The sequence below is a fragment of the Halalkalibacter oceani genome (assembly GCF_040544555.1).
In the GTDB taxonomy this organism is placed as follows: domain Bacteria; phylum Bacillota; class Bacilli; order Bacillales; family Bacillaceae_D; genus Halalkalibacter; species Halalkalibacter oceani.
In genome coordinates this window covers 1-57,671 of sequence record NZ_JBEPKD010000010.1, presented here as the reverse complement: position 1 = coordinate 57,671, position 57,671 = coordinate 1, and the positions used below count along the sequence as shown (strand labels likewise).

The following is a 57,671-nucleotide window of genomic DNA, read 5'->3' as shown; positions in this document are numbered from 1 at the left end:
ATTTCCGCTCCATCAAATTGATGCCGATCCCCATACAGATTACGCCGATAAGCAGCAGAAACGATAACGGGGTGGCAATTTCGCCGACGCCATACTGGTAGAGCGACGCTCCTTTCAGACCTTCCATCGCATAGAAAATCGGCATCGCCTGTGCGAGAAGCAACATCACTTCATTCGTCACGATCTCAATCGGCCAAAAGGCACCGCCCAGCATCGCAATCGCTGTCGATGTGATCGGAATAACCGCCTGAAGCTGCTGGGATGTTCTGACGAGACCAATGAGCAGCATTCCTAAAGCCACAATCGCAAACACATAGCAGCCAATGACAATCAGCATGGTACCAAAGCGATTGCCAAGCTCAAAATCCAACAGATAGTAGAAAATGAAGAAAACCGCCACAATCTGCAGGAAGCCAATGATAAAGCAATAGAGAAGATGGCCGGTGTAGACCTGCCATTTACGGAGTGGCGAAACAATCAGCCGATTCCATGTCCCTTCCCGTTTTTCCTCAGCGACGTTCATTAAACTGAACATAATCGTATAGATCGAAAAAAACAACGTCATCCCAAATAAGACATGCAGCCGCTCCTCATCAAGAAAAACGCCATCCTCTCCAGCTAACGAGGTGCTGGAAACCGTAAGAACAGGTTCAGTCAAAAAACGCTCTACTTCGGAGCGGATATCTGCTCTTTCTGACGCCTCAAGCTGTCTTATGCGCAGTTCCTCGGTGAATACTTGATTGACGTAGCTGTCAACGACATAGTGGGTTTGTTCATCAGTAGCGACTAGCAGACGATAGTCGTCCTTCATAAGCCGAAGCGCCAAGCTTACCATCCCTGTGGCGACAGCATGCCTTGCCTCTTCTTCCTCAACCCACACAAAGCGCAAGGCGCCGGATTCATTTAATTTCTCCAACCAGCCGTCCCGTTCCTCCACTGTAAGGGTTTCATCACCGTATGTGTAAACTGTCAGTTCACTCTCTGAACGGAAGCCCGCCAGAAAAAACACAAACAATAATGTCAGGCCAAAGAAAAACAGGACTAGGACCGGCGCTCTTTTAAATCGCTGCCATTGCAGCAAAAAAACAGATTTCATGATGACATCGACCTCCCCGGGTAAATCATGACACTGGCGATTAACAACAGTAGCGCAAAACCGGCGATCCTGCTGAGCGGCACAAGCAGCTCACTCATCGCAAACCCCTGCATCAATTGAAGATAGGCGGTCAGAGCGGCGCCATTTGGCGTCCAGCCGCCGATGGCGGTGACAAACTCCGGCAATACAGCGGTCGGAAAGAAGCTCCCGCCAACAAAGGCGAACAGGCTCACCATTCCGCCGGCAAAAATATGGGAAACCGTGTCACTCTCAAAGCGAATCACGATCGTTGTCAGCAGAACGGCAATCGCGCCGATACAGATAGAGACGATAAAAGCAATCAATCCAAGACCAAGCCAGAATTCGGCCGTATGCTGGTATCCCCCAAAAGCCAAGGCGGAAAAGCCGAACAAAACCACCGTCTGAATATAGGAAATGACGACAGCTGAAATACATTTTCCCGCCAAGTATTTATAAACCGAGATTCCGGAAAGCAAAATCCGGTTCAACGCATGCTGCTTTTTTTCGACGAACGCTTTACTGGAAAGAGTGGCGCCCACATATAAAACGAACATGACCGCCATCCCGATCGTATAGTACTGAAACGAGGTGACCGGCTCCCGTTCCGTTACTGTCTCGATCCCTCCTGGACGTAACGCTTCTACGGAGAAATCTGTCCTTTCTCCGACCGCGAAAGCGAGCGCCGTCTCAAAATTAAGATGGTTAACAAAACGATCAATGATATCAGAAAAAATGCCCGCATATATAGAGCCGTATTCATGGACGGTTATTTCCAATTGACTCCCATCACCTTCATTCAGTAGCATTTTCTGCAAGGAATCAAAAGTGAAATTTTCCGGTATCGTCAAAACGGCGGCGATCTCTCCTTCCGTTAAGGCGCTCCCGGCTTCGTCCGGCTCCATCGCGATAAGCTCGACCGCTCCACCGAGATGATCGTCAAACAGCCCCGTCAGCAGCTGATACGGACTGACTTCCGCCGCCAGCTCCTTCCATTCAGCAGCGACATTTTCCGGATAATCCCTTTCATCCAGCATTGTATGAAATCTCTCTATTCCATGCTCGGCCTGATCATGCTGGACAATCGCCGCCTTTATCTCAAATTGTGCGACATCACCTTCCATCACGCCCTTTAACGCAAATCCTAATATCGTAATTAATAAAATCGGCATAAACAGCAAAATGAGCAGCTCTGTCCGATCACGAATCAAGGTGAGGAAGTCCTTTTTCAGCATATCTATCATTTTTTTTCCTCCTCTAGTCTCGCAGCTTCCGTCCCGTCAAATGCAAGAATACATCCTCCAATGTCGGAACCTGGACATTGACGCGCAAAATCTGAGCATCGTGCCGTTCAGCCGCCTGAAAGATTTCAGCGAGCATTTTGCTTCCTTTCGGGACAATCAGTTTAAGCCCTTTTTCCGTTTCAATCGTTTGAATGATAGCTTGATTGGCTTCCAGCTCGTTAAATAACCCGCCATTTGGCCGTTCTAAATCAATCAGAATCGCTTCCTCTCCTGATAAAATACTTTTCAGCTCTTCCTTTGTCCCCGCCGCGATTACCCGACCATGATCCATAATATATAAGCGGTCGCAGAGGCGCTCTACTTCCTCCATGTAATGACTGGTGTACAGCACCGCCAGCCCCTGTTTCTGATTCAGCTCCCTTACCATTTCAAGAATATGACTTCTTGATTGCGGGTCGATCCCGACGGTCGGTTCATCCATTATCAAAATTTCAGGATTATGGAGCATCGCCGCCGCCATATTTACGCGTCGTTGCATACCGCCCGAGTAAGTGCGGACGAGCTGCTTTTGCCGATCCGTCAAGCCGACCAGCTCCAGCACCTCCTGTATTTTTGCTTCAAGCTGCTTGCCCCGCAATCCGTAGATCCGGCCAAAAAATTTCAGGTTTTCATAAGCGGTCAGCTCTTGATACAAAGCGATTTCCTGCGGCACCATCCCCAACACGCGGCGAATCGTGTTCGGCTCCTGAATCACACTTTTTCCATAAAGCCGGACGTCGCCTGAATCAGGCCGCAGCAAAGATGAAATCATCGAAATCGTCGTCGACTTTCCTGCTCCATTTGGTCCGAGCAAGCCGATCGACTCCCCCTTTTCCATATAAATGTTAACCCCTTCCACCGCCGTGATTCCTTTAAAGCTTTTTGATAGCTCCTCCGTTTCCAGCATCAACCCTACCTCCTTCTTCCATCCTTACCTTGTGCCTTTATTGTAAGGCGCCGACGGTCCGCTGCCTACTATCCTCCGTCATTGCTTTATCGCTTTTTTCATGACTTAAGTCATTTTCTTAGAAACAGCGCCCTGCCTCGAATCCTCGAAAAACAAAAAGGAATTCCTTCAACCGCCGCCTCGGCGTGCAAGGAATCCCCTATATGGCTGCTACACAATTTTTCTGCGAATTGCGTAAATCGCCAGCTGTGTTCGGTCTCTTAGCTCCAGTTTATCTAAAATGACACTAATCTGGTTTTTGATCGTGCCGACAGATAAGCCTAGTTCATTTGCAATTTCCTTATTGCTTCTTCCCTCTCCAACTTTGCGAATAATCTCAAGCTCACGTGGCGTCAGAGACGGATCGGGGCTTTCCGCCTCGGCTCTTTCGTCAATCAGCTTTGGCATCACCTTCGCCGCCACCTGATCCTGCAGCATGATCCCGCCCGCTAAACAGCTGCGGATCGCACGAATGAATTCTTCAGGCTCCGCATTTTTGAGCATGTATCCTCTCGCCCCGGCCTTTAACGCCTCCAGTGCATATTGCTCATCATTAAATGTTGTCAGAATCAGCATCTTCTGCTCCGGCCAGCGCGAATGAATGATCCTCGCCGCTTCCAGTCCGTCCATGACCGGCATCCGGATATCGAGGATGACGAGATCGAATAGATGCTTTTCACAGAGAGCGACGGCGCTTTTTCCATCGCTTGCCTCGCCGGCGACCGTAAGCTCAGGATCGGTTTCGATCATCATTTTCAAGCCTTGGCGCACCATTCCCTGATCCTCCGCCAACAAAATCCGAATCATTCCCTATCCCTCCCTTTTTGCAGCAATGGCAACGTACCACGTACAATAAAACTCCCATTATAATGCCGTATGTCCAAATGGCCGCCCGCCTGCTCGACCCGCTCTCTCATCGAGGATAAACCAAACCCCTCTCTAAAGGAAAGCTGCTCATCATCTGTCACATTCGCCACTTCAAAACGAAAAACTGTTCCCGCGGGGGCTTCAAATAAGATAGTGGCTTCTTTCTTTTTCGCGTGCTTCATCACATTCGTCAGCGCTTCCTGAACAGCCCGGTAAACGACTGTTGCCTGCTCGTTGCTCAGCGGCGCCGTGAAAGCGCCGTGCTTCACCGACATATGAATGCGAAGATAGCTCTCGGCCTCCAGCCGGCGGATTAAGCTGATGATAGCCGATAATCCAGCCATATCATCCTCCTTCAATGTCTTCACCGCATTGCGTGTTTCCTCCAGGCTTTCTTTCGCCAATTGCTTCAGCTCATTCACTCTCTCCTTCGTCCCGTCGGCAGCCTCCAGCCGAAATACTTCCAATTGCATGAGCAGGGCCGTCAGCTTATGGCCGACAGAATCATGAATATCCCTGGCAATTTGCCCGCGCTCCTCCTGCCTCGCCAGCTTTTCGCCCGCCACAAGCTGCCGCTTCATTCTGCGGAACTCACTAAGCAAAGCCTCATTTCGCAGCGTAACGTCTGAGACTTTCAGAAACAAGCGGCGATACATCACAAATGCCGCTCCGAGCATCACGCTGTAAACGAGAAGAAACAGCGGATGAAAGACGGAGTAGCCGAAAAAGGCAGGAAGAATCGAACCGAGCAATAGCAGCCCGCCAATCAAAGCAGACTGAACAGCCTTCAAGCGATAGACAGCCTTTCCCGCGATCATCGTAAAAACAAGTAAAGGATAAGGGTTAACGGCGCCTTCTTGCTCCGGCCATAGAGCGGCGATAGCCATTACCGCGGCACAAGCTAATAAAGCGGTAAAGCGCCCTTCCTGCTTCCTAAAAAGCGGGGAAAGAAAAAACAAGGCAAAAAAGCCGGCAGCCCCTGCAATTCTTTCCGGCATCGCATGAACCGGTTCGGCATAGCCGTTTATTGCCAGAATCCACGCCACCATCAGCAGCATCAGCCACATCCAAAAAGCCGCCACACGCTCCCCCTCCTTCTTGCTTAAAACCAGCATTCAACTCAAGGCTAGTATAGCGGTAAGTATTTCCTTTTTACAAGTCGATTTTCATCCGATGGGAAAAGAAGGACACTATATTCATTAAAACACACTTGACAAATCAGATTAGTATGTTTTAGTATAAGATTACTCATCACGAATTTGCAAATTTCAAATTTTTCAACCAGCTGATCGGTCGACCGAAAGCACTTGTTCCTCACGGGAATGAGTGCTTTTTTCGTTGAAAATAAGGGTTGCTGATGAGGCTAACATGAAATAATCAAGGAGGTGTGACGTTTGACTATTCTTAAACCGCTCATCGCAAAGAATGGCTGGTTCCGGAATCAGATACTCCCATGGTGCCTGCCCGTTGGTTTTCTCGTATCCTGGCAATTGCTGACTCAGCTCGGCATCATTTCAACAAGGATTTTGCCGGCGCCGCTCAGTGTTCTGGAAGCCGCCGTTGACTTGACGAAGTCCGGCCTGTTACCCGACTATATTCAATCAAGCGCGAGCAGAGCCTTTTACGGATTTGCCATTGGTGGAGGGATTGGCTTTCTACTCGGACTGCTCAACGGAATCTGGAAGCTTGCGGAACAAGTACTGGATACGTCGATGCAAATGATCCGCAACATTCCGAACCTGGCACTTATTCCTCTTGTGATTGTCTGGTTTGGCATCGGAGAGGAATCGAAGGTCATTCTGATTGCTTCCAGCGTGTTTTTCCCGATTTATTTAAACACGTACCATGGGATTAAAAACGTCGATCCTCTGTTAAAAGAAATGGGGATCGTCTACCGGTTAAAAGGATTTTCACTTTTTTGGAAGGTGATTTTACCGGCCGCGCTCCCTTCGATTATCGTCGGCCTGCGCTTTTCACTCGGCGTGATGTGGCTCACCCTCATCGTCGCCGAAACAATCGCTTCCAATTCCGGCATTGGCTATATGGCGACCAACGCCCGTGAATTTATGCAGATGGATATCGTCGTGTTAAGCGTGATTATTTACGCCCTGTTCGGCAAGCTGTCGGACGTGATTGCCCGGGCTATGGAAAGAAGGCTGTTGCAATGGCATCCGAATTACAGCGTACAGGAGGGGAATTAACATGGAGGGACATTCAGCCGGAATCAGCATCAAAACGGTCAATCTTCATAAATCATTTCAAAGCACGAAAGTTATTAAAGGCATGAACCTGGCAATCACTCCGGGCGAATTCATCGCGATCGTCGGTAAAAGCGGCTGCGGAAAAAGCACATTGCTCCGCTTAATTGCCGGACTCGATCAGCCGACTTCCGGTGAGATTTTAGCCGGTACCGAGCCTTTAACCGGCATCCACAAAGATATGCGGATGATGTTTCAGGAAGGAAGACTTCTGCCCTGGCTAACGGTTTTGAACAATGTCGGACTTGGGCTAAAGGGAGATTGGAAAGAAGAGGCTCATCTTTTGCTTCAGAAAGTTGGACTCGCCGACAAAATGAACGAGTGGCCTGCTAAATTATCCGGCGGCCAGCGGCAAAGGGTCGCTCTCGCCCGGGCGCTGATGAGCCAGCCCCGCCTGCTTTTATTTGATGAACCTTTAGGGGCTCTTGACGCACTGACAAGAATCGAAATGCAGCAATTAATCGAGGGCATTTGGCAGGAGCAGAAGTTTACCTCCCTACTTGTCACTCATGATGTCGAAGAAGCTGTCGTCATGGCGGACCGTGTCATCGTAATCGAGGATGGAAGGATCGCCATGAATGCCCGGATTGACCTTCCGCGGCCAAGAGACAGGCGCAACAGTCATTTTTCCAATCTCGTCGGCGACATTTTAGATCGCGTTCTCGGCCATGCGCCGACCTCAAGCCAGTTGAGACAAAATGTTCAATAAGAAAACCGCGTAGCGGCTTTTCTTAGAAGCGGCGTGCGGATCCGTTACCATCTTTTAAGGCTGGCTGAAAACGGGGTTGTTTCAGACTGCCACGTAACGGGTGCAGCCGACGCCCTTCTTTTAAAAAAAGAAAAAGAAAAGGAGAGATATCATGCGGACGAACAAACGAAGCATTTTCTTTTTCATGGTAATCGTTACAGCGCTTTGGCTAACAGCCTGCGGAGCCGGAGAAACAGATTCAGTAAGCGAAGCGGCGCCCGGGCAACCGGAGGAAGGTACGGCTGGTGGAGATCCCGATGTTTTTAAAGTCGGCTTTCAAAAGGGCGATAATCTGACCATTTTAAAAGCAAGTGGTGAACTGGAAAAAGCATTGGAGCCACGGGGGATCAAGGTGGAATGGGTCGAATTCTCCGTCGGGTCGCCTTTATTAGAGGCTCTTAATGTCGGCGAGATCCACTTCGGCTATACGGGGACATCTCCGCCAGTATTTGCCCAATCCGGCGATGGTCCTGACGTTGCCTATGTTGGCTATGCCCCCTCTTCCCAGGAAGGGTATGGCATCATTACCCAGCATGATTCTCCTTTATCAAGTCTCGAGGAGTTAAAAGGGAAGAAGGTTGCCGCCGCCAGAGGCTCCGCCGGTCACTATTTCCTCATAAAAGCCCTGGAATCAGTCGGGCTGACACTTGATGATATTGAGGCGACTTATCTGGCGTACAGCGAAGGCCGCACCGCCTTCGAACGCAAGGATATTGATGCCTGGGTCGTGCCGGACCCGCGCTTTGCCGATGCAGAAATCACGATTCAGGCAAAGCCTCTGGCAACGCGGTCTGACGTCCCTGCTCAATATAACTTTTATTTAGCGTACCGGCCATTTGCCAATGAGCACTCGGATATTCTCCGCATTGCGATCGATGAGCTGGCCAAAGCGGAAGACCGCGCTCAGGCTGACCTTCAGGCGACCGCCGAGCTGCTGTTTCAGGATACAGGAGTCGCCGTCAACATCTGGGAACGCTCCTTATCACGCCAGGCATGGGGCTCCGCCTATCCGCTGACCGAAGAAGTGATTCAAGCACAGCAGGAAGTAGCAGACACCTTTTATCAAACAGGTGAAGTCCCGCGGGAAATCGACGTCACTGAAGCAATGATAAACATCGAGGAATAAAGGGGGAAAACAAAATGACAGCACATGAACGTTCTTTTCATTTAGGAGCATTTATATGGGGCGTCGGGCATCATGGCGCAGCCTGGCGTCACCCTGATACCGACTTGAAAGGGTTCACCGATTTCAATTTTTATAAGCAGATCGCCGAAAAAGCCGAGGCTGCAAAATTTGATATGATTTTCTTCGCAGACCGGCTGGCGATTTCAGACCGTTACGAAAACCGCTTTGACGCGACTTTGACCTTCATTCCGCCGGTCCGCTTAGAGCCGGTGTCACTACTGGGAGCTCTCGGCGCCGTCACGGAAAAGATCGGCCTCGCCGCAACAGCGTCAACCTCCTATAATGAGCCGTTCACCCTGGCGCGCAAATTCGCCTCGCTTGATCATCTGACAGAGGGGCGGATCGCCTGGAATATCGTCACCTCGACGAATGACGGAGAAGCGTTGAATCACAACCGCGAGCAGCACTTTGAACATAGCGAGCGCTATGCACGCGCGAAAGAGTTTCTCGAGGTCGTCACCTCGCTGTGGGACAGCTGGGAAGATGATGCGATTGTGCTTGATCAGGAAACGCCGCTTTTCGCCGACCCGAAAAAGGTGCATTACCTCGATCATGAGGGAGAATGGTTCCAAGTTCGCGGCCCCTTGAACATCCCACGTCCTCCCCAAGGTCACCCGATCAAAATTCAAGCAGGCTCGTCGCCGACTGGGAGAGATTTCGCCGCTGCTTCTGCCGATGTTATTTTTACCGCCCAGCCAACATTGGAAAAAGCGCAGGACTTTTATCAGGACATCCAACAGCGCTTAATCAAAGCAGGCAGACCACAGGGAAGTCTGAAAATCATGCCCGGCGTTATGCCGATTATCGGTTCCACGCCTCAGGAAGCGAAAGAAAAAGCCGACTACCTCGAGCAGCTCGTCGATCCGATAGCCGGCCTGGCTTTATTATCAGACAGCATGAATCATGATCTGTCGCAATACCCGCTTGACGGCCCATTGCCTCCGCTCACGGAAATACGCGGCAACCAAAGCCGCTTTAAGCTCGTCCAGGCACTGGCCGAGAAAGAACAGCTCACCTTGCGCGATCTTGGCAAACGCTTCGGCGGCACCCGCTCACACCGTTTATTGATCGGCACTCCAGAGGAAATCGCCGTCAATTTGCAAACCTGGTTTTTGAGCGAGGCCGCGGACGGCTTCAACATTATGCCACCGTATCTTCCGGGCGGCTTTACGGAATTTACTGATGAAGTCGTCCCGATTCTCCAGGATCTCGGTCTTTTCAGACAGGACTATCACGGCTCAACCCTTCGAGACCACCTTGGCCTAGCGAAGCCTGCCAACAAATTTTTGCAGCAGAAGACCGTCTGACCTCCCTTACGGCCGATGCTGATAGCGCTCCAGCTCAATACGACCATCAGCCGTAAACACTATGCCCTCGCTTTCGAGGGAGAGCTTTTGCACCTGAAACGCCTCGTCATCTTTCAACCCAATCTCTCCCTTGGCATTGATCACCCGATGCCAGGGGAGACGATGCTTTTTGCTCATGGAATGCAAAATCCGCACGACCTGCCTTGCCCCACGCGGGCTTCCCGCTAATGCGGCGACTTGCCCGTAAGTCATCACCTTTCCTTCTGGTATTTGTTTCATAATCTGAATGGCCCGTTCCGTAAATGGCTCCATCCGTAACGCCCTTTCATTCGCTCTTTTCCCGAGCTGTTTTTTCATCTTAGTCTATGTATAACATACAATAGTTTCAAAGCTGAGACCAGTTAGCAGATGGCTAGCATTGAACCGTTGCCGATATAACAAAGAGCCTTCAGGTACATACCGTGCCTATTCGTATTGGACTTGTAACAAGCCAATTATCCGAGGATCCACCCTCTCTAGGGATTAAATATAAATGACCACGGCTCAGTACCGTGGTCATTTCCTAGCTGCTTAACTATCCATTTTATGGGGTACAGTTCACATTTCACAACCCTTTTTTTCCAACGTTCTGTCCACCCATGTCCGATCCCATGTTCCATCATAAATTGATTGAATGATCATTTCTTCTTTTTCCTGAACTTCTTCAGCATTTTTCAGAACATGAGCAGCTTCCTCTTTTGGAATAACGATTACACCATCATCATCAGCTACAATCACATCTCCCGGTCTTACTGCTACACCTCCACAACTGATAAGTGTATTAATTTCTCCTGGTCCTTCTTTATAGGGCCCCCGAGGAGTACCACCTTTCGCAAATACTGGAAATCCCATTTTAGCAATTCCGTATAAATCTCTTACAGGACCATCTATAATATAGCCTACAATTCCTTTCACTTTAGCATAATGACACATGATCTCTCCGATTATGGCATGCCCCATATCTCCGCAGGCATCTACCACAATTACATCTCCCGGCTTTGCCAAATCCATCGCTTTATGCACCATTAAATTATCCGATGGGTGGGTCCTTACCGTGAAAGCATTTCCCACAATATGAACCCCTGGTTTATTCACACTTTTGATCGAATGATCCATCGAAAACATACGTCCCATAACATCTCCTATATTTGGAGTTGCAATACCTGAAAAACCTTCAATGACCTTTTTATTAACTCGATCAAAATCCTTCACAATTCTGAATCCTATATTTTTCATAATATAACCCCCTTATTCAACTTAATCATTTGTTACATGCTTAAGACTCTTTCGCTTCCACCAATTTATAAACATCGGAGCTAGTAAAGATAAGATAATCAACGCTACCAACACTAACGCAATCGGGCGGGTAAAGAAAAATCCAAGAAAATCTCCTTGAGACATTGTAATCGTTTGTCTTAATGTCCTTTCAGCCATTGGTCCTAATATGAATGCCAATATTAAAGGAGCTGGATGAAAGCCAGTTTTACGCATAAAATAGCCAATAATTCCAAATAGCAACATCACCCATACATCGAATATACTGTTTTTTATAGCAAAAGAACCTACTATACACAAAACAACGATAGAAGGAATGAGAATTTGATGAGACAGTCGGGATATTTTCACAAAATACTTTGCACCTAATAATCCGATGATGCCCATAAGAATATTGGCAACGATAAGACCGTAAATAACTGCATAGGTTATATCCGCATTTTCAGTAAACAGCTGATATCCAGGAGACAGCCCATGAATCATTAACCCACCTAAAAGCACAGCTGTAGTTGTGCTACCTGGAATCCCCAGTGTAAATAAAGGAATTAATGCTCCACCAGTTACAGCATTATTCGCAGCTTCAGAAGCAGCTACTCCTTGCGGATTACCCTTTCCAAATTCATCCGGATTTTTAGAAAAGCGCTTTGCCTCATTATATGAAACCCAAGAGGCGATATCTCCTCCTGCTCCAGGCAACGCCCCGACAAACGTTCCTATGCCAGTCGATCTAAAAATGTTGGGAACCATGTTTTTGAATTCCTTAAAACCAGGCATTACTCGACCTGTTAACCCTTTTATCGATGCGCTTCCTTCCTGACTTTTATTTTTTTCAGATAAAATTAATACTTGAGATAAAGAAAATAAACCTATCATCGCAGGAACCATCGAAATTCCTGACTCTAAATTAATAATTCCAAATGTAAACCTCGGAGTCGCTGATAAACCGTCTACCCCTATACATCCAATAATTAATCCAAAGACACCAGACATCAGCCCTTTAATCATTGATTGAGATGCTAAGCTCCCAATAATGGTTAGCCCAAAGACAGCGATTAAAAAGTATTCAGGTGCCGAAAAAGCTAAAGACACTCTGGATAGTGGAGGAGCTAGAAACAATAGGACAACGGCACTTATTGCCCCACCTATCATTGAAGATATCGTGGCAATTCCTATTGCTTTTGCGCCCTCGCCCTTTTTTGTCATTTGATAGCCATCAAGAGCAGTTGCTGCTGAAGCAGGTGTCCCAGGAGTATGAATTAAAATTGCGGAAACGGAGCCTCCATACACCCCAGCCGTATATATAGCAACTAGCATCGTCACCCCTGCTACCGCATCCATACCAAAAGTAACAGGGATTAAAAGAGCAACGGCCATGGTTGCACTCAGTCCTGGAAGTGCGCCGACCACGATTCCTCCTATCACACCGACCATAAGAACAATGATCATTTGAAAAGAAAGTAAATGTTCAATTACTTCCAACGCCTATCCCTCCTCTATCTATCATTAAAAAAGTAATCCTCTAGGCAATCTCACTCCCAATTGATATACAAACAAAAAATAGATAAACACATTCAGTCCTAAAACCATAACAGCATATGTTACTATCTTTTTTTCTTTTAAATACATCATTAAAACAATAAGAAATAGAGAAGTAGAAACAAAAAAACCAACAAAACTAATTAGGCCTATATAAATTAGAATGATAAAAAATACCGCTATAGGAGATTTTAATAACTCCAATGATACGGATTCTTCCTCACCTTTTTCTTCATCGCTGATTCCCTTTCCACTTTTAAGTCCTTTGAGAATAAGAATAAGAGCTAATCCCGCAAAAATAATACTAAGAACCCGTGGGAAAAACCCTACTTCTTCCATAAATTCATAACTTTTTATAAAGACAAATAAGGAGAAGATAATGATCCCTGCTCCAATATACACATCTTGATGGATCCCTTTTTTCATATTTTCCTCCTTTATCGGCCAAACACTAAACGATGAGTTCGGCCGATTCATTATCTTTCTAACACTAGGTGTTACCACCCCATCACGTCGCTTAACTCTCTAACCGTTTGTTCTGTTTCTTCAAGCGATTCTCTATATTGTTCAGAATTTTGGTAATCTACCCTTAGACCAGTCTGAGCCATTTCCTCTATATGTTCTTCGTTTGTGATTGCTTGTTCAAAAGCCGTCTCCAAAATTTCCAGTATGGCAGGATCAAGCCCAGCTGGCGCCAAAATACCACGATAAGACGAGTTTGTGATTGGATAACCTGCTTCTATTAATGTCGGTACATCTGGTAAAAACTCATCTCTTTCCTCAGCCATGACAGCGAGTACTTTCAACTCACCACTTTCATGTAATTGAACAATCTCACCAACATTGGCGAATAAAACATCGACATGTCCGCCCATAACATTCGCAATCATTTCTGGGGTCCCATCTGGCGAGTGAATCGGTTCAAACTGAGTTCCGAATTCATGATTTAGTTTTGCAGATGCTATATGATCATCGCTACCAATCCCTGCTGTAGTAGCTGTGACAGTATTCTCCTGTGCATATTCCATCAGTTCTTCAATCGTTGTAAAACGGTCCTCATTCGGGTTTACCGCAATGATATTTGAATCAGTTACATGATTGGCAACAGTTGTAAAGCTGTCCAAGTCATGATTTCTATCAAATTCTGGGTTCATATAACCTGAAGTTGCACCGGGTGCATTAAAATTAGAGAGCGTATAACCATCTGGCTCCGAATTAGCTAATTCATTCAAAGCAACCCAATTGCTAGCGCCTTCCATATTGACAACGGTTACATTTATCCCCAGTTCTTCTTCTACATAGGGCATTAACGTGCGAATCCCAATATCAGTTCCACCACCTGCTGGAGCTCCGACGATAAAGGTAATATCTTCATTAGGATAAGTAATTTCGTTTTCATTGTCTGATTGATTGGAAGAATTAGCTTCCTGTCCCTGTTCTCCTGAACATGCGACCACTAAAGAAAAAGCCAAAGGTAATACTAATAACCCGAAAAAAATTTTTTTCATTACACTCATCCCCTCTGTTTATAATCAACATTAGTTGTAAACGCTTTAATTATTGAAAATTTATTCAGCCTTTAAAATTACACCTCTTCTTCAGTAAGTCCTAGTGCCGCAAATGCTTTTTCAAACTGTTCATAGTTGGAAACACCCTTCTCATTAATATCTTTTAGTACCTTTTGTTCATATTCTTCTCGTTTATGAGTTCTTTCATAAACTTCAGCGGCTTGTTCCCTCGGCACAATGACGACAGAATCGTTATCTCCAAATACAAGATCCCCCGGGTGGACAGTGACATCACAGATATTGATAGGATGATTGATTTTACCTCCCGTAATTTTTGTACTGCTTCTAACACTCACTCCACAGGAAAAAACAGGAAACCCAATTTCTTTTATATGAATTGAATCTCTGACAGAGCCATCCATAACAAGCCCTGCACATCCCCTCTTCTGGGCAAAGGTACTCATGACCCCTCCAAACATCCCACCCGCTTCAAGGAACCCATCACACGTAATAACTAGCACATCACCAGGTTCTATTAATTGTAAAGCTTTGTGAATGATTAAATTATCTCCGGGTCGCGCTTGGATAGTAAATGCTGTACCACATAATCGAGTTTCAGGCCACAGAGGTCGTATAGAGTGATTTAGCGCCCCATTTACAGTCAAGCTTTCATTAATTGAGGCACTTTCCTCGATTGCCGCAAATTTTGCTACCAGTTCTTTGTCTACCTTAGGAAATGTTTTGATAATGTCATACATTATGATCCACCCTTTCAATTCCTTATTGATAAATTTTTTTTGAAAAAGTATAAATTATATACGGAATATAATTTCTTTTACAAATATTTATAACACTTTTAATATTCACAATCTAAGATATAATAATTATAGAATCTATAGGTTTTACCTATAATAAGGGGGATAAAGTGATGGAACTTAGACAGTTTCGTTACGCATTAATGGTAGCTGAACAAAAAAGTTTTTCAAAAGCTTCTGAAAAACTATATATTTCTCAACCTTCATTAAGCCAACAAATTATTAAGTTAGAAAATGAACTTGGAGTTCAATTATTTGAGCGACAATCAAGAAATATTCACTTAACTTATGCAGGAACTCATTTTATTAAGCATGCAAGTGACATTATAGATCGCTATAATTTACTAAATAAAGAAATGCAGGACATGGCAAAAATGAATAAAGGACAATTGATCTTAGGTTGTTTACCTAATATCGTTCCTTATCTTCTTCCATCCGCTTTGAAAGCTTTTCAAAAAAAATTTCCAGGGGTGAAATTAGTCTTGATAGAGGAACCACGAGAAAAACTTGTTGATTTAACCTCCCGTGGTCAAACTGATGTAAGTCTGCTATCTATGCCCATTAATAATCCGAATTTGGAAGTTATCCCATTACTAGAAGAAGAAATAATCTTAGTTGTCCCCCAAGACCATCCATTGTCAACTAAGCCGAAGGTTTCGTTGGTTGAGTGTAAACAAGAACCTTTTATTTTATTAAACAAGGAGCAAGGCTTTCGTGAAGTATCAGAGAATCTTTGTAGACAAGCTGGGTTTGAACCACAGATTCAATTTGAAACTAAAAATATTGATACAGTTCAATCGTTAGTCTCAGCAGGGCTAGGCATTTCCTTACTTCCAAAAATGTTTTCAAGAGCGAAAGGACCGTTTACTAATTTGGCTTATAAATCAATTCATGATATAACTCAAACAAGAGATTTAGTCCTTTCTTACAGGAAGGGACGTTATCTCTCGAAGGCAACGACTTACTTTATGTCGATCATGCAAGGAATCGCAACTAGAGGGAATCAGTCTTAATGAATGAGACTGGAGTAATGTGGAGAAATGGTAAAAAAAGTTTAAAAGCTATAGTCGAAACTGATGGATCACCTTCCTAAACCGCAATGCCCTCGCTTTCGTGGGAGAGCTTTTGGACTTGAAACGCCTTATTTTCACAAAATAAAATCAAGAAGATTACGAGTGTTTAATTTCCTTTTTAGGAGGACCACATGTTAAGAGGTTTTTCGAGATTTCTTTTTATGATCCCTATTTTCAGCTTACTCTCAGCATGCTACATAGAGGAAACTCCTTCTCGGGCTGATTTTCGCGATTACCCCCAATTCTTTGCACAGTATGTCCCTGTTGAATATGAAGGTATTCATGTAACGATAGACTTTCATATTGATAACCCGGATGAAGATGATTTAACAAACAGCTATGGTCATATGAAAATCTTTGTAGATAATACAAAAACAAATCTAGATGTTTCAAAAGAGGAGAACATTCATTACGAGGTGAAAGGAACAGATATAAAAGGAGAGTTCAGCCAACGAATGAGAGCAACTTTAACAGACATGCCTGAAGAGCTATTAAACAAAATAGACAGTAAGCAGGCCATAACGGTGCTCATACATCTTAATGATGACTTTTCGAAAGAAATTGAATTACAACATATAATGCCTAGTAGAAACATGAGTTATTAATGTGAATAATAATCGGAGAGAATAATATATTCCTTGTGTGAAATTAAATGTATCCTACTTTGCTAAAATAAACAAAAAACGACTCTCCCCATATTGGGTAGAGCTAGTATTAAATTGAAATTTTTAAAAAGCTGCCTGTGTAGTGCTGGCCAATTGTTAGAGTGTGCCTAACAATTGGCGGAGCAGTATTTACTAATCTTGAAAATTCAAATGGAAATGAAGGCAGGCTATCGTTCGTTAGCTAAGCCACTCATTAAAATTGTCGAGTACGAAATTGAAATTCCATAGTAATCTCCCTCACTCTTAACCACTCAACTAAAACAACTTATTCCTTCATTTATCTTTATGCTTTTAATAAAGAAGTCTTTAACAATGCTGTTAGCTCTGTTACATCATCGAGAACATCCAATTGGAAAATCTTGTTCCATATTTCTTCGGCACACTCCACAGGTATTGCATCCGTGGCTAAAGAAATAAATTTTTCCTTTAATTCTTCATCAGAGAGTGCATGTTCTGGCTCTCCTTTTGGTAAATCACAACGAGCCGTGTAGACTTGTTTATCTTTCATTGTAACTTCGATGATGCTCGGCCACTTTTCATCATATAGCTTTTCCAGCTCATCATCAGCTAACACTTTGACCTTAGAGGCTAACTCTAAAAGATTCGGTTTATTGATGTACTCCATAGAATATTCACCTCGCCATGCTCTTCCATAAGTAAGTGCGACAGCGATCGTGTAAGGAGCACTATACTTGGCAGCGGGAATTGAAGTAGGACGTTTTTCGGTTCCACGACTTCCAACCACAAAGGTACGATGAACGATTTTTTCAACATCTTTTGGAGCGATTTTATGCTTTTCTCTAAGCGCTAAAATCGCATCCACAGCTGTATGATGCTGACGACAACAAGCATAAGGCTTGATACCTGTGTTTAAAATTTCAAACTCTTTACCAAGTCCATTAAACACACGTGTCGTAGCGAACACTTTTGATACGGTAGGGCTAAAACCAAAGTCCCCTTCAATTGATGTTTCAGGGCCGCTAAAACCAACTTCAGTCAAGTTACTTGCCAGAATTCCCGAATAGTTTGCCCACCCCATAATCGTATCCTTGGCTGGCGCGCCTAGACGGAAGGATTCAAACGGAGCTATAGGTCCAATATAGGACGCTGTCCCAATTGCCCCAGCAATTTGATTTTCATTATGGCCCAGCAGTTTAGAAGCGGCGATTGTTGCTCCAAAAATACCTAATGTTCCTGGTGCAAGAAAAGTGCGATCCGTGTAAATCGACGGACTCACTGCAAGTCCGATCCGAATTTCTGCTTCATAGCCCAAAATAGTTGCTAGCAGAAGATCTTTTCCACTCAGCTTATTTTCTTCGCAAATAGCTAGTGCGGCGGGGATGGTAGTAACACCTGGATGTGTATGAGATGTACGGTGGACATCATCTAATTCCATATGAAATGTCATCGTCCCGTTTGCCAATGCGGCATATTCTGCGGTAGTGGTTTGATCAATCCCTAAAATTGTCGCTTTTCCCTCTCCACCTTTTCTCACAGCAAAGCTTCTAATTTGCTCTCCTACCTTACCTGTTGATCCAGATAACCCGGCACCAATAACATCGGCAACGCGACGCTTGGCCTCATGCACAACTTCTTGCGGTAAATCCTGGTACTGAATTCTGGCGATGGTTTGAGCCAAGCTTCGTGCTATAGTACTCACTTGACCTCCTCCTTTACCTCTCGCTGTAGCTCATTGTATTTGTACTTTTTACGCGCTTCTCCTAATGAAGCGCCTTTTTTGATTTCTTCGATGATACCTTTTTCTGCTTCCTCAATTTCTAAGGCGACGGTTAAAACTTCTACCGCACGGTTCGCTGGAATCACCAGCACACCAGAATCATCCGCCATAATTAAATCTCCTGAACGTACTTGGACCGTCGCAAGAGAGACCGTTTCGTTCGTCGATTGAACCATAACCCGGTCTTTTCCTGTTACCATATAGTGACCACGGCTATACATCGGATAATCCATCTCTATAATTCCATCCACATCGCGGCAAACCCCATTGATTACCGTTCCGGCAATACCTTTATTCGTTGCCACATACGTGAGTATATCTCCCCACACCGTACAATCTGTACGGCCTTCATTATCGAGTACGATGACATCTCCTGGTTGTGCCTCATCAATATAATCCCCTACCGTGCCGATGTCTTCTCCATTCGGAACATATTTTACTGTAAACGCTGTTCCTACAATTTTCTTTCCTAAATTGATCGGTTTGATTCCATGACAGCCCCCACGGATTCTCAATTTATCAAGCGCATCGGAAACTGTCGGTGTTGATAATCTCAGAAACTCCCGTACAAGTTCTTGAGTTCTCATTGTCATTGTAACTCCTCCTTCTTTGACTCTATCTTTTATTAGGGAAAGAGAATCTAATATGCTTCCCTTCTTGTCGACTATTAAACTGTTTCTCCATTTCTCTTTGTAACAATAATTGACCCCTTATCCGCATCCAACTCGACATAATCACCTGTTTCAATTGACAAAGTTGGATCCTGATCACATTCTGCAATTACCGGAATATTCGCCATAATAGCACCGATGGTTGTTACTGGCTCAGCACTTATTTGAATAAAAGCGACTGGTCCAGTTCCACGTTCTGCCATATCATAGATTTTATAAGAACCTCCTGTAGAGCCCTTTCCCGTTGTAAATATTAAAACTTTCCCAGCAATATTTTGGCCTTTCAATTGATGTCCTGGTTCAGTAACAATTCCAGTTAAATTATCGACCCCACCATTAAAGCTGATTGCTTCTGTGCACACGATTGCTTCTCCTTTTGCCTGCCCTTTAAAAATTTTACGCCCATTAAGTCTTACTTTTTTTTCAGCCACGTTCGTTACCCCCATCTCCCTGTAGTAGCTGCCCTCATTACTTTTTTCAAGTTCCCATAGTGTGCAGGCAGACCAAACATCCCAGGCGCATAAAAAGCCATCTTTGCCGAATTCGTTGTTAACGTTTTATAGCCCTTTTCGGGTGCAAACTGTGTCGTTCTAGCCAAGAATGGGCAAGTTTCTCTAATTACGGTCCCCCCTGCATCTTCAATTGCTTTGATATACCCTACTCTGTCAGCCATCGCATACATCGCCGCAGAAGTTGTTACCCAAAGAGTGATACCCGGATGGACCTTTTTGCCCTCTAATTCTTTAACAACCTCTTTGATTTCTTCAATACTCGCATTTGGACAACCAATTTGGATCCAATCCACGTGATCACTCGGCTCTTTATCTAGTTCCTTTTCAGCTTTAAGCTTTTCTTCTTCTGTAAAAATGAGCGTCTTTTCAGGTTTCTTTCCTCCAAATGCCTCATCGAGGGAGGGAGCTTCAGGTGTTACTCCCACCGCATGAAACATACTGACTGAACCAGACGAAGCAAGAGCGGCACTTAATGCTTTTAAGTCCTCCAAACTCGGATTCTCAGGAATCCCGCAAAAAACTGGCGTATCCTGACCAGCCACTTTCCCAACAAAATAGCCAAGCGTTCCAAAATCGGTCATATCCTTTAAATCTGCTTCCACTTTTACAAGAATCTTGCCATATCGATTTTCTTTTAAATGAAAGCCATATTCAGGGGTTCTGCCCGTCAACGAGGAAGCAAGAGCGCTTGGTCCCCCCTCACGATTCGTACGCGCTCCATAGACAGAGTTTACAAAAACAACGGCTGAAGATTCTCCCCAGGCTAAATGCTCGCCAAAGCGCGGAGTGTTACCAACTAAGTAAGGTGTACAAGTATTACACGTATTTGCCCCCATATTTTTATAAGCATCTGATAAACGACCTTGAAGTTCATGATCTTCATCGGAAATCCCAATGTCCCTCCATTTATCAGGGTCCATGGCTGTAGGATTTGTCGTTACTTTCGTGACAAATTCACCGCCTGATTTTTGCATATCTTCAACGAACTTTGTACCGGCATCTCCCGCTACAACAACAGAGGATCCTGCCATATGAACACTCTTTACCGGGATTAATCTTTTTGCTCCGAAGCTTTCTCCAAGAGCTACCAGGATTTCCATTGATTTTTTAACGGATGGTCCCTTTTTTCCATCTAACATTTCTTTTTCTTCATCTGTAAGATACATGATTCGCCCTCCATTCCCTAAACCTTATTTCGAATTTCGCTCAAGCATCTTGTCGTAACCAGATTTTTTATCAACTTCAGCAAAAGAAAGACCTGATTTCAGTAAACGACCAATTTCCACTTCACGGTCAAACAACTCTTTACTGACCCGGAGCACTTCCTCTGCCCGTTCTGTTGGAATAACGACAACTCCATTGATATCAGCCATGATAATATCAACAATTGGCCGCACTTGCGCTCCACCTACTTGAATTGTACAATTAAACCCACCTTGGACGTTGCGGCCTCTAGCCGTAAATGGAACAATGGCCCGCGCATAAACAGGGAATTTAATTTCACTAATAATATCGATATCACGAGCAGCACCATCAATGATTACACCGGCAATTCCTTTCTGCTGTGCGGCAAAAGCAAGAATTTCTCCCCAACAATTTTGATCAACACGACCTCCATTATCGATGACAATAACATCACCAAGCTCAGCAAATTCCAACGCATCAGCGCCTAAATGCCCTTCTGGTACTTCCGGGCCATAAGGAATAATTTTCATCGTAATCGCCGGACCAACCACTTTCTCGCAATCAAAAAGTGGACGTATCCCTGCTATCCCACTTTTCAAGCCTAATTTGTCCAGTGCATCAGATACATTACAAGTAGAAACTTCTTTAAATCCTTCAATTAATTCATTAGAAGGGCGCTTTACCATTTGAGTCATCGTACATTTTCCTCCCTTGCGCTTGTCTTAGTGATTCGACACCCTTTATCTTGTAGAACCTTGTCATACCCCATAAAATGAAAGAAAGAGTCCCCTTGTTTGATGCGTTTTTTTTGCTCCGCTTCTCTTTCTTCACGCTCACGTGATTTTTGGAGAATTTCTTCTGCTTCTTGAAGTGGAATGACGACCACTCCATCTTCATCCCCAAGTATTATATCCCCTGGGTTTACAAGAGTATCCCCCATCGAAACCGAGTAATTTATATAGCCAAGCGCTTCTTTTCCAGTTCCTTTTATACATATGGACTTACAGAACACTGGAAAACCCGACTCTTTAATCGCAAGAGCATCGCGGACAGACCCATTTGTTATAAACCCTCCAACTCCACGGACTTTTGCCTGAAATGTCGTGATTTCCCCCCATGGCCCCGCTTCTGTCATCTGCCCCATATCCGCAACGATAATATCACCCGGTCGGGCCATATCAAGCGCCTTTAAAAGCATTAAGTTATCAGCTGCATGCCCTTTAAGTGTTACGGCAGGACCACAAAGACGCATGCCGCTATATAATGGTTTAATGGAAGAATGAACAGCACCCCGTTTTCCCATCGCTTCATGTACAGTTGCCGTTGATTGGTAAGAAAATTCCTTAACAAGATCTTCATCAGGTCGTTTAATTTCTTCAATAATATGTGGTATCAAACTATTTCACTTCCTTTACAGTTTTAGATTTGTTTCTGTTCGTTTCTTTTTGAAAAGTTTACTAAGCAATGGAGCAACAAAGATCAATACCGTTAAGACTAAGAAAGCTCCACTAATCGGCCGAGTAAAAAATACCATTAAGTCACCTTCTGATAAAACTAAAGAGCGACGTAAATTTGTTTCTACAAGAGGTCCTAAAATAAACCCGAGAACAAGAGGAGCTGCTGGAACATCAAGTTTGTTAAATAAAAAGCCAACTACTCCAAAAAAGATTAAAACACCAATATCGAAAAATGAGTTACGAATGGAATAGGTTCCAACTACACATAGTACTAAGATAATCGGCAGCAGTATTCCCATGGGGGTATCCATTACTTTACTAATTACTCTTGCCCCTAGTAGTCCTACCCCTAAAAAAACAAAATTTGAAAGAGCTAACAGAATGAAAATCATCGAAACCGTATCGGGATTGTTCTCAAATAATAAGGGACCAGGCTGCAGCCCGTGAAGAATTAGTGCGCCAATTAATAATGCTGTAATGGCATCACCAGGTATTCCTAAAGTTAGCATTGGAATCATCGCTCCACCAGTGGTCGCATTATTTGCTGACTCTGGTGCAGCAACCCCTTTCAACGTCCCTGTTCCAAATTTTTCAGGATTACGGGAAATTCGCTTTTCTAATCCATAAGCAATAATCCCTCCAATCGTTCCACCTGAAGCTGGCACCGCACCAATAAAGCTCCCAATAGCTGACCCTCGAAAGATCGTTAGTATATTGCTTTTTAGTTCCTTTTTAGTTGGAATGATTCGACCAATTTGTTTATTCGTTTTTACCCCTTTTAATGAGGCAGAAGCAACAATCAATATTTCACCTAATCCGAAGATGCCAATAAGCACAGGGATAAGTTCCAACCCACTTAGTAGCTCGGCACTTCCAAAAGTAAATCGTTCAAACCCTGACATCTGGTCCATTCCAATTGAAGCAATTAACAAACCGATACACCCTGATAAAATTCCCTTAATCATCGAACCATTGCTAATAAAGGCAATAACCGCAAGACCAAATACAGCAACGGAAAAATACTCCTGAGCACTAAAGTTAAGAGCTACCCTCGCAATATAAGGAGCAAAGATTGAGAGGATAACCACACTAATAATCCCCCCAATAAAAGAGGCCACCGTTGCCATTCCAATCGCTTTTCCCGCCTCTCCTCGTTGCCCGAGTGGGTATCCATCCAGTGCAGTCATCATGGAAGAAGGCGTGCCCGGGATATTCGCTAACACAGCTGTCATTGAGCCTCCATATACCCCACCGCTAAATACGCCTAGAAGCAAAGCGAACGACATCTCCGTGCTCATACCAAAAGTTAACGGGGTCATAATGGCCACCCCCATGATCGCTGTTAAACCCGGCAGCGCACCGATAATAACTCCCGCAATCGTTCCGACAAGTAACATAAAAATGACTTCAGGTACAAATACATTCGATAAACCAGCTGTATACAAATCAAATGGAGACATATCATTTCCTCCTAGGATTACATAACTATTCCTTCAGGTAGAGGAACCTTTAGAACTAACTTAAATCCTACATACAATAATGCAGTGATGACGACTGAAATAATCAGTGATTTAACCAATCTTGTTTTAAACGCAATCATTGTTACAGTTAGTATCATAACAGTTGAAAGAAAAAATCCTACATACTCTAACATGATTGAATAGATGATAAGCAGCCCAACTAGTATGGCAGGAAATTTAAGCGCTTTCATATTCATATTAAATAAACTCTTATCTTTTGTTCGTATAGTTTGTATAATTAGTAGGAGACTTAAACCCAGCATTATCATAGCGGTGATCACGGGAAAAAAGCCTGGTCCAAACCCTACCGTATAGTCACCCATTGGGAAGCTTTTTGTTGTTACCAATACTAACAAACTTATGGTGACCACAATTGCTATAAAGATGAAATTTGCAATCGCCACAACATTCTCTCCCTTAATCGAATTTAAAGTAGCCTCTTTACAGGTTGTTTTCACTCTTCCATCGATTCAAATAATTCATTGTAATTCGCATCCTCTTCATCCATAAAAGAAGCAAAGTCTGTCGTGGATGCATGGCGAATTCCATACCCACCAGTGTTCATAAACGTTTGGTATTCCTCTGTTTCCATTGCTTTAGTAATAGCCGCATCAAGAACCTCAATTATTTCCTGTGGTGTACCTTTTGGAGCTACAAACCCTCTCCATACACCAATGGATGTGTCAACCCCTTGCTCTCTTAGAGTAGGAACATCAGGGAATTGAGGTAATCTTTCTTCTCCTGCTACACCTAAAATTCTCAATTCTCCCGCATTCACTAGACTTTGCATCTCCGCTGCACTGACAGTCGTGGCTTCGACAAATCCACCGGCGGCGGCCACAGCTGCCGGATTTCCACCATCATAAGGCACATGAGAAAATTCAACACCATTGTCACTTGCTAACTTCAAAGCAGATACGTGCCAAATGCCTCCTGGTCCAGAGTTTGAAATCCGAAAGTTCCCTGGATTACTTTTTGCTTCCTCTATGAAGTCTGCAGCCGTTTCCCAAGGCGCATCCGCCTTAACTGTTAAACTTGCCGGGTCTTCATTTACAAGTGTAATTGCTTCAAATGCTTCATAGTCTTGATAGGTTTGACTAGAATACTTTTGGAGAAGTAAGGAGTTTGAAATAAAACCGATCGTATAACCATCTGGCTCAGCTTCAGCGATCTCTCTAAAACCTACTACGCCACCTCCGCCTTCTCTATTTACAATCACAACTGGACTATCTAGTTCTTGTTCCATAAAGGAAGCAATTTGGCGCGCAATCGCATCCGTACCTCCTCCTACAGCCCATGGAACGATAACCGAAATTTCTTTTTCAGGATAAGCTAACTCATTACTAGCATCAGCAGTTGCTTCGTGATTTCTTTCTCCGTCTGATTGTGTTGCTTCAGTTCCACAGGCAGCCAACATAATTGCAAAAATACCTGCTACACAAAGACCTCGCACCTGAAAAAATCCTTTCTTCATTTTGATGTTCATTTTTCTTTAACGCCTCCTCAATAAGTGAATTAACAAAAAGAAAAATTGGTGTATACAAGTAATCGCTTTCATTATTAAGCGAACAACCTGTAACTAAAATATAGTCGTTTGTATACAAAGAGTCAATATAATTTTCAGAAAAAATAAATATTATTGTTTTCTTAGTCATAAAACCCTTTATTTTAAGCAATTTTTAATGTATCATAATTTTAGTTATTTTAGTTTGTATACAAACAGGGAGGAACCTTGAATGTCCATATATGATCTGATTAGAGAAAAAATAATCATAGGAGCGTACAAGCCTGGCGATCGTTTAACAGAAGAAGCATTAGCTCATGATTTTAATACAAGCAGAACACCTGTCCGAGAAGCGGTTATGCAATTACAAAATGAGGGACTCATTACACCCTTAAAAAGAGGAATGAAAGTAACAAAATATACAAAGGAGGATGTGTGGAAAATTTACGGCCTACGTATTTTATTAGAAGGGGAAATGGCTTATCAAGCAGCTATTTACCGAACGGAAGAGCATATTAGTCTATTAAAAAAGGCAAATGAAGAATATCATAGTTTACTAGAGATCTTTAATAAAAATCAAGACAAAGAAATCATAAAAAAAGCCATGCAAATTAATCACTCCTTTCATAAAACTCTAGGAGAGGCGACTAATAATGAATATATCGGATTCTTATTATCAAAGGTAGTCATTGACCCACTTGTTTATCAATCCTTGTACTGGTATAACAAAAGCCGTCTCGAGCAATCCGTCATCGCCCATGAAAACATAACAAAAGCTATTATCAATAAAGATGGCGCACGCGCCAAATCAGCAATGCATGAACATATGTACCAAGGGAGAGATACCGTTTTGGCATTTATTGAAGATTAGGAATGGAAGCTTTTGTGACTCAACTGCTAATGACCTTACTAATTCTTCTAGAACGATCCGATTCTCTGTCCAGAATGAAGGGGAGCCAGCTTATCGCTCCGCAACGGCTCATTTTTACTAAGATGGAAATCAAACCTCGTTTTAGATTTCACCTCCTAGAGCCACATCGTACAGGCAACCAAGATATGACGAAAAAGCCTCCCACAAGTTCAGTGAACTTATGAGAGACTTATTGTAAAACTATTCTCAATGTGGGGGTTCCTCCCCTCACATCGAGGGTGCCAAAACCTTATTTTAAGCTTTTAGCTTAAGATTACATCATCCCAGGCATTCCGCCCATGCCGCCCATGTCAGGCATTCCGCCGCCTTCGTTTTCTTCAGGCTTGTCGGCGATTACTGCTTCTGTTGTGAGGAACATTGCAGAGACAGATGCTGCGTGTTGAAGGGCAGAGCGTGTCACCTTCGTTGGGTCAACGATACCGGCTTCAACCATGTTTACCCACTCGCCAGTCGCGGCATTGAAGCCTTGGCCGACTGCTTCGCCTTTTAGGCGTTCAACGATTACTGAACCTTCAAGGCCTGCGTTGTGAGCGATTTGGCGAACTGGCTCTTCAAGAGCGCGAAGAACGATGTTGACACCAGTTGCTTCGTCACCTTCTGCATCAACAGCTTGAACAGCCTGGATTACATTGATCAGCGCTGTACCACCACCAGCGACAATACCTTCTTCTACCGCGGCGCGGGTAGAGTTCAAGGCATCCTCGATGCGAAGCTTGCGTTCTTTAAGCTCAGTTTCTGTTGCAGCACCGACTTTAAGAACGGCGACACCGCCAGATAGCTTAGCAAGACGCTCTTGCAGCTTTTCTTTGTCAAATTCAGAAGTTGTTTCTTCAACCTGTGCTTTGATCTGGTTAACGCGAGCTGCGATTTGGTCAGCTGCACCGGAGCCTTCGACAATGGTTGTGTTCTCTTTTGTGACAACAACTTTGCCGGCGCGTCCAAGCTGCTCAATTGTAGCAGACTTCAGGTCAAGACCAAGATCTTCTGTAATCACTTCACCGCCAGTAAGGATCGCGATATCTTCAAGCATTGCTTTACGACGGTCACCAAAGCCAGGAGCTTTAACGGCAACAGCGTTGAATGTACCACGAAGCTTGTTGACAACGAGAGTCGCAAGCGCTTCGCCTTCTACATCCTCAGCAATGATTAAGATTGGACGGCCTTGCTGTACCACTTGCTCAAGCACAGGAAGAACTTCTTGAATGTTAGAAATCTTCTTGTCTGTAATCAAAATATAAGGGTTGTCAAGAACAGCTTCCATCTTATCAGAATCTGTTACCATATAAGGAGAAGCGTAACCGCGGTCAAATTGCATACCTTCTACGACTTCAAGCTCAGTTGAGAACCCTTTTGATTCTTCAATTGTGATTACGCCGTCGTTTCCGACGCGGTCCATTGCTTCAGCAATGATTTCACCGACTTCATTATCAGCCGAAGAGATCGCCGCAACCTGTGCAATCGATGCTTTTCCTTCGATTGGCTTAGAAATCTTTTTAAGCTCTTCCACAGCAGCTGCTGTCGCTTTTTCAATTCCTTTGCGGATCACCATCGGGTTCGCGCCGGACGTGACGTTTTTAAGTCCTTCGCGAATCATAGCCTGCGCAAGAACCGTTGCAGTTGTTGTCCCGTCCCCTGCAATATCGTTTGTCTTGCTCGCTACTTCAGCAACAAGCTTCGCACCCATGTTTTCAAAGGCATCTTCAAGCTCGATTTCCTTGGCGATTGTTACACCATCGTTTGTAATTAATGGAGACCCAAATTTCTTCTCAAGAACGACGTTGCGTCCTTTTGGTCCAAGCGTAACCTTTACCGCATTTGCTAATGCATCAACACCGCGAAGCATTGAACGGCGTGCGTCTTCGCTAAATTTAATGTCTTTTGCCATCGTTTCTACCTCCTAATTGATTGTATGTAGATCCTCTTTTCGATCCTTAACCGATAATAGCGAGAACATCACTTTCACGAAGAATGAGATATTCTTTGTTGTCATATTTTACTTCAGTGCCCGCATATTTAGAGAAAATAATCGAGTCACCTTCACTTACTTCAAGCGCGATACGCTCACCGTTGTCCGTTACACGGCCGGTTCCAACAGCGATGACTTTTCCTTCTTGAGGCTTTTCCTTCGCAGAATCCGGTAATACAATTCCGCTTGCAGTTTTTTCCTCAGATTCAACTAATTCAATCACAATTCGATCACCTAATGGCTTTAACAAGGAAAACACCCTCCTTCAAACCTTTGATTATAATTTTATTAGCACTCATTAGCACTGAGTGCTAACACAATTATTATGATAATCATATCGTCCTTATTTTGCAAGTCTTTTATCAAAAAAAAATAACGACAAAACGAGTCAATTTTCTCACCTAGCTTCTCCAAATCCTTCCTGCTTATTCCCTCTTTGTTCTTTTCTATTCAGTTGGGCGCTTCCCTTCTTATTTCGCTATAAAATATGATAAAATGAGAAGATGCTTGTTAGTTATAAGTACAGTTTATTATGTATAGACCTTATATAAAAAGGAGAAAAGCATATTGAATAAACGATATTGGTGGATTCTGATCACATATGTCATCATGCAGCTATCAGCGATACCGGGGGTAATTATTCTCAGAAACCTCGGCGTTGCACAAGAGCAGATTCCCGGGATTTGGAGCCTGTTCAGCTTTGGTCTCGGCTTTCTCGTTATCCTCCTTCTACTTGCACCCGATATGCGGGATCGCCATATGGTTCGCGGGCGTTCTTCGCGCGGCGAAGCAGTACGCTGGACAATCATTGGGGTTTTCATGGTTTTCGCCGCCCAATATGCGGCCGCTTTAATTGAGGTTTATCTGTTCGGAATTGAAGCTGGCTCAGAGAATACACAGCAAATCATTGAATTTGCCCAGGCGTTACCGGCTTTTATTATCGTCGTTTCCGTGATTGGACCGATTTTGGAGGAGATCGTATTTCGGCTTGTCATTTTCGGGGCGTTGTATAAACGGTTTAATTTCTGGATTGCCGGCTTTATCAGTTCCCTTATTTTTGCGGCGATCCATTTCGATTTCACTCACTTACTCGTTTACACGGCGATGGGCTTTGTCTTTGCCTACTTGTATGTCAGAACGAAACGGATCCTTGTCCCGATTGTTGCCCATGTCTCCCTTAACCTGTTCGTATCAGTCGTCAACGTCCTGCTTGTTGATGATCTTGAGAGATGGATGAGACAGCTTGAGGAACTTGAACAGCAAATGTCAATGATTACAGGAGGATTACTATGAGAGCATCGCCATTAATGATGGCGCTTCTTTACTTTTTTGTCGGCTGTCTGCTCGTCTTTTTCGCGATTCAAAGTGTAAGCAGCACAGGCTGGACCGTATGGAGCTTGTTAATTATTTCATTCGCCGCGATCGACTTTATGATCTCCCTGCGCTTCTTTCGCCTGCGTCGGGTCATCAAACAAGTCCAAAAGCAAAATAAAAAAAAGAAGTGAGCATTGTCACTTCTTTCAGTCTGTCGACAAAGTCTCGCAAAAGCGAGAGGTTCGACAGGCTTTTTTTGGTATAAGGATTTGTCACGATCCAAAGCTTTGAACCCGCTCCCGGGATGGGGGCACGCTTTCCGCAAGCGGGCGTTGAACGAACCGGCACGCCGGTGGATTTCAACCTGCCCTCTCCTCCAGCGTCACCAACCCGAGACAAACTAACGTAAAAGCGAAGTGAGCATTGTCAGTTCTTTTTCCCCCTTGCTCCCCACCAAAAAAGTCCGAGTACCGCCAGTACGACGATGAGTATCGGTGCGATCATAATCAGAAAGAAGTTCACAACCCCACCTCCTATTTTCGTCCTTCCACATATTTATTATCAAACAGAAACAGGCGCATTAACAAATAGAGTGACGGAATTAGCAGGCAGAGACCGGCTATGAAGGCGACGATCAGCGCAATGGCCATCGCCTCGTTCGTAAAGCCGTCATAAATCGTTAAATGCGGATAGAGCAAATACGGCAAATGAGACGCTCCATAGCCGAAAAAGGCCGTGGCAAACTGGAGCATAACAAAGATAAAGGCTAAACCGAGCTGCCGCTTTTTCCAGACAAAATAGACGGCGCCAAGGAAAAACAGAAAGGATAAGCTGAACACCCATGATATATCCACCATCTTGGCAAAATGCACCGGGTTATGCTGATTGAGGGCAAAGAAGACGAGCACGCTTGCCAAAATCGTCGGAAAGCTCCAGAATAACGCATAGCCTCTTAATACCTCAAACGCCTTCATATCCCGCGCTTTATAAGCATAAAACGTCAGGAAGCAGGCCGAAATGTAAAGCACGCTGACAATCGCCAGAATAACGACCGACCATGAGTAGAAGCTGGAAAACAAGGCGCCGTAATCAAGCATGACATTGTCGTTCTCGATGACGATAAAGCCACCCTCTGAAATCGTCAGCACAACCGATAAGGAAGCGGGAATCAACAGCCCCGTCGCCCCATACAGAAACTTATAGAGCCGGTTTCCACGGAAGCCGTAATGATAAAAGGCATAATACGAGCCTCTGATCGCCAGCAAAACAATCGCGAAACTCCCGGGAATCAGCAAAGCCGTGCCATAGTAGTACGCCGTCGATGGAAAGAAACCGATAATGCCGATGAAAAAGAATACGAGAAAGACATTGGTCACTTCCCAGACCGGGGAAAGATAACGGTTGATCACTTTGTTGATAATATGCTCCCGTCCGGTTACTGTCGAATAGTAGCTAAAGAAGCCGGCGCCGAAATCAATCGACGCGACAATTAAATAGCCATATAAGAATGTCCACAACACGGTAATTCCAATTAATTCATAATTCATGATCTCCCCCCTCTATTCGATTCCCCGATCAAGTAATTCCTGTTCAACCGGATTCGATTTAAACATTTTCCGTAAAACGGTCACACATGACACCGCCAGTACCAAATAGAGCAAAATAAAGAGGTAGAGCATCAGGTCAACATGCTGAGACGTAGTCGCTCCCTCCGCGGTTCTCATAAAGCCATTGAGAATCCAAGGCTGCCGGCCAATCTCTGCAAAGAACCAGCCCATTTCAATCGCGAATAGCGCAATCGGAGCACCGGCAAGAATCGCCCACAGCAGCGGCTTATTATGCTCATTCCATTTCTTTCTGAGCCGCATGATGACAAACAACATCGAAACCGCAGCCAGGAAGATCCCGCTTATGACCATCAAATCAAATAAATAATGGACGATCATCGGCGGCAAGTCTTCTTCAGGAAATTCCTCGAGGCCGATTACCTCTGCCCCCGGATCTCCGTGGGCAAGAATGCTTAAAGCATACGGGAGCTCCAGCGCATAAGCAATCTCTCCATCCTCGGTCAAAATTCCGCCTAAGATCAATGGCGCTTCCGTCGTCGTCTCAAAATGCCACTCAGCCGCCGCAAGCTTTTCCGGCTGATATTCCGCTAAATATTTACCGGACAAATCGCCGATCAGTGCGGTGACGATGGCAAATACACAAGCGACCGTCATCGTTAAATGTAGAGCTTTTTTATGATAAACATGTTGATTGCCCCGCAGTAAATAAATCGCGGCAATCGCGGCCAGAATGAAGGCCGATGTTAAATAAGCTGATGAAAGAACATGAGCGACCTTGGTCGGCGTCGCCGGATTAAACATCGCCGCAAGCGGGTTAATATTCGTGATAACCCCGTTCTCCACTGTAATTCCGTAAGGTGAATTCATAAAAGCATTGACCGTCGTGATAAAAAATCCCGAAGCCGAAGCGCCGATCACCACCGGAATCACCAGCAGCCAGTGATGAATTTTCTTTTTAAAACGATCCCACGTATAAAGGTAAATCCCAAGAAAGATCGCTTCAAAGAAGAACGCGAATGTCTCCATAAACATTGGCAAACTGATCGCATGCCCGGCAACCTCCATAAAGCTGGGCCACAATAAACTTAGCTGGAGGCCGATAGCCGTTCCTGTCACGACTCCGACCGCCACCGTTATCACAAACCCGCGCGCCCACCGACGCGCAAGCAAGCGGTAATGCTCATCATTTCGCTTAATTCCGATCCATTCCGCCAACGCAATTAATAGCGGAATACCGACCCCGATTGTCGCAAAAATCGCGTGAAAGCCCAACGTCACACCTGTTAATATCCGACTGTATATCACCGGATCGTACTCCATCATTTCTCCTCACCCTCCTTAGAAAAACACCAAAGGCATCTTTTTTCATCATCCTGTAAATTTTTTATTCATCCTTTTACAAAATGCTCACCTTTTCACATTCAAATTAAAATGGGCTTTAAAATTGAGCCAAGACAAGCTTTTCACTACTGCCACTATCACTATAGGTTTTACAAGGCGATTGTAACATATCGAAAAAGCCGCCGAGAAAATGATCAATGAATATTTTGTGAAAGGAATCACATTGTCATGATTTATTCTTTTTTTCTATACCATTTGTTCATTATTTCTAAACACAGCAGCGCAATGGATTGTAAGCTAGGTTGCTTTGAGAAAGCAGAAAAAACCGGGGAACAGGGATGATCTTTTTTCACCCTGTGTCCCGGATCTGAAAGCAGTGAATAAAGTCAGTGCCTCCTTAATGCCCCAGAGTTTATTCATTTAAATCATTTATTTTTGCAGCAATCCTTCACGCTGCTCAATCTTAACATGCAAGTCCTCTCTCTTTCGCAAAAGCTGCCGGCGTAGATAAGGCAGCACCCAACGGTCTCCCCCAAACCGTCCAGCATTGGCCCCTGCCGCCATAATAAATATAGAAATCAAAATAAGCAGCGGATTTGTAGAAATCGTTCCGGCAAATAAAAAGGACATATTCATCGCTACGCCAAAAAAAGCAGCGGCAGAAGTCAGAATACCAGTAATCAGTCCTAAACCAACAAGAATCTCTCCCCAGGCGACAACGAGACTAAATAGATCGGCATACGGAATCGCCACAGATTCTAAAAACGTTACATAAACAGGATATAAAACTTCCTCCCCCTTCATCACGGGATTCGTTACCGCACTTTCCAAAAAACCTCCCGCATGAAATCCCCCTGTCACCTTGCCAACTCCTGAAGATAGCCAGGCCCAGCCTAAATAGAGGCGTAATATGACCATAATTCCTGCTACTACCTTGTTTTCTCGTAAAAATTGTCCAATCATCAAAATGTCCCCCTCATTCATGTTCACTTAAAATGATATTGTGAATGTTTTCACAATGTTTATAAGGTAAGTATATCGGACTTAGATCAATTTGACTACCATATCTTACACATTTCACACTTTGTTCAATATTTCACAAACTATTGTGTAAAATTTAAGATGGAATAGTTCTTGTGCTGCTGTTACCCTAGGATCGTATCGATTCCTCTAATCAAAAAAACGAGCAGGAACCTGTTTCCCTGCTCGTTTTTCAACCTTTATTATGAATCGGCTGCTTCCGCTTCTTCCCGTTCTCTTTCTGCTTTTTGTACTTTCCGGTACGTCACATAGGATACCCAGATGCTGAATTCATAGAGCAGCAAGAGGGGCACCGTGACCATTAAATGCGAAATGACTTCAGGCGGGGTAATCATCCCGGCGATGACCAGCAGCACAAAATAAGCTAGCTTGCGCACCTGGCTTAACAGCATCGGGGTTATGATCCCCAGTCTCGTTAAAAACATCACGATCACAGGGAGCTGGAATAACACACCGAATGGGAGCGTCACCTGAAAAAGAAACGTAAAGTATTCATTAATCCCATACTGTTCCGTAATACCGAGCCGCTCTGCTAAATTGCTCATGAACTGAACCAGGTAAGGAAACAAAATAAAATAAGCGAAGGCGATTCCCGCTAAAAACAGCAAAAATGCAAGCGGAATATAGGACAATGTCGCCTTCTGTTCATTCTCATGAAGGCCGGGCCGGACAAAAGCCCAAAGCTGATACAGAATAATTGGGAACGTTAAGATTAACGCACTCGCGAATGCGAACGTCATAAAGATCCGGATTGAATCGGTCATTTTAAAGGCGTTCATCGGCAAATCAGCTGCGGTTGGCGTGCTCTGCAAATATGTGATTAAAGGAGTCGCTAAAAAAAAGCCGGCGATAAAAGCCACTGCAAAGAAAGCGAGTGTGATGATTATTCGCCGCCTTAACTCCACAATGTGTTCCATCACCGACATATCTTTTTGTTCCATGGATAAACCCTTCCTGCTTAGGCTTTGTTATTATCTTTCTTTTTATCGTCATCATCATCCGCCAAGCCTTTTGTTGCATGCTTGAATTCACGCAGTGTATTCCCAGCAGCTTTTCCAAGCTCCGGCAGTTTTTTCGGACCAAAAATCAACAATGCAACAAGCGCAATAATCGCAATACTTCCTGCTCCTAATCCCATAGGTAGCACCTCCTTGTCCTTTTAGCATACTCAGCAACAGCTTCGCTGAGGAACTTCGCTTGCAGTCATACTCCCGGTGGGCCGTCAAGCCGCTCCGTTCGCCACCCGTTTGCTTTTCGGAATACTCCCGGTCGGAGTATTCCTATTATACGGGATAATGCTTTAGAAAATAAACTAACGCCTGTAATTCGACGGACAGGTCAATGTGATGGACGCGGACTTCTTCGGGCACGTCCAGACGGGCCGGTGTGAAATTAAGGATTCCCTTAATTCCTGATTGCACGAGCTGATCGGCAATCTTTTGCGCAGCGAGAGCCGGGACTGTCAAAATGGCGACCGTCACCTCCGGATCAATCAGCTCAGTCAGCTGTTCAAGATGATAGATCGTCACTCCACCAATGTCCTTGCCGACCTTTTCCTGATCAACATCAAACGCCATCACAATTTCAGTATTATTATTTTTAGAAAAATTGTAGTTCAAAAAGGCTGTCCCAAGGTTGCCGACACCGACAAGAATCACTTTCGTCAATTCATCCTGGTCAAGTGTCTTACGAAAAAAAGAAAGCAAATAATTGACATTATAGCCATAGCCTTTTTTCCCAAGTGCTCCAAAATAGGAAAAGTCGCGACGAATGGTCGCTGAATCTACTTTCACTGCCTCACTCAATTCTGTTGACGATACTCTCTGTTTTCCTGAGGCCTGGAGATTCTCCAAAAACCGATAGTACAAAGGCAGCCGCTTTGCAGTTGCTTGGGGAATCTTCGTTTGCTCACTTTTCATCAGCGCCTCCCTCCTACCTGCGAGGACATGGTCCTCATTTTTTCATTGTACACCATTTCACACAGTTTGTAAGTGGTTTCGTTTCATGTTCAATAAGTTGTTGAAAGATTAATTCTGCGATACACTCACAGTATACAGCTTTTTTGAAAACACGTCGTATCTTGCCAGAAGATAGAAAGGGAAAATCATGATTGTTTTACAGTGCATCAATCTTTCAAAATCATTCGGTGCAGAGCCTATTTTATCAAATATTAAACTAGATATCCAAACTGGAGAACGTCTTGCCCTCGTCGGACGTAATGGAGCCGGCAAATCAACCTTGCTGAAAATCATTGCCGGACAGCTTTCCTATGATGAGGGCGAGCTGATGCTCCCTAAAGGGATGGAGCTTGGCTACCTCGCCCAGGACACTGGACTCGAATCCAACCTGTCGATCTGGGATGAAATGCTGACTGTCTTTGAGCCTTTGCGCCAAATGGAACAACAGCTGCGCACGCTGGAAGCGCAAATGTCCGACCCTGATTTACTGCAAAACGCCACGCGCTATGAAAAGCTGCTGCGGGAATACGATGAAAAGCAGCTCGCTTTCAAGGATAAAGGCGGCTATCAATATGAAGCCGACATCCGGACCGTGCTTGCCGGGATGAACTTTGCCGACTTCGAATACAGCACGAAAATTGCCACGCTGAGCGGCGGGCAAAAGACGCGGCTTGCTTTAGCAAAGCTGCTTCTGACAAAGCCGGACCTGCTCATTCTTGATGAACCGACCAACCATCTCGACATTTCCACCTTAACCTGGCTTGAGCATTATTTGCTCGGCTATAAAGGAGCGATTTTGATCGTCTCCCATGACCGTTATTTTCTCGATAAAATCGTCACAAAGGTCGTTGAGATTTCCAGAACGAAATCAACCAAATACTACGGAAATTACAGTGATTACCTCGAGGAGAAGGCAAAGCGCTACGAGCTTGAAGTAAAGCAATATGACAAGCAGCAGGAGCAAATTGCCAAGCTCGAGGACTTCATTCAAAAAAATATCGTTCGCGCCTCGACGACAAAGCGGGCACAAAGCCGGCGCAAGCAGCTTGAGAAAATGGAGCGGCTCGACCGGCCTCAAGGTTCCGAGAAATCCGCTTCCTTTTCTTTTGAGATTGACAGACAAAGCGGAAATGAAGTGCTGCGGGCAACCGGCCTTCATGCAGCCTACGGCGAGCACTCGATTTTCCGCAATCTTGATTTGGCGATCGACCGCGGCGAAAGCGTCGCCCTGATCGGTCCAAATGGAGCCGGCAAATCGACGCTATTAAAAGCGTTAATGAAGGCAATCCCGCTTCAGGACGGAACGATCCGCCTCGGCAGCAACGTAACGATTGGCTATTACGATCAGGAGCAGGCGAATCTCCAATCGAACAAGCTTGTGCTGCAGGAGCTGTGGGATGACTATCCGTTATTACCTGAAAAGGAAATCCGGACCGTGCTCGGCAACTTTCTATTCAGTGGGGATGATGTGCTCAAGCCAGTGTCGGCGTTAAGCGGCGGCGAAAAGGCGCGCCTTGCCTTGGCGAAGCTAATGATGCAAAAAGCCAATTTCCTGATTCTTGATGAGCCGACGAACCATCTCGATCTCGACGCAAAAGAAATGCTGGAAGCGGCCTTGATTGATTATCCTGGCACCTTGCTTTTCGTCTCACATGACCGTTACTTCCTCAACCGGATTGCGACAAGAATGGCCGAGCTTGAGAATGGTCAAATCACGAATTATCTTGGTGATTACGACTACTATGTAACGAAAAAAGCGGAAATGCAACAGCGCGAGCAATTGGAACAGGAGGAAGCCGGGAACCCGACCCAACCAGAGGAACAGTCCGACAAACGGAATTATGAGGCGGACAAGGAAGCGAAAAAACTGGAACGCCAGCGTGCACGCCGAATTGAAGAGCTCGAGCAGCTTATTGAACAGGCGGAAACGGAGCTTGCCAAATGTGAAGAAGCGCTTTGTGATCCCGAGATTTACTCCAATCACGAGGAGGCTCTGGCTCTCCAGCAAAAAATCGATCAGCTTCATCCAACTATCGAGAGATACATGGAAGAATGGGAGCAGCTGCAGGAATAAAGCACTTCGTCCTACAAAGGGCTGGACAAAAGGTAAAAACAACCTTTTGTCCAGCCCTTGCTGTCTCAGTCTTTTTTAGTGCGCTGCCTGAAGGGCGATGATGCGCTCGGGATAGTTTGTCGTAACCCGCAGCTCGTCGTGAAAGCTTGCAAGCTTGTTCAGCGTGTCCTCATCATCCACTGTCCAGACGCCGATCTTGATCCCCGCCTGAATTAGCTCATTAATCAATGATTCCGTTATATAGGCGTAATGCATCGAAATAAAGCTTGCTCCTGTATAGCGCGCCTGCTCAACTAAAAGAGTCGGCCGGCCAAGGTAAACGAGCCCTGTTTCAATCGCCGCATCAGCGTCTTTAACCGTCTTCACACTAATGTGGTCAAACGAAATGACGGTAACCTGACGCTCGAGCTGATAGGACTGGATCAGCTTCACAACGGCTTCCTCCAATCCTGGATAATGGTCTGCGGTTTGCTTGAGCTCGATCACGAGACGACTCGTCCGGCCTTTGAACATTTGAAATACCTGCTCTAAAGAAGGAATCTTCTCCGCCATGAATTCCTGGCCGAACCAGCTGCCGGCAGTAAGCTGCTGCAGCTCGAAGAACGTATAATCGCGGACGGCGCCTCTGCCATTCGTTGTCCGCTCTAATGTATGATCATGAATGACGACCGGAATGCCATCCTTCGACAGGTGGACATCCAGCTCCACTTCGGTAATGAACGGCTCGTCCAATGCCAGCCGAAAAGCGGCCAGCGTATTTTCAGGCGCTTGTCCGGACCAGCCCCGGTGTGCAATTATTTTCATCCTATCGTCACCTTCCTGCTTTTATTTTACTCCTGTATACACAAACGCCCGGATAATTTGACGTTGAGCGAAGAAAAAGACAATCAAAATCGGCAGAACCAAAATCATGTTGCCGGCCATTAAAATATGCCAGGCGACACCGCCTTCGACCTGCAGCAATTTCGTAACACCAATAGGCAATGTCCGCGAAGCGTCGGACGTCGTCATGACGAGCGGCCAGAAATAATCATTCCAATGAGTAATAAAACTGAACAAACCGAACGTAATTAATACAGGCTTGGCCATCGGTACCATAATTTTGATAATGATCTTCCATTCACTCGCCTCATCAAGCCTGGCCGCTTCAATCAGCTCCTCTGGCACCTGCTTAAAGGATTGCCGCAGCAGAAAAATACCGAAGGCGCTTGAAGCAAACGGAAGAATCAGCGCCCAGAGCGTATCAAGCAGGCCCCATGCACTCATTTGCAAGTAAACTGGTAAAAAGATCAGCTGCGCCGGAATCATCAACGTAATCATCGTCAAACCGAAGAAAAAAGTATCCCCTTTAAACCGGTAGCGCGCAAAGGCGTATGCCGCCGGGATGATCGTACAAAACTGCAGGATAAGAATCCCGACAGACACGAGGATGCTGTTGACGAAAAACCGCAGAAACGGACCCGAGTTCCACGCCTTTTCAAAATTGCTCCAATGAAAATCCGCAGGAATCCATTTCGGCGGGAAAATGATCGTCTCGCCCAGTGATTTAAGCGAGGTCGACATCATCCAAACAAACGGCATCGCAAAGATGATCACGATGCAAATCAGGCTAATCGCGCGCAGCAGCTTGAGGGCAACTACTTTGTACTTCATAAGCATCTCCTTTCTTAGCGGTAGTGAACGCGTTTGGCAAGCAGGCGGAAGTATATAATCGTCAATAGGCTGACGACAATCAGCAGAATGACACCAGCCGCGGATGCATAGCCGATCTTAAAGAAACGGAAACCATTTTCATAGATGTAGTAGACGAAGGTGTTCGTTGAATTGATCGGCCCTCCCTGCGTCATAATCGAAATCGTATCAAAGATTTGAAAGGAGCCAATCATACTGATCACAGCCAAAAAGAACAGCGTCGGCGACAGCATTGGCAGCGTAATTTTCGTAAATGTTCTCCACGGACTCGCCTCGTCCAAAGATGCGGCCTCGTACATGTCTTTTGGAATGCTTTGCAGGCCGGCGATAAAGACAAGTGTATTAAAACCGACCCCTTTCCAGACGGCGACAATGACTAAGGAGTACAACGCGGTGTCCGGGTGGGTGAGCCATTGCACCTTATCAATCCCGAACAGTCCAAGAAACCAGTTAAGCAGACCGTAATCAACATCCATCATCCACATCCACAGCATCGAAATCGAGACTAGCGAAATAATATGCGGACTGAAAATCGCTCCTTGGACAAAGCTGTAGATGACCCCCTGCTTATTGAGCCAAAGCGCTAAAAACAGCGAGATGGTCAGCGTAAAGAAAACGGTCAGAAACGTATAGACTGCCGAATTGCGCATCACTTCGATAAATTCCCGTTCGGCCAGCAGCGATTTGAAGTTTTCCAATCCAACGAAGTCCTTCGTCGGACTGACGAAATTCCAATCAAAGGCACTTAAGTAAATCATGTAGAAGATGGGATAAATAAAAAACAGGCAGAAAATGATCACCGCCGGCGCAATCATCATGTAAGGGCGCAGCACCATCCAATTCACGTAACTAAACCCCCTCCAGCACAAGCGGCTTTTGTCCAATTGAGACATGGCGCATCCGCATTCCGTCTTTATCAAAGAAATAGAGCTTCTCCAGCGGGATCGCGAGGTGAATCATTGTCGCTTCCTCGACATTCGTTTGAAACTGCTTCACCCGGCAAAAACCGGCTGCCGTTTTCACCTTGTAAATAATCTCGGCGCCCAACGTTTCCCGCGTCACGATCTCTCCCGGAATAACGAGCTGGTTATCATGATGGGACGAACCGCTTAGCCGTACGACCTCGGGTCTGAAACCAACATAGCCCGCCTTAAGATTGACATCCGGAAGATACATCCTGACCTGTTGATACGGAACGACATTCATCGCCGGCGTGCCGATGAACTCAGCCGTAAACGTATTATTCGGATCGCGGTACATTTTCATCGGGCTGTCGATCTGCTGGACCTCTCCTTTATTTAATAGAATAATTTCATCCCCCATTGACATTGCTTCCACTTGGTCATGCGTCACATAAACAAATGTCGTGCCGAGCCGTTTATGCAGCTCGATCAGCTCCGTCCGCATCTGGTTGCGCAGCTTCGCATCAAGATTGGATAACGGTTCATCCAATATAAACACCTGCGGCTTTTTGACCATTGCCCGCGCCAGGGCGACGCGCTGGCGCTGTCCGCCGGATAAATGCTGCGGCTTCTTCTTTAAATACTCCGTCAGACCGACAATTTCGGCAATTTCATTGATCAGCTTTTTCCGCTCGGCTTTCGGCACTTTTTTATTAATCAGGCCAAACTCAATGTTTTCTTTCACTGTCATCGTTGGGTATAAGGCGTAATTTTGAAACACCATCGCGATATTGCGCTTTCCAGGCGGCACTTCATTGACGCAGCGATCACCGATCCAAATGTCGCCACTTGTTTGCTTTTCCAGTCCGGCAATCATTCGCAGCGTTGTCGATTTGCCACAGCCAGAAGGTCCAACCAGCACGGTGAAGGAGCCGTCTTTGATCGTTACGTTTACATCTTTAACGACCTGTGTCTCATCAAAGGCCTTTGTGACATTCTTCAAGACGATTTTTGCCATTTTGTAGGTCCCCTTTCTCGTTCAATTCGTTGTTACCCTGTGATCTGAATCGTTCTCGCAGTAAGTACTTCGGCTAACTGGTCAACCGTTTTTACAGTAACATCCGGTTCCATCCATAACCCATGATGCGTATAGCGCGTAATCAGGCACGTCTTTCCTCCGACCGCTTTAACAGGGTACAGGTCATTCCACGGATTGTCGCCAATTGAGAGAATATGTTCAGGCTTGTAGCCCTCTTCCAGTAAATGTTTCACATAGGCGCTCATTCCAAGCGGTTTTTTCGCGTCATACATGTATTCATCAAACAACCCGCCGATGTTCAAATAGTTGACAAACTCTTCGCCGGAAGGGGACGGTGTATTCGTCATAAACACTTTTCTTTCCACCTCCAGCTTTTCAATCGCGGCAAATAACGGCTCGCAGCGTTCAATCGAAAACGGCGATTGCAGCATTTCCTTCCTTACTTGATTAAAAGCCGCCACGCACTTCTCTTGAGCAATTTGATGCTTTTCAATATAGAAATTCGCCACACACCACGGATCACCGAGATAGGCAAGCTGCTCGCTTTCCAAATTAACAAGGTCGGGCGTAACCGTTTGCTCCTCTCCCTCCCAGGAAAAAGCTTTTGCGATCCTCTCTTCCTTATAGAGAAAAACAATTTTCTTCTCCCGATCGAGGAAATGTCCTAATTGAATCGGGTGCTCGCCTGCTAAAATCTGATACGCCTCGTTGACCGTCTGGTGAACCTCTCTCTCGGACAGTTTGTCTTTTAATAAATAGGTGATATAACGCTCCAAGAAGGAATATTCCTGATAAAGGGTTCCATCTAAATCAAAAATCGCCACTTTACTCGTTTGAAACGGGTGCATTCATCCGACCTCCATTCTTATGCTGAAAAAGGGGCTGCAACACTTCGCAACCCCGCTTTGACCTTCATGTTCAGGGCATTACTGCAATAACTGATTAGCCTTTTCCGCCGCGGTATTCAACGCGTCTTCGGGACTACTATCCTCATTAATGAGCGAGCGTGTAATTTCATCTTGCAGAATCTTTGAGATTTCCGGGTATTGATCGAGCATTGGACGCGGTCTCGCATACTCAAGCTGCTCGACAGCGACCTCATATTGTGGAAACTCCTGATACAGGCTTTGCATCACATCGCTTTCAACGGCGGATAAACGGCTAGGCAGATACCCAGTATACTCACTTGCATAAACCGTCTGTTCCGTCGCGGTCATCCATTTAATAAATTCCCACGCTGCTTCCTGCTTTTCCTCATCCAGCCCGGCAGTCATGACTAAGTTACAACCACCTGTCGGCACTCCGTACGTCTCATTGGCCGGCATGAAGGTTGTATTCAACTCAAAGCCCTGCTCATCGGCCATCGTCAGCCAGTAGGAAAGGTCGGCCGTCGAACTGAAGGTCATGGCCGCACGCCCATTCGCAAAATCCTGCTTTGCCGTGTCCCCGGCTTCATCCCCTGTCGGAATTTTAATAATCCCTTCATCGTTCATCCTTTTCCAAAATTCAACCGGCGCGACTCCTGCTTCACTGTTAAAGGCGACAGACTGCTCATCGTCGGCAATCATTTGGCCTCCGCTTTGCGCGACATAGGCCTCATAGAACCAAATGTTTACAGGCAACGTCATCCCAACCCGCTCGCCTTCAACTGTCAAAGCTCTCGCATACTCTTCAAATTCTTCCCATGTTTTTGGACCAGATGGATCAAGCCCGGCTTCTTCAAGCAGGGTCGCATTCAAATAAAGAATTGGCGTACTGCGTAAGTACGGCAGTGCATATAAGCGTTCATTAACGTAGGAATTCCCCATTAGACCTGGGATAAAGTCATCCATATCAATATCATCGCGCTCGATAAATGGCGTTAAGTCTTCCGTCATTCCTGAGTTGGCAAAAATCGCCACGGAGGCAATTTCATTTTGCGTCACTTCCGGCGCATTCCCGGCAGCAAACGCCGCTTGTGTTTTCGCGTGCAAATCATCATAGGAGCCTTGATATTCAGCTGTGACGTGGATGCGATCCTGCGACTCGTTAAACATCTTAACTAGATTCTCGTTATTTTCACCGATTTTATCTCCCCAGGCGTACCAGTATGTGATTTCAATTTTGTCTCCCTCTCCGCCCTGAGCCCCCTCATCTCCACTAGCCGAAGCATCGGAGGCCGTATCATCGGCCGATTGACAAGCAGCTAACACAAGCATCACCATTACTGAAACGAGCAACATCGACAATCTGGTTTTCATTTGATCCATCTCCTTTTATTTGCTTTTATTTTCCTCTTCCTTGCCTTAGACTCTAAAAAAAGAGACCTCGCTCCAATAGACAGAATGAAAGAATCATTCATCTCTATTCGGCAAGGTCTCTCTGCTCATCGCACCAACTATTCTATTTACTTGTTAGGGTCATCATAGCTTTCAAATATTAAGAGAACATGAAAGAAAGATAAAGCTTTTATGAATAAGCGACCGCCCCGGCCAGGTCCGCTTTCCACACATCCCGATTAGAGGTCGAAACAGCCAACGCCCCATGGGCGAGAGCCGCCTCGGCATGCTCCTTTTCCGTCAGCAGCCCGCCGGTAATAATCGGGACATCCTTTGTAAAGGTTTTAATCTCCGCGAGGATTTCAGGAATCCGGGCCGGCATAATTTCAATAATGTCAGGCTTGTTTCTCTCAAGCTGCACGGGAAGGTTGACGAGAATCTCGGAGTCAATCATAAAGATTCGTTGCACCGTCAAAAGCTGACGCTTCTTAGCAGAAGCGATCAAACTCGGCTTTGTTGTGACGATGCCTGTTGGTCTGACATAGTTGGCGATAAAATCAAGCCCGTCGCTATCATTGCTTAATCCTTTGATCTTCTCGATATGGACGAATGTCGGCAGGCCGGCTTCAATTAGCACCTCGACATAATGCTTAATCACATTTATGTTGCCTGTTAAGAGAAAGACGCTGCCGATTTGCTCACGCAGCTTCAATACAAGATCAATATGCTTCGGCGTTTTCACCGCGGCGATTTTCTTCGTCTCTGCTATGCGCGTAAAGATATCCTTTGTCCCGTTCATTCCTTTTCCCCTTTCTTGAAGCTTTAAAAAGGTTTAGCTTACATCAACAACCGGCAAGAGCGACACCCGGCATTCACGATCAATCGCTTCTCCCCGTACATCGGTTTGATGGGTGAAGTGATTCATATGCTTGTAGACAACAGGAGCGGCTTCCGCCATGACAAGATCCTCTACATCCACCGCCGAGACAATGATTTCTTCCGGCGTAAGCTCAATCAGACGCAGCGCATGCTGATCAAGACAAGCCGACACTTGGACAAAGGTCCAATTTTCCTTTTTCACAATCGAATCAATATGGGTGTGACCATTGAAATACATTCCGATTCCGCGCTTTTTCTCCAAAATCGACCAGACATCGATCTCCGGATGAATCGACCCTTTTTCATGATCAGAGCGCTTCGTCGTTTGATAAACCGGATGATGGGCAAAGACAAGTAGCGGCTTCGTCCCCGATTCAGCGACAACCTCTTCTAACCAATCAAGCTGCTCTTCGTCCAGCCAGCCGCCCCAATCTTCATAATCCATTTCTTTCGCCGTATCAAGAAAAGCGAGGACAGCTTCATCGGTCTCAATCGTGTGATAGCGCTTTTGACCCGAAATCGTCAGCACCGCTTCCCGCGTTTGCGCATATAGATCATGATTTCCTAGAACGTGAATGAAGTTTTTTTGATGATGGTTAATCAGACGATAAATATCCTCCAATTCACTTGAGTGGCCGTAATTGGTCAAATCACCAAGTGAAAGATACAAATCCGCCTCAACTTGAAGAAAGTGATCGATAAACCTTTTGTAAAAGACTTCCCGTGCTTCAGCCAACCCGTCAATAGCTGCATCAATGTCCGGATAGTGCAAATCCCCGATAAGTGCCAGTTTCACTTTCATTCTCCTCTCTTCGTTTCAATCATCATGGAACATCGGCTTGTCCAACAATCCAAAATCTGTCGGTGGTTTTTTCGTTTTTTGAACGGCTTCTCTTTCAAAAAAATGAAAAAACCTCTCCTACTGTCCTTCGCAGACAGTAAGCAAGGTTTCTCCTATTCTCTACCTTAATGGTCTTTGTTTATTTACTTCTTACGTTCACTATACGGTTACATTGTTAAGTGATTATTAAGGGAATGTTTAGTTTCCTTATAAAAAGCTGTTATCCTTTCCAGCTTCCGGCTCTTTTGCAGATTTAACCAGCCAGAAGTAATAGCTCGATACAACACAGAACATCGAAGTAGCCGCCGCCACGACGCCGGAATCATTAAAAAGCAGCAAAGAGAACGAAGCGACGACTCCGGCCTGCATAAAAAGCTGCATATCAGCTCTTTTTAACTGACGCCGCTTTCTCCACAGCACAATCGCCCCGAGCAAATAGCTTGTTACTAACAGCTGTGTCCAATTGGAATGCTTAAACAGCTTGAAGTTCATTGCCAGCTTCCTCTGGATCAAGTCGATAATGAACCTTACATCCCCCTGTAAAAGCCTCTCAAAGGCCGAGCCAATATGAGTCCGTTCACCCGTTAGCTGCAGAATAAACAAGAGCAGGACGCCACCGACCAGCACAGCGAGCGTCATTATCGCAAACCTCCCCGCTGACAAACGCGATTGACAGAGCCGAGATAGCAGGAAAGCGAATGTAATCATCGCTGATAAAGTCGCCCCGGCATTCGTCCCCAGCGTGCTTTTTCCGAGCACGAGAATCACCACGATCGCCAGCACTCCCGCCCCGGTAAGCGCCAGCCATTTGCGGGGATAAGATAATAACGGCATCAACACCATTAAAGCAACGATCAGATAAACCCCGGCAAACTCATTTCCCATGCCGTAATAGCGCGCACCAATGATGGGATCATAGCCTAAATACGAGCGCTGCATAAACGGAGAGCCGAGTGCAACATCGCACGTCAGCAGCAAAAAGGTGACAAGACCCGTCCAGAAAATCGGAATTCTTGTTTGATCCACGAGATATCCACATGTAATCGAACTAATAATTAACAGGATGATAAAGCCCCACACCCCTGTATACGGTGTCAGCCGGGCCAACGCCAAAAACCAAAACGGCGACCAGAGCATCGAAAGGAGCAGGAGACGGATTAGCTTGCGGTACATCTGTTTCGATCCTTCTGTGATGAAGCTGAACCCTCCCGCTGTAATCAGGGCGATAACGAGAAAGGAAATATAGGTTGATAACACATTGGCGCGACTTTTATAAATAAGGACCATTTCATCGACAGCCTTGGAAATATTTCCGCCGTCGCTTCGCTCCTGGCGGATGATCTCTCCGGTAAGATGCACTTCACCGCTTGATAGGCCGAAAGAGTCAAGCAGCGTCGGGATGACATCAAGACTGCTAACCAAATACGGCTGCTTCGTCGTCGCCGACGTAAGCATCTCCCCCTTCTTCTCTCCCCAATAAAACACCGGGGCCAGCTGCTGTTTCTCGCGATAAGCGTCCTCATTCATCATCGGTGCCAATAGCCAGATTTCCTCCGCATAGCCGCTCTCATTCAGCTCCTGTAAAAAGCTGCTTAACCGCTGTAATTGCTGCTGGCGTTTATCCGCAAAAAGCTGCTCCTCGATAAAAGGTTTCTGCTCATAGAGCCGGTGTAAGTCGCCCCATTCAATTACGCTTAATTGCCGCCGGTCTTTTGCTTCCGCCAACTGCTCCATAAGAAAAGACGGATTCATCTCAACACCGGACGGCGCCTGTGGATTAGCGCGCACAGCTTCGAGTAAGCTTCCCTCACCTTCCCCTTGTTGATTCATAATGAGCAAGGAACCGTAACGCAGCTGTTCAACAGTCGTATCGCTATGACCAAAAACCCGCCGTTCAACCCCAGCATCTTCAAGCATTTGCCCTAATAAACCGGTCGTCACAGCCGTGTTCTTTTTCTTAAGTTGTGGATAATAAGGGTGAAACAGATTTCCACCTGCCGTCCGCCAACCGACCTGGGACATCCACTGAGCAACATCCATCTCCTGAAAGCTTTCGCCAAGCTGGTAGCTGTTCCATCCTTTAACGCCGACTGTTCGCACTCCTAAACTTAACGTCATCATATTATTCAAATAAGAATAAGGGCCGTCAGGGCGGATATTCATCGCCCCCATCGCCGCCTTGTCCCAAATAGATGAGTCATCCTGCTCAAGAAACCAGCCTGCTTCATGAAAGGAAAGGCCGGGTACAATCATGACAACGACCTGCTTCGCTTCTGATTCTGCCGCCCACGTATCCACAGGGCAAATCAAGAAGATGACGCATAGCCATCCAATAAGCGATTTTTTCGACATTGTCCTTCCTCATTTCGACCTAATTTTCTGACATATCCACATTACCCACAAACTTATTCACATAAAAAACAGCGTATTTCCTACTATCCTTTTATTTATCCACATTATGAACAGCTTTATCCACATTTTAATTAACCACAGCTCATCCTTCGATTTTATCGTTTTTTCAGAGCTTATCCCCATTACTCACAATGATGTGGATAAATACTGTGCACAACTCGGCCGCAGTCCCTTTTTCCCACTTTACTAGCATAAAAAAACCATTTAAGGATAGCCTTTACACCCTTAAATGGTTTTAAACAAATATTTATCGCTACATTAATGATAAACCTGGGTTTCCGTTTAGTTCATAGCCTGAGAAACGCTGCTGCTTCCATCTTATACTGGCCGCCGCGCCTATCATCGCCGCATTGTCGGTGCACAGCTCGAGCGGGGGGATGATCAGCTCAACCGACGAGGAAAATTCTTTCTCCAATGCAGCACGCAATCCTTTGTTGGCCGCTACCCCTCCTGCCAACAGAAGCTGCTTAACCTCCAGCTCCTCAACCGCCCGCTTTGTCTTGCCGACGAGCACATCAATCACGCTTTGCTGGAAGCTTGCGGCGACGTCCTCGACTTTTACCTCTTCACCGCGCTGCCTGTAATTGTGAAGCGTATTAATGACAGCCGATTTCAGCCCGCTGAAGCTGAAATCGTAGGAATCACTCTCAAGCCAGGCACGCGGAAAGGAAATCGTCGCTTCTCCCGCAGCCGCCAGCCGATCAATATGCGGCCCGCCCGGATAAGGCAAGCCCAATGTTCTTGCCACTTTATCATACGCTTCGCCAACCGCGTCATCCCGGGTTTGGCCAATAATCGTAAAGCTTCCTTCCTTTTCCATGTAAACAAGCTCGGTATGGCCGCCCGAGACAACGAGCGCAAGCAATGGATACGTTAACGGCCGCACAAGCTGATTCGCGTAAATATGTCCGGCGATATGATGAACGCCGATTAAAGGAAGCCCCCGAGCAAAGGCAATCGCTTTTGCCGCGTTCACACCGATTAACAGCGCTCCGACAAGCCCCGGCCCCTCCGTCACCGCCACTGCATCAAGGTCGGAAAAGCTCACCTGCGCTTCCTTCATTGCCTGCTCGACGATCAGTGTAATCTGTTCAACATGATGACGTGACGCCACTTCCGGCACGACGCCGCCAAAACGTTTATGGCTCTCAATTTGCGAGGAGACAATGTTACTAACAATGTCTGTCCCTCCTTTGATCACAGCGGCCGATGTTTCATCACAGCTCGTCTCGATTGCAAGGATCAATTCTTCCGTTTTCATATTAGCTTCACCCACATGACTAATGCGTCTTCCAAGTTATCCGCATAATAATTTTTTCGAATTCCGCCTGGCTCAAACCCTAGCTTCCGATAAAGATTTTGCGCCACTTCATTCGATACCCTAACCTCCAGTGATAAGGTCGCCGCTCCCAGTTGTTTCGCGAAAGCCATCGCAAAACTGAGCAGCTTTTCACCTCTCTTTTGCCCGCGAAAGCGCGAATGGATGGCGATGTTTGTAATCTGAGCTTCGTCCATCACCACCCAAAGCCCGCAATACCCAATGACACGCTCTTCATATTCATACACAAGATAATGAGCAAATTGATTGGACGTTAATTCATTATGAAAAACAGCCGGATCCCACGGAACGGAAAAAGCGTCCCGCTCCACGTCCATTACGTCCTTAATATCGTCCTCTGTCATAAAGCGAATGAGTTCCCTTTCTTGTTCAATCATGCTTTTGGATCCTTTTCCATCTGGGCTTTCTGCCATTTCGCTTCCGCCTCCGCCAGCTGCAAATAATCAGGAACGAGCGCATGAGGGGACGACTCTCCTTGAAGATGGCGGCCTAATCTCGCAAGCTCAGCCGGCCGCGGTAATTGAGCAGTTCCCGGCACAAAACAGGCCCGTTCCCCTAAGCGTTCGACGATTGTCTCTTTGTGCAACGCCACATCCTGACCGATGAACAGCACATCCTGCTCCTGCTTACTCAACCATTCCAGCCAATCTGTCAGCATCAGGAGACGATCTTCTCCCCGCGGTCTGACTTCCACCCCTTCCGCTATGTAGCTCCCGGTATAAACCTGACCGCGCCGCGCATCCATCAGAGGAACGATTACACCGTGAAAGAAACGCCCCGCTTGGGCCAGCACCGCCAAACTGGATACGCCAACGACCGGAATGCCGAGCGACCACGCCATCGTTTTCGCTGTCGTGACACCGATTCTCACCCCGGTATACGAACCTGGTCCCTTGGCGACGATGATTTTCTCAAGCTCACGGGGAGAAATCTCCGCTTCTTTCATCATCTGCTCAATCGCCGGCATTAAACGAAGCGAATGATTTTTTTTCAGATTCGTCGTCAGCTCGGCAACCGTTCGTTCATCATCCGTCAGCGCCACTCCCATAATAAAGGAAGATGTATCAATTGCTAATTGTTTACTCATTCCAGCCACTCCTTACCGAGCTGCTGCTCTCGCTCTCCTGACGCTGTTACCGTCAACTTTCGGCTCGTCTCATCCAGATGATAGATCGCAATACTGAGATGATTCTCTGGCAACTGCTCTTCAATCCTTGTCGGCCACTCAACCACCGAAACGCCTTCACCATAAAAATATTCCTCTAAGCCGAGCTCCTCCGCTTCGTCCTCCATTCGGTACACATCCATATGATAGAGCGGTAACCGCCCTTGATATTCTTTAATGATGGTAAAGGTCGGACTATTTACGACTCCCTTTACGCCAAGACCTTTGGCCAGCCCTTTTGTAAAGCTCGTTTTTCCGGCTCCTAAATCTCCTGCCAGCGTAATGACATCACCTGCCGCCACCAGCTGACCTAGCCGCTCCGCCAATCCCGCGGTTTCATCAGGACTGCGGGTCACCACTGTCCATTCCTGCATCTTCTTCACCTGCGCTTTTAAAAATGATTATAGCCTTGCTTCTCCAGTTTTTTCAGCTGACCGTTGTGCCTTAAAAAAACACCCGGCTCTCCTTCTTCGATATGTCCCACTTCAAAAAAAGAGAGCTGCCTGGCCGAAAAACGTTCCTTTAATTCCTTTACATCAGCGGGCGCTGCTGCTCCGAGCAGAACATAATCCTCCCCGCCATACAGCGCCCAGTCAAGCCGTTGTTGAAAGGAATGCTCGTCCATGCCAGGATGAAACGGAAGGGAATCAGCGCCAATGACAATCGACACACCACTCGCTTCTGCTATTTCATACGCTTCACTAGCGACCCCATCACTAATATCATTTAACGCCACTCGTCCGGCAAATCCCGCGAACAGACCAGCTTGCTCGACATGAGGAGAAGGCTCCTGATGAGCTTTCACCAATGCCAGCTCCTTCTCCGAAAAACTCCCCGTTCTGCCCCTTTTCAGCAACAGTTCCAGCCCGGCTGCTGAAGATCCGACATAGCCTGTCAGAAACACAAGATCTCCCGCCCGTGCATCATGACGATACTTGGCCTTTGTGCGCTCCACCTGACCAATTACTGTGATCGTCAGCACAAGCGCCGCAGGAGTAGAAACCGTATCACCGCCGATTAAATCCATTCTATATTCCGCTGCCAGTTCCTCCATGCCCTGATAAATCTCACGCAGTTCTTTTTCATTCCATGATTCAGGAACCGCTATCGATACAAGATAAAAGGCCGGCGTCGCCCCCATTGCAGCGAGATCGCTAATATTGCTGGCGAGTCCTTTTACACCAATCTGATAAGGGGAGAGCGTATCACGCCGAAAATGGACCCCCTCGACGAGAGTATCTACACAGACAACCTGGTCCGCCTGCCCTGAAGTTTTGTACACAGCGGCATCATCACCGATCCCTTTGATTAAAGAAGGCTGCTGAGCCTGACTCGGCATAATACTGTTGATGAAAGCAAATTCATCCATCTTTACGACTCTCCTTTATCCAGGCTAGAACTTTTCAAAATTTATGAACCTCATCTCTCTTCTAGTTTATCCGATTTCATGCGAAATGCCTATTTCCTGTCCGAACATAAGAAAAAAACCGAAACAATCCGCTTCGGTTTTTGGTATTGCGGGGGACGGATTTGAACCGCCGACCTTCGGGTTATGAGCCCGACGAGCTACCAGACTGCTCCACCCCGCGTCGTTAAAAAGTTATTGAATGATGCTTTTACATAGAAGATTAGAACTCTCCTCTTCCCGATTATTCAAGGAAGCTTTCATGCGTCGAGCTTACTTATTCTCTCAACTGCATTATGTAACATGTATGACCTTAATGAAAGTATGGCCAACTTGTTCATCTTTTATGCAGAACAGCCCGGCAACGTCCTACTCTCACAGGGGGAAGCCCCCAACTACCATCGGCGCTGAAGAGCTTAACGACCGTGTTCGGCATGGGAACGGGTGTGACCTCTTCGCTATCGCCACCGGACTGTCTCTGACACAAGATCCATAATACCATATTGAGCTTATCACTTCAAGCTTTTTATCAACAAAAAGATTTATTCACAAAATGTACAAAAAACTTGATAATGATAGCGCTTACATGTTATGATATAAACAAGAAAATTCACAAAACATTCACTTTTACAAAAAGGGGGAGAACAGTATGCTAAAAAAAATGATGAATCCATTTCGGGTGATGTTACTTACACCGGTTGGTCTGTTACTCGCTGTGTTAGTTCTTCCAGTCCTCATCGCTACAGATGATGTACCACTTCTGCAGCAGTTCTTTGAATATTTACATCAATACGACTAATGGTCTCTAAATATGAATGGGGTGATCATCAGGGAAAACATCCCTTTTGACCACCCCATTTTCCTACCTGTTTACTCAATTTCCTTCCTTAGAGGAAGCCTTACAAATCATTCAGAAAAAGGGAAATCATTTCCGCGGCTTCAGCCCGTGAGCTATTCGCTTTCGGCTGAAACTCTTCTTCCGTCGCTTTCATCCAACCCAGATCAACAGCATATTGAGCAGCGGCCTTCGCATAACCACTAATCTGCTCATCATCCATAAATTCAACTTCGCTTGTTTCTACTGTTTCTTCATTTATATAGTGAAAAGCTCTAGTAAAAATGACTGCCATTTGTTCTCTTGTAATAAACTCCTCCGGCGCAAATAGATGATCGGCTGTTCCATTCACGATCCCGGCTTCATAAGCGGCTTGGATAAGCGACGCATTTTCTCCATGAACGTCAGTAAACGTTCCTGATTGATCACTTGGCTCCAGCCCAAGCCCGCGACTCACCATTACGACCAGGTCTTCTCTTGTCAAAGTCGCCGCTGGGCGAAATTCTCCGGCATCAATTACTTCCCTTTCCAACAATTCCATAATATATGAATAAGCCTCATGTTCCTGATCAACATCAGGAATTGGTGTCGGCTCCCCAAGTTGTTCTTGAATCTCATACACTGCCACCGTACCTGAGATTTCATGGGTCGCCGATAGGAGTGGATATCCGGTCGGACTATCTGCTGCGTCAATAAAAACAAGGCCTTCCGGCGAGACATCTCCGCCAACATCTACAGTAAAGTCCCGGCTGGAAATCATCGTCACAAATTCGGAAGCTTCCGGATCTGTCACATCATAGACCATAATTGCTCCAAAACGCTCTAAGGCGGTAAAAGCATAGATGGAATCGCCAATCTGCCCGGTCACAACAGTTTCCGGCTCAGGACCTTTTGCATCGCTCCGCCCATCAAACTGCAACTTATCATTCGTCGTGTTAAAATGTTCAGGCATAGCTTCTGCCATTATCTGTTCAAATTCAGCCCCACTGTCATAGACCAGTTCCATCGTATCGGCGTTAAAAATGGAAAAGCTTCGCCCACCAAAAGAGTAGAGAGCTTCATAAATACCTTGATCATTTTTTCCATTCTCCGCTGTAACGAGTGTATCCTCCATGCTTTCAAGTAGTCCTGCTTCAACGAGTTCATCAAGCTCTTCTTGTGAATATCCTTGATAATGCTCTGCATTTAACTCAATTTGATCAAGTATCTCGCCGATTTTCACTTCTTCGGAATAGGCATCATAGTCACGGGCGTCCCCTTCATTCGGAGTCACAATATAGGTTTGGCCATTCACGCTAAAAGTATCAATCGCATCCGGCATCCGCCAGCCAAGTAACGGCAGGTTTTCAATATTGATTTCGCCATCCTCTTTCCCGTCCAGTTCATTACCAGGAATCGAATGATCCTTTTCCCCTAATCCTTTAACTGCTGTTACTTTCTCCGCTTGTAAATCAATAATCGCCACAGCGTTATTTTCCTGCAAAGCTACATAAGCCGTGCTGCTGTCCTCACTGACAACAATGTATTCAGGTTCGATTTGTTGTTCTACACTGCCTTTTGAGGAAACACGTACGTTTTCATCAAACAGCTTTTCATCAAACAGAAGCGTATTCACGTTTAATGAACTCTCGGCTGCTACCCCGGCTGTCAGATCAATGATCGAAACTGATCCTTCCGGGTCGACACTATAATCATCGTTGGGCTCTCCTTCATTTGCGACAAGCGCTTTCGTACCATCCGGCGAAAACGTCACCATATCCGGCAGTGCTCCGACTTGAACATGGGTAAGATAATCGCCTGATTTCGTTAAAAATACAATATAGCCTGGATCTGTCTTCGGATTACTGACAACTGCCAAAGCAATGAGATCCTCACTCGGGTGTGAAGCTACACTTGTAATATCCTCCACCTGCTCAAGACCGAAATCAGCTACATGAATACGGCGGATTGATTCTATTTGGCGAAACTCTCCGGAAGTTAGCACGGCAAACGACAAAATATCCAACCCTGCTTCCGCCCCGTTTGTCACAAAAGCTTTTTGACTTGCAGCATCGTAGGCAAGAATCTCCGTCCCGCCTTCTCCCGCTCGACTGTCGTACTGGGCGAGCTGTGACACGTGAAGTCCTGTTTGACCATATTGAACAAATGGTGGTGCTTCCGCCAGTACATGATAAGGCTGAACTGAGAATAAAAGTGTTCCTGCTAATGTGAGTCCTGTTAAAAGTTTTTTCAATGTTTTCTTTCCTTTCTTTCCTTATATTTCAGTTTTTATCATACTGAACGAATGTAAAGGAAAGATTAAGCTATGCTAATGTTTGTCTAAAGATTGAGCACAAAAGGACCGCGCCAAAAGGTTGGTTGTTTTACCTCTTGACACAGCCCCTAATGCTAACTAGTTTTGTCCCTCTCTCATTTCGACTGAGCTAAAGTGATCGCGCGCTGAAAAGCTTCAATAATATCACGTTCATCTTCTATTCCGACCGAAATACGAACAAGTTGTTCTCCAATCCCCAGCTCCTGTCTTAATTTCTCTGGAATCGTTCGATGCGAAGTCCGGATTGGATACGAGACCGTCGTTTCAACGCCCGCCAAAGTCGGTGCAATTTTTACCCATCCAAGCGACTTGAAAAAGGTCTCGACGTTAACGGTTTGCTTAAGATCTATACTTACCATCGCCCCGTTCCCTTTCTCGGAAACATCCTTTGGATAATAAACACGGGAAACGCCTTCGTTTTCCTCCATCGCGGCAGCCAAAGCAGCCGCATTTGCACTCTGCCGTTCCATGCGAATGCTTAACGTCTTTAATCCTCTGCATGCCAGCCAAGCTTCAAATGGCGTTAAATTACTTCCAAACGTAACAATTTTTGCTCTGGCTGCATCGATTAATGACTGCTCTCCAGCCAATACACCCGCTGTCACATCACTGTGACCCCCGATGTATTTTGTCGCACTATGCACAACGAGATCAGCGCCCAGCTTGATCGGCTGTAGCAAATACGGCGTTGCGAATGTATTATCAATGATCGTCTTTATCTTTTTCGCTTTCGCCAGTTGAATGACCTCTGCCAGCTGCTCTACGCGAAGGAGCGGATTCGTGATCGACTCGGTATAGAGCAAAACGGTTTTTTCAGTGATCGCGTCTTTTACGTCATCCAAATTTTTAAAGGAAACGAAGCTTACTTCAATATCAAAGTTCGCCAGCTCTTGGGCAAAGAGAGTATACGTCCCACCGTACAAATCATCTGAAGCGATAATGTGATCTCCCTGTTTCGCGATAGCAAGAATCCCTGCCAAAATGACCGCCATTCCGGAAGCCGCCGCAACCCCATCATCGGCTTCTTCTAATAAAGCAACTCCTTTTCCAAGATCATCAGTATTAGGGTTACTGTAGCGAGTATATAAATACTCCTTCTCCCCTTCATAAAAGCTTTCCATATCATCGAGATCGGTGAATACGAAAGCTGAGGTCTGATAGATCGGCTTTGCCTTACTCATATTTCGCGCTTTCTCTTTTTTTTGAAAATGAACCGTTCTCGTATTAAAATGTGACTCTTTCATCTTCCCCACTCCTTATCGCTTTTATCTCATTACCATAAATCCGGTCATAAACAAACAAATCGATCCGAAAATCGACAACCCCATATAAAGAAACAGATGCAGCCATCGTCTTTGCTGATACAATTGAACAGCCTCTACACTAAAAGTCGAAAAAGTCGTAAATGCACCGAAATAACCGAGGGCCAGAAAAAGAAATAACGGCTCTTCATAAGCTTGAGGAATTTGTTGAAAATAAGCTCCATAAAAAAAACCCAGCCCAAATGAACCTAGAACATTTACAATCAACATTGCCAAAGGGAAAGGTTGAGAGACAAGCTTTTTCATAATGTAAAGTCCCAAGACATAGCGGGACACCGCCCCTGCTGCTCCTCCCGCGCTGGCAAACAGTAACGCAAAGTTCAATTCAGCTTCACCTCTCTTCCCCTTTTAGCTGCCAACTTTTGGCCAAGTAAAAGGCCGGCTAACGCACTCATCACGCCTCCAAAGACTGACAGCAGCAAGTAGAGAAAAGCAGGCAACCATTGTGCCTCTAACAGCAAAGCCGTACTGTCGGCAGCAAGGGTCGACATCGTCGTGAAGCCCCCGCATATCCCAACTCCGAGGCCAACTCTCAGCCATTCGCGGCGCTGCCGGGACAAAAACCAGCCAGTCAACGCCCCCAATGCAAAACTGCCTGTTATATTTTCAATTAATGTTCCCATTGGAAAACTGCTTGTCAGTAAATATAAATTGACATAATAGCGAAGCAAAGTGCCAATGGCTCCCCCTGCCGCAACTGCCCCAATATTTTTCATCACAGAGATCTTCATCCTATCCCCACCCTTGCGAATAGTACGATTTTAACGTATGAAAGGATCAAGTGACAAGTCTTTTTGCCATCCCCTCCATTTAGGAGCGTACTTTATCGCCTGGCAACCAGAGAGCAACACGATTTCCTTCGCACTTACTCATGCAGCTCCATCAACTTTTTCATTTCCTCATACACAAAAAAAGCACAATCCGCTTGGATTGTACTTTATCGCCCGGCAACGTCCTACTCTCACAGGGGGAAGCCCCCAACTACCATCGGCGCTGAAGAGCTTAACGACCGTGTTCGGCATGGGAACGGGTGTGACCTCTTCGCTATCGCCACCGGACTTTTGATCTTCAGATTACCTTGTTAGGTTCTCTTTGATCAATCTATATCGGGGAAAATCGCAATGGCTCCGTACGCTACTCGTCTAGAGTGGAGAACCCCACTCCTCTCTAGACTTTGAAAAACTTGTAGCGACTCCGCACATTGCTGCGTCCATGTCCCGAAAAGGCAGGGACATGGACTTGATTCTTTCAAAACTAGATCATGATTGTGCAAGTGCCAAGAATTGCTTGGATAAGTCCTCGACCGATTAGTATCTGTCAGCTCCACGTGTCGCCACGCTTCCACACCAGACCTATCAACCTCATCATCTCTAAGGGGTCTTACTGGATTACCTCCATGGGAAATCTCATCTTGAGGGGGGCTTCATGCTTAGATGCTTTCAGCACTTATCCCGTCCACACGTAGCTACCCAGCTATGCTCCTGGCGGAACAACTGGTACACCAGCGGTGTGTCCATCCCGGTCCTCTCGTACTAAGGACAGCTCCTCTCAAATTTCCTGCGCCCGCGACGGATAGGGACCGAACTGTCTCACGACGTTCTGAACCCAGCTCGCGTACCGCTTTAATGGGCGAACAGCCCAACCCTTGGGACCTACTTCAGCCCCAGGATGCGATGAGCCGACATCGAGGTGCCAAACCTCCCCGTCGATGTGGACTCTTGGGGGAGATAAGCCTGTTATCCCCAGGGTAGCTTTTATCCGTTGAGCGATGGCCCTTCCATGCGGAACCACCGGATCACTAAGCCCGACTTTCGTCCCTGCTCGACTTGTAGGTCTCGCAGTCAAGCTCCCTTATGCCTTTGCACTCT

58 protein-coding genes, 1 tRNA gene and 3 rRNA genes (1 of these 62 running past the window's edge) are annotated in these 57,671 nt (G+C 45.7%); 11 read left to right on the top strand and 51 right to left on the bottom strand.

Annotated features, from left to right (window positions below; all coding sequences use genetic code 11):
- The 5 genes from ABMB67_RS12650 to ABMB67_RS12630 all read right to left on the bottom strand — a co-directional run.
- Nucleotides 1-1,096: the 5' portion of an ABC transporter permease gene (locus ABMB67_RS12650; protein ID WP_354572291.1), read on the bottom strand. It extends 2 nt beyond the left edge of the window; the window shows 1,096 of its 1,098 coding nt (coding positions 1-1,096); the start codon lies at nt 1,094-1,096; the stop codon is cut by the window's left edge — 1 of its three bases falls inside, at nt 1.
- Entirely contained in the window at nt 1,093-2,358 is a 1,266-nt protein-coding gene (locus tag ABMB67_RS12645) for an ABC transporter permease (RefSeq protein WP_354572290.1), read from the bottom strand. Before ABMB67_RS12645 ends, ABMB67_RS12650 begins: the two co-directional genes overlap by 4 nt.
- A 13-nt stretch (nt 2,359-2,371) precedes the next feature.
- On the bottom strand, nt 2,372-3,304 hold the full coding sequence (locus ABMB67_RS12640) for an ABC transporter ATP-binding protein (protein WP_354572289.1): 933 nt from the start codon (nt 3,302-3,304) through the stop codon (nt 2,372-2,374).
- A gap of 210 nt (nt 3,305-3,514) precedes the next feature.
- Nucleotides 3,515-4,150, bottom strand: coding sequence for a response regulator (locus tag ABMB67_RS12635; protein ID WP_354572288.1), 636 nt, complete (start codon nt 4,148-4,150; stop codon nt 3,515-3,517).
- Nucleotides 4,147-5,292: a sensor histidine kinase gene (locus tag ABMB67_RS12630; protein ID WP_354572287.1), complete on the bottom strand. Its 1,146-nt coding sequence runs from the start codon at nt 5,290-5,292 to the stop codon at nt 4,147-4,149. The genes ABMB67_RS12635 and ABMB67_RS12630 overlap by 4 nt, the downstream gene beginning before the upstream one ends.
- Before the next feature lie 312 nt (nt 5,293-5,604).
- On the opposite strand from ABMB67_RS12630, the gene ABMB67_RS12625 reads away from it, so the two are divergent.
- From ABMB67_RS12625 to ABMB67_RS12610, 4 genes are all read left to right on the top strand, one after another.
- Complete coding sequence (locus tag ABMB67_RS12625) at nt 5,605-6,411, top strand: ABC transporter permease subunit (protein WP_251224543.1); 807 nt, start codon at nt 5,605-5,607, stop codon at nt 6,409-6,411.
- Nucleotide 6,412: 1 nt separating this feature from the next.
- Entirely contained in the window at nt 6,413-7,177 is a 765-nt protein-coding gene (locus ABMB67_RS12620) for an ATP-binding cassette domain-containing protein (protein ID WP_354572286.1), read from the top strand.
- A gap of 151 nt (nt 7,178-7,328) precedes the next feature.
- Nucleotides 7,329-8,342, top strand: a complete 1,014-nt coding sequence (locus ABMB67_RS12615; RefSeq protein ID WP_354572285.1) for an aliphatic sulfonate ABC transporter substrate-binding protein — start codon at nt 7,329-7,331, stop codon at nt 8,340-8,342.
- Between the two features lie 14 nt (nt 8,343-8,356).
- Entirely contained in the window at nt 8,357-9,709 is a 1,353-nt protein-coding gene (locus tag ABMB67_RS12610) for an LLM class flavin-dependent oxidoreductase (RefSeq protein WP_251224540.1), read from the top strand.
- A gap of 6 nt (nt 9,710-9,715) precedes the next feature.
- On the opposite strand, the gene ABMB67_RS12605 is transcribed toward ABMB67_RS12610, so the two are convergent.
- The 6 genes from ABMB67_RS12605 to ABMB67_RS12580 all read right to left on the bottom strand — a co-directional run bounded on the left by ABMB67_RS12605 (nt 9,716) and on the right by ABMB67_RS12580 (nt 14,825).
- Nucleotides 9,716-10,021 carry an MGMT family protein gene (locus ABMB67_RS12605; protein WP_251224539.1) on the bottom strand — a complete coding sequence of 102 codons (306 nt, stop codon included), beginning with the start codon at nt 10,019-10,021 and terminating at the stop codon, nt 9,716-9,718.
- A 285-nt stretch (nt 10,022-10,306) separates the two neighbouring features.
- Nucleotides 10,307-10,984 (bottom strand): RraA family protein, encoded by a 678-nt coding sequence (locus ABMB67_RS12600; protein ID WP_354572284.1) that lies wholly within the window; start codon nt 10,982-10,984, stop codon nt 10,307-10,309.
- Between the two features lie 21 nt (nt 10,985-11,005).
- A complete protein-coding gene (locus ABMB67_RS12595) occupies nt 11,006-12,502 on the bottom strand; it encodes a tripartite tricarboxylate transporter permease (RefSeq protein WP_354572282.1) in 1,497 nt (498 codons plus the stop codon).
- A 24-nt stretch (nt 12,503-12,526) separates the two neighbouring features.
- A complete protein-coding gene (locus ABMB67_RS12590; RefSeq protein WP_354572281.1) occupies nt 12,527-12,985 on the bottom strand; it encodes a tripartite tricarboxylate transporter TctB family protein in 459 nt (152 codons plus the stop codon).
- 71 nt (nt 12,986-13,056) lie between these two features.
- A complete protein-coding gene (locus tag ABMB67_RS12585) occupies nt 13,057-14,067 on the bottom strand; it encodes a tripartite tricarboxylate transporter substrate binding protein (protein WP_354572280.1) in 1,011 nt (336 codons plus the stop codon).
- Between the two features lie 77 nt (nt 14,068-14,144).
- On the bottom strand, nt 14,145-14,825 hold the full coding sequence (locus ABMB67_RS12580; protein ID WP_354572279.1) for an RraA family protein: 681 nt from the start codon (nt 14,823-14,825) through the stop codon (nt 14,145-14,147).
- A gap of 170 nt (nt 14,826-14,995) precedes the next feature.
- Between ABMB67_RS12580 and ABMB67_RS12575 the strand changes: the two genes are divergently transcribed.
- Together ABMB67_RS12575 and ABMB67_RS12570 are read left to right on the top strand one after the other, a co-directional pair.
- A complete protein-coding gene (locus ABMB67_RS12575; RefSeq protein WP_354572278.1) occupies nt 14,996-15,895 on the top strand; it encodes a LysR family transcriptional regulator in 900 nt (299 codons plus the stop codon).
- A gap of 191 nt (nt 15,896-16,086) precedes the next feature.
- Nucleotides 16,087-16,560 (top strand): hypothetical protein, encoded by a 474-nt coding sequence (locus tag ABMB67_RS12570; protein WP_354572277.1) that lies wholly within the window; start codon nt 16,087-16,089, stop codon nt 16,558-16,560.
- Nucleotides 16,561-16,903: 343 nt separating this feature from the next.
- Here the strand turns inward: ABMB67_RS12570 and ABMB67_RS12565 are convergent, their stop codons facing one another.
- From ABMB67_RS12565 to ABMB67_RS12525, 9 genes are all read right to left on the bottom strand, one after another.
- Complete coding sequence (locus ABMB67_RS12565) at nt 16,904-18,280, bottom strand: MmgE/PrpD family protein (protein WP_354572276.1); 1,377 nt, start codon at nt 18,278-18,280, stop codon at nt 16,904-16,906.
- Nucleotides 18,277-18,951, bottom strand: a complete 675-nt coding sequence (locus ABMB67_RS12560) for an RraA family protein (RefSeq protein ID WP_354572275.1) — start codon at nt 18,949-18,951, stop codon at nt 18,277-18,279. Before ABMB67_RS12560 ends, ABMB67_RS12565 begins: the two co-directional genes overlap by 4 nt.
- A gap of 74 nt (nt 18,952-19,025) precedes the next feature.
- Nucleotides 19,026-19,460, bottom strand: a complete 435-nt coding sequence (locus tag ABMB67_RS12555) for an aconitase X swivel domain-containing protein (protein WP_354572274.1) — start codon at nt 19,458-19,460, stop codon at nt 19,026-19,028.
- A 5-nt stretch (nt 19,461-19,465) separates the two neighbouring features.
- Nucleotides 19,466-20,707: an aconitase X gene (locus ABMB67_RS12550; RefSeq protein WP_354572273.1), complete on the bottom strand. Its 1,242-nt coding sequence runs from the start codon at nt 20,705-20,707 to the stop codon at nt 19,466-19,468.
- A gap of 24 nt (nt 20,708-20,731) precedes the next feature.
- Nucleotides 20,732-21,421, bottom strand: coding sequence for an RraA family protein (locus tag ABMB67_RS12545; protein ID WP_354572272.1), 690 nt, complete (start codon nt 21,419-21,421; stop codon nt 20,732-20,734).
- Nucleotides 21,418-22,122 (bottom strand): 4-carboxy-4-hydroxy-2-oxoadipate aldolase/oxaloacetate decarboxylase, encoded by a 705-nt coding sequence (locus ABMB67_RS12540; RefSeq protein ID WP_354572271.1) that lies wholly within the window; start codon nt 22,120-22,122, stop codon nt 21,418-21,420. Before ABMB67_RS12540 ends, ABMB67_RS12545 begins: the two co-directional genes overlap by 4 nt.
- Nucleotides 22,123-22,137: 15 nt before the next feature.
- A complete protein-coding gene (locus tag ABMB67_RS12535) occupies nt 22,138-23,643 on the bottom strand; it encodes a tripartite tricarboxylate transporter permease (protein ID WP_354572270.1) in 1,506 nt (501 codons plus the stop codon).
- A 17-nt stretch (nt 23,644-23,660) separates the two neighbouring features.
- A complete protein-coding gene (locus ABMB67_RS12530) occupies nt 23,661-24,107 on the bottom strand; it encodes a tripartite tricarboxylate transporter TctB family protein (protein WP_354572269.1) in 447 nt (148 codons plus the stop codon).
- Between the two features lie 50 nt (nt 24,108-24,157).
- Nucleotides 24,158-25,189, bottom strand: a complete 1,032-nt coding sequence (locus ABMB67_RS12525) for a tripartite tricarboxylate transporter substrate binding protein (RefSeq protein WP_354572268.1) — start codon at nt 25,187-25,189, stop codon at nt 24,158-24,160.
- A gap of 250 nt (nt 25,190-25,439) precedes the next feature.
- Between ABMB67_RS12525 and ABMB67_RS12520 the strand changes: the two genes are divergently transcribed.
- The gene (locus ABMB67_RS12520) at nt 25,440-26,078 is read left to right on the top strand and encodes a GntR family transcriptional regulator (protein WP_354572267.1); all 639 of its coding nucleotides are present in this window, start codon (nt 25,440-25,442) and stop codon (nt 26,076-26,078) included.
- A 313-nt stretch (nt 26,079-26,391) separates the two neighbouring features.
- Here ABMB67_RS12520 and groL read toward each other — a convergent pair whose 3' ends face one another.
- Both groL and groES read right to left on the bottom strand, forming a co-directional pair.
- Nucleotides 26,392-28,023, bottom strand: a complete 1,632-nt coding sequence (groL, locus tag ABMB67_RS12515) for a chaperonin GroEL (RefSeq protein ID WP_354572266.1) — start codon at nt 28,021-28,023, stop codon at nt 26,392-26,394.
- A gap of 46 nt (nt 28,024-28,069) precedes the next feature.
- Nucleotides 28,070-28,354 carry a co-chaperone GroES gene (gene groES, locus ABMB67_RS12510; RefSeq protein WP_354572265.1) on the bottom strand — a complete coding sequence of 95 codons (285 nt, stop codon included), beginning with the start codon at nt 28,352-28,354 and terminating at the stop codon, nt 28,070-28,072.
- A 317-nt stretch (nt 28,355-28,671) separates the two neighbouring features.
- Here groES and ABMB67_RS12505 point away from each other — a divergent pair, with 317 nt between their 5' ends.
- Entirely contained in the window at nt 28,672-29,397 is a 726-nt protein-coding gene (locus tag ABMB67_RS12505) for a CPBP family intramembrane glutamic endopeptidase (RefSeq protein WP_354572264.1), read from the top strand.
- Entirely contained in the window at nt 29,394-29,609 is a 216-nt protein-coding gene (locus ABMB67_RS12500; RefSeq protein WP_354572263.1) for a YdiK family protein, read from the top strand. The genes ABMB67_RS12505 and ABMB67_RS12500 overlap by 4 nt, the downstream gene beginning before the upstream one ends.
- 235 nt (nt 29,610-29,844) lie before the next feature.
- On the opposite strand, the gene cydS is transcribed toward ABMB67_RS12500, so the two are convergent.
- From cydS to ABMB67_RS12470, 7 genes are all read right to left on the bottom strand, one after another.
- Nucleotides 29,845-29,940, bottom strand: coding sequence for a cytochrome bd oxidase small subunit CydS family protein (cydS, locus tag ABMB67_RS23450; RefSeq protein WP_390189184.1), 96 nt, complete (start codon nt 29,938-29,940; stop codon nt 29,845-29,847).
- An 11-nt stretch (nt 29,941-29,951) separates the two neighbouring features.
- A complete protein-coding gene (locus ABMB67_RS12495) occupies nt 29,952-30,965 on the bottom strand; it encodes a cytochrome d ubiquinol oxidase subunit II (RefSeq protein ID WP_251224534.1) in 1,014 nt (337 codons plus the stop codon).
- A 12-nt stretch (nt 30,966-30,977) separates the two neighbouring features.
- Complete coding sequence (locus tag ABMB67_RS12490; protein ID WP_251224533.1) at nt 30,978-32,309, bottom strand: cytochrome ubiquinol oxidase subunit I; 1,332 nt, start codon at nt 32,307-32,309, stop codon at nt 30,978-30,980.
- A 447-nt stretch (nt 32,310-32,756) separates the two neighbouring features.
- Nucleotides 32,757-33,290, bottom strand: coding sequence for a DoxX family protein (locus ABMB67_RS12485; RefSeq protein WP_354572262.1), 534 nt, complete (start codon nt 33,288-33,290; stop codon nt 32,757-32,759).
- 260 nt (nt 33,291-33,550) lie between these two features.
- Nucleotides 33,551-34,309, bottom strand: a complete 759-nt coding sequence (tatC, locus tag ABMB67_RS12480) for a twin-arginine translocase subunit TatC (RefSeq protein WP_251224531.1) — start codon at nt 34,307-34,309, stop codon at nt 33,551-33,553.
- Nucleotides 34,310-34,326: 17 nt separating this feature from the next.
- Nucleotides 34,327-34,506 carry a twin-arginine translocase TatA/TatE family subunit gene (locus ABMB67_RS12475; RefSeq protein ID WP_251224530.1) on the bottom strand — a complete coding sequence of 60 codons (180 nt, stop codon included), beginning with the start codon at nt 34,504-34,506 and terminating at the stop codon, nt 34,327-34,329.
- 145 nt (nt 34,507-34,651) lie between these two features.
- The gene (locus tag ABMB67_RS12470; protein WP_251224529.1) at nt 34,652-35,287 is read right to left on the bottom strand and encodes a redox-sensing transcriptional repressor Rex; all 636 of its coding nucleotides are present in this window, start codon (nt 35,285-35,287) and stop codon (nt 34,652-34,654) included.
- Between the two features lie 187 nt (nt 35,288-35,474).
- Between ABMB67_RS12470 and ABMB67_RS12465 the strand changes: the two genes are divergently transcribed.
- Nucleotides 35,475-37,400 (top strand): ABC-F family ATP-binding cassette domain-containing protein, encoded by a 1,926-nt coding sequence (locus ABMB67_RS12465; protein WP_354572261.1) that lies wholly within the window; start codon nt 35,475-35,477, stop codon nt 37,398-37,400.
- 75 nt (nt 37,401-37,475) lie between these two features.
- Here ABMB67_RS12465 and ABMB67_RS12460 read toward each other — a convergent pair whose 3' ends face one another.
- The 16 genes from ABMB67_RS12460 to rrf (ABMB67_RS12385) all read right to left on the bottom strand — a co-directional run bounded on the left by ABMB67_RS12460 (nt 37,476) and on the right by rrf (ABMB67_RS12385) (nt 51,804).
- On the bottom strand, nt 37,476-38,204 hold the full coding sequence (locus ABMB67_RS12460) for a glycerophosphodiester phosphodiesterase (RefSeq protein WP_354572260.1): 729 nt from the start codon (nt 38,202-38,204) through the stop codon (nt 37,476-37,478).
- Between the two features lie 21 nt (nt 38,205-38,225).
- Nucleotides 38,226-39,053, bottom strand: a complete 828-nt coding sequence (locus ABMB67_RS12455; protein WP_251224526.1) for a carbohydrate ABC transporter permease — start codon at nt 39,051-39,053, stop codon at nt 38,226-38,228.
- Nucleotides 39,054-39,067: 14 nt separating this feature from the next.
- Entirely contained in the window at nt 39,068-39,928 is an 861-nt protein-coding gene (locus tag ABMB67_RS12450) for a carbohydrate ABC transporter permease (protein ID WP_251224555.1), read from the bottom strand.
- 13 nt (nt 39,929-39,941) lie between these two features.
- Nucleotides 39,942-41,012 (bottom strand): ABC transporter ATP-binding protein, encoded by a 1,071-nt coding sequence (locus tag ABMB67_RS12445; RefSeq protein ID WP_354572259.1) that lies wholly within the window; start codon nt 41,010-41,012, stop codon nt 39,942-39,944.
- 32 nt (nt 41,013-41,044) lie between these two features.
- The gene (locus ABMB67_RS12440; protein WP_354572258.1) at nt 41,045-41,881 is read right to left on the bottom strand and encodes an HAD family hydrolase; all 837 of its coding nucleotides are present in this window, start codon (nt 41,879-41,881) and stop codon (nt 41,045-41,047) included.
- A 78-nt stretch (nt 41,882-41,959) separates the two neighbouring features.
- A complete protein-coding gene (locus tag ABMB67_RS12435; protein WP_354572257.1) occupies nt 41,960-43,273 on the bottom strand; it encodes an ABC transporter substrate-binding protein in 1,314 nt (437 codons plus the stop codon).
- 208 nt (nt 43,274-43,481) lie between these two features.
- Nucleotides 43,482-44,090, bottom strand: a complete 609-nt coding sequence (locus tag ABMB67_RS12430) for a glycerol-3-phosphate responsive antiterminator (RefSeq protein WP_251193792.1) — start codon at nt 44,088-44,090, stop codon at nt 43,482-43,484.
- Between the two features lie 33 nt (nt 44,091-44,123).
- Nucleotides 44,124-44,966, bottom strand: coding sequence for a metallophosphoesterase family protein (locus ABMB67_RS12425; protein ID WP_354572256.1), 843 nt, complete (start codon nt 44,964-44,966; stop codon nt 44,124-44,126).
- A gap of 252 nt (nt 44,967-45,218) precedes the next feature.
- Nucleotides 45,219-47,363: a hypothetical protein gene (locus ABMB67_RS12420; RefSeq protein WP_354572255.1), complete on the bottom strand. Its 2,145-nt coding sequence runs from the start codon at nt 47,361-47,363 to the stop codon at nt 45,219-45,221.
- A gap of 313 nt (nt 47,364-47,676) precedes the next feature.
- Nucleotides 47,677-48,684 (bottom strand): tRNA (adenosine(37)-N6)-threonylcarbamoyltransferase complex transferase subunit TsaD, encoded by a 1,008-nt coding sequence (tsaD, locus tag ABMB67_RS12415; RefSeq protein ID WP_354572254.1) that lies wholly within the window; start codon nt 48,682-48,684, stop codon nt 47,677-47,679.
- Complete coding sequence (gene rimI / locus ABMB67_RS12410) at nt 48,681-49,139, bottom strand: ribosomal protein S18-alanine N-acetyltransferase (RefSeq protein ID WP_251224519.1); 459 nt, start codon at nt 49,137-49,139, stop codon at nt 48,681-48,683. Before rimI ends, tsaD begins: the two co-directional genes overlap by 4 nt.
- Nucleotides 49,136-49,849, bottom strand: a complete 714-nt coding sequence (gene tsaB, locus ABMB67_RS12405) for a tRNA (adenosine(37)-N6)-threonylcarbamoyltransferase complex dimerization subunit type 1 TsaB (RefSeq protein ID WP_251224518.1) — start codon at nt 49,847-49,849, stop codon at nt 49,136-49,138. The genes rimI and tsaB overlap by 4 nt, the downstream gene beginning before the upstream one ends.
- Entirely contained in the window at nt 49,846-50,301 is a 456-nt protein-coding gene (gene tsaE / locus ABMB67_RS12400; RefSeq protein WP_251224517.1) for a tRNA (adenosine(37)-N6)-threonylcarbamoyltransferase complex ATPase subunit type 1 TsaE, read from the bottom strand. The genes tsaB and tsaE overlap by 4 nt, the downstream gene beginning before the upstream one ends.
- Nucleotides 50,302-50,318: 17 nt before the next feature.
- Complete coding sequence (gene thiL / locus ABMB67_RS12395) at nt 50,319-51,296, bottom strand: thiamine-phosphate kinase (protein WP_354572253.1); 978 nt, start codon at nt 51,294-51,296, stop codon at nt 50,319-50,321.
- Nucleotides 51,297-51,442: 146 nt separating this feature from the next.
- Nucleotides 51,443-51,516: transfer RNA gene (locus ABMB67_RS12390), tRNA-Met, on the bottom strand.
- A gap of 172 nt (nt 51,517-51,688) precedes the next feature.
- Nucleotides 51,689-51,804 (bottom strand): 5S ribosomal RNA (gene rrf, locus ABMB67_RS12385).
- A 177-nt stretch (nt 51,805-51,981) separates the two neighbouring features.
- On the opposite strand from rrf (ABMB67_RS12385), the gene ABMB67_RS12380 reads away from it, so the two are divergent.
- A complete protein-coding gene (locus ABMB67_RS12380) occupies nt 51,982-52,131 on the top strand; it encodes a hypothetical protein (protein ID WP_251224515.1) in 150 nt (49 codons plus the stop codon).
- 100 nt (nt 52,132-52,231) lie between these two features.
- Here ABMB67_RS12380 and ABMB67_RS12375 read toward each other — a convergent pair whose 3' ends face one another.
- From ABMB67_RS12375 to ABMB67_RS12350, 6 genes are all read right to left on the bottom strand, one after another.
- The gene (locus ABMB67_RS12375; RefSeq protein ID WP_354572252.1) at nt 52,232-54,400 is read right to left on the bottom strand and encodes a choice-of-anchor I family protein; all 2,169 of its coding nucleotides are present in this window, start codon (nt 54,398-54,400) and stop codon (nt 52,232-52,234) included.
- A gap of 176 nt (nt 54,401-54,576) precedes the next feature.
- Nucleotides 54,577-55,725 carry a trans-sulfuration enzyme family protein gene (locus ABMB67_RS12370; protein ID WP_251224513.1) on the bottom strand — a complete coding sequence of 383 codons (1,149 nt, stop codon included), beginning with the start codon at nt 55,723-55,725 and terminating at the stop codon, nt 54,577-54,579.
- 21 nt (nt 55,726-55,746) lie between these two features.
- Nucleotides 55,747-56,127 carry a fluoride efflux transporter CrcB gene (gene crcB, locus ABMB67_RS12365; RefSeq protein ID WP_251224512.1) on the bottom strand — a complete coding sequence of 127 codons (381 nt, stop codon included), beginning with the start codon at nt 56,125-56,127 and terminating at the stop codon, nt 55,747-55,749.
- On the bottom strand, nt 56,124-56,534 hold the full coding sequence (locus ABMB67_RS12360) for a fluoride efflux transporter FluC (RefSeq protein ID WP_251224511.1): 411 nt from the start codon (nt 56,532-56,534) through the stop codon (nt 56,124-56,126). Before ABMB67_RS12360 ends, crcB begins: the two co-directional genes overlap by 4 nt.
- Nucleotides 56,535-56,745: 211 nt before the next feature.
- A 5S ribosomal RNA gene (gene rrf / locus ABMB67_RS12355) occupies nt 56,746-56,861 on the bottom strand.
- A 229-nt stretch (nt 56,862-57,090) separates the two neighbouring features.
- Nucleotides 57,091-57,671: ribosomal RNA gene (locus ABMB67_RS12350) — 23S ribosomal RNA — on the bottom strand; the annotation flags it as partial.

Coding starts and splice junctions, on each gene's coding strand:
- ABMB67_RS12645 (WP_354572290.1), bottom strand. CDS start 2,358: ATGATAGATATGCTGAAAAAGGACTTCCTCACCTTGATTCGTGATCGG.
- ABMB67_RS12640 (WP_354572289.1), bottom strand. CDS start 3,304: ATGCTGGAAACGGAGGAGCTATCAAAAAGCTTTAAAGGAATCACGGCG.
- ABMB67_RS12635 (WP_354572288.1), bottom strand. CDS start 4,150: ATGATTCGGATTTTGTTGGCGGAGGATCAGGGAATGGTGCGCCAAGGC.
- ABMB67_RS12620 (WP_354572286.1), top strand. CDS start 6,413: ATGGAGGGACATTCAGCCGGAATCAGCATCAAAACGGTCAATCTTCAT.
- ABMB67_RS12615 (WP_354572285.1), top strand. CDS start 7,329: ATGCGGACGAACAAACGAAGCATTTTCTTTTTCATGGTAATCGTTACA.
- ABMB67_RS12610 (WP_251224540.1), top strand. CDS start 8,357: ATGACAGCACATGAACGTTCTTTTCATTTAGGAGCATTTATATGGGGC.
- ABMB67_RS12605 (WP_251224539.1), bottom strand. CDS start 10,021: ATGGAGCCATTTACGGAACGGGCCATTCAGATTATGAAACAAATACCA.
- ABMB67_RS12600 (WP_354572284.1), bottom strand. CDS start 10,984: ATGAAAAATATAGGATTCAGAATTGTGAAGGATTTTGATCGAGTTAAT.
- ABMB67_RS12590 (WP_354572281.1), bottom strand. CDS start 12,985: ATGAAAAAAGGGATCCATCAAGATGTGTATATTGGAGCAGGGATCATT.
- ABMB67_RS12585 (WP_354572280.1), bottom strand. CDS start 14,067: ATGAAAAAAATTTTTTTCGGGTTATTAGTATTACCTTTGGCTTTTTCT.
- ABMB67_RS12580 (WP_354572279.1), bottom strand. CDS start 14,825: ATGTATGACATTATCAAAACATTTCCTAAGGTAGACAAAGAACTGGTA.
- ABMB67_RS12575 (WP_354572278.1), top strand. CDS start 14,996: ATGGAACTTAGACAGTTTCGTTACGCATTAATGGTAGCTGAACAAAAA.
- ABMB67_RS12570 (WP_354572277.1), top strand. CDS start 16,087: ATGTTAAGAGGTTTTTCGAGATTTCTTTTTATGATCCCTATTTTCAGC.
- ABMB67_RS12560 (WP_354572275.1), bottom strand. CDS start 18,951: ATGACAATGAGAACTCAAGAACTTGTACGGGAGTTTCTGAGATTATCA.
- ABMB67_RS12550 (WP_354572273.1), bottom strand. CDS start 20,707: ATGTATCTTACAGATGAAGAAAAAGAAATGTTAGATGGAAAAAAGGGA.
- ABMB67_RS12545 (WP_354572272.1), bottom strand. CDS start 21,421: ATGACTCAAATGGTAAAGCGCCCTTCTAATGAATTAATTGAAGGATTT.
- ABMB67_RS12535 (WP_354572270.1), bottom strand. CDS start 23,643: ATGTCTCCATTTGATTTGTATACAGCTGGTTTATCGAATGTATTTGTA.
- ABMB67_RS12525 (WP_354572268.1), bottom strand. CDS start 25,189: ATGAACATCAAAATGAAGAAAGGATTTTTTCAGGTGCGAGGTCTTTGT.
- ABMB67_RS12520 (WP_354572267.1), top strand. CDS start 25,440: ATGTCCATATATGATCTGATTAGAGAAAAAATAATCATAGGAGCGTAC.
- groL (WP_354572266.1), bottom strand. CDS start 28,023: ATGGCAAAAGACATTAAATTTAGCGAAGACGCACGCCGTTCAATGCTT.
- ABMB67_RS12500 (WP_354572263.1), top strand. CDS start 29,394: ATGAGAGCATCGCCATTAATGATGGCGCTTCTTTACTTTTTTGTCGGC.
- ABMB67_RS12495 (WP_251224534.1), bottom strand. CDS start 30,965: ATGAATTATGAATTAATTGGAATTACCGTGTTGTGGACATTCTTATAT.
- ABMB67_RS12490 (WP_251224533.1), bottom strand. CDS start 32,309: ATGATGGAGTACGATCCGGTGATATACAGTCGGATATTAACAGGTGTG.
- ABMB67_RS12485 (WP_354572262.1), bottom strand. CDS start 33,290: ATGATTGGACAATTTTTACGAGAAAACAAGGTAGTAGCAGGAATTATG.
- tatC (WP_251224531.1), bottom strand. CDS start 34,309: ATGGAACAAAAAGATATGTCGGTGATGGAACACATTGTGGAGTTAAGG.
- ABMB67_RS12475 (WP_251224530.1), bottom strand. CDS start 34,506: ATGGGATTAGGAGCAGGAAGTATTGCGATTATTGCGCTTGTTGCATTG.
- ABMB67_RS12470 (WP_251224529.1), bottom strand. CDS start 35,287: ATGAAAAGTGAGCAAACGAAGATTCCCCAAGCAACTGCAAAGCGGCTG.
- ABMB67_RS12465 (WP_354572261.1), top strand. CDS start 35,475: ATGATTGTTTTACAGTGCATCAATCTTTCAAAATCATTCGGTGCAGAG.
- ABMB67_RS12460 (WP_354572260.1), bottom strand. CDS start 38,204: ATGAAAATAATTGCACACCGGGGCTGGTCCGGACAAGCGCCTGAAAAT.
- ABMB67_RS12455 (WP_251224526.1), bottom strand. CDS start 39,053: ATGAAGTACAAAGTAGTTGCCCTCAAGCTGCTGCGCGCGATTAGCCTG.
- ABMB67_RS12450 (WP_251224555.1), bottom strand. CDS start 39,928: ATGGTGCTGCGCCCTTACATGATGATTGCGCCGGCGGTGATCATTTTC.
- ABMB67_RS12445 (WP_354572259.1), bottom strand. CDS start 41,012: ATGGCAAAAATCGTCTTGAAGAATGTCACAAAGGCCTTTGATGAGACA.
- ABMB67_RS12440 (WP_354572258.1), bottom strand. CDS start 41,881: ATGCACCCGTTTCAAACGAGTAAAGTGGCGATTTTTGATTTAGATGGA.
- ABMB67_RS12435 (WP_354572257.1), bottom strand. CDS start 43,273: ATGAAAACCAGATTGTCGATGTTGCTCGTTTCAGTAATGGTGATGCTT.
- ABMB67_RS12430 (WP_251193792.1), bottom strand. CDS start 44,090: ATGAACGGGACAAAGGATATCTTTACGCGCATAGCAGAGACGAAGAAA.
- ABMB67_RS12420 (WP_354572255.1), bottom strand. CDS start 47,363: ATGTCGAAAAAATCGCTTATTGGATGGCTATGCGTCATCTTCTTGATT.
- tsaD (WP_354572254.1), bottom strand. CDS start 48,684: ATGAAAACGGAAGAATTGATCCTTGCAATCGAGACGAGCTGTGATGAA.
- rimI (WP_251224519.1), bottom strand. CDS start 49,139: ATGATTGAACAAGAAAGGGAACTCATTCGCTTTATGACAGAGGACGAT.
- tsaB (WP_251224518.1), bottom strand. CDS start 49,849: ATGAGTAAACAATTAGCAATTGATACATCTTCCTTTATTATGGGAGTG.
- tsaE (WP_251224517.1), bottom strand. CDS start 50,301: ATGCAGGAATGGACAGTGGTGACCCGCAGTCCTGATGAAACCGCGGGA.
- thiL (WP_354572253.1), bottom strand. CDS start 51,296: ATGGATGAATTTGCTTTCATCAACAGTATTATGCCGAGTCAGGCTCAG.
- ABMB67_RS12380 (WP_251224515.1), top strand. CDS start 51,982: ATGCTAAAAAAAATGATGAATCCATTTCGGGTGATGTTACTTACACCG.
- ABMB67_RS12370 (WP_251224513.1), bottom strand. CDS start 55,725: ATGAAAGAGTCACATTTTAATACGAGAACGGTTCATTTTCAAAAAAAA.
- ABMB67_RS12360 (WP_251224511.1), bottom strand. CDS start 56,534: ATGAAGATCTCTGTGATGAAAAATATTGGGGCAGTTGCGGCAGGGGGA.